This window comes from Papillibacter cinnamivorans DSM 12816 (assembly GCF_900176335.1).
In the GTDB taxonomy this organism is placed as follows: domain Bacteria; phylum Bacillota; class Clostridia; order Oscillospirales; family Oscillospiraceae; genus Papillibacter; species Papillibacter cinnamivorans.
This window is the reverse complement of record NZ_FWXW01000012.1, coordinates 1-57,671: the sequence shown is the minus strand read 5'-3', so window position 1 is coordinate 57,671 and position 57,671 is coordinate 1. Positions and strand designations below refer to the sequence as shown.

The window sequence follows — 57,671 nt, the reverse complement described above, 5'->3', positions numbered from 1 at the left end:
CGTATCCGCGCTCGCCGGTGCGCACCTTGACCACATCTTCCACGTCGTAAACGAAGATCTTGCCGTCGCCGATGTGTCCGGTATAGAGCGCCTCTTTGGCCGCGTCGATAACGGTTTCCACCGGCACCTTGCACACCACGACCTCCACCTTGACCTTGGGAAGGAGGGTAATGTCCACAGGCACGCCGCGGTAGAACTCGCTGCTGCCCTTCTGCATGCCGCAGCCGTGGACCTGAGTCACCGTCATGCCGGTCACGCCTATTTTATTCAGAGACGTCTTCAGATTTTCAAACTTGTTGGGGTTGAGAATCATTACCACTTTGCTGATTTTTGCGTCGGGATACTTGCTTTCCGTGTCTCTCCTCTTGACGGGAACGGCCTCTTCCATGGGAACGGTGCCCGTGACGGAGACTCCGCCGTGGGAAACGGTGCTGATCATGGGAGTGAAGTCGGCATAAGAGCTGGCAAGGCCGTGCTCTTCGATATCCAGGCCCTTGATTTCTTCTTCCTCAGATACCCGCAGGCCGACGGTCTTTTTCAGAACGGTGAACAGAATGGTCATGGTTACGAGAACCCATGCGAGCACGGAGACAACTCCCAGTACCTGAACGCCGAAGAAATGGAAGCCGCCGCCGTAGAAGGCCCCGCCGTCCACGGCCAGAAGGCCCACCATCATGGTTCCCAGGGCGCCGCAGATGCCGTGAACGCCGATGGCGCCTACCGGATCGTCTATTTTCAGAACTTTATCGACAAATTCAACGCCGAATACGATTGCAACGCCCGCCACGATGCCGATGATGGCAGCGCCGCCTTCCGACACGGCGTCGCAGCCGGCGGTGATGGCAACCAGGCCCGCCAGGGCACCGTTGAGGGTCATGGAAACGTCGGGCTTCTTATAGCGGATCCAGGTGACGATCATGGTGGTGACCGCGGCCATGGCGGCGGCCAGGTTGGTGGTGACAAAGATGTGGCTGGCGGAGAAGATCACGTCGTCGCCGGTGAAGCCGACGGTGGAGCCGCCGTTAAATCCAAACCAGCCGAACCAGAGGATGAACACGCCCAGGGCGCCGATGGGGATGTTGTGCCCCAGAATCGCATTGGGCTTTCCGTCGGGGGAATACTTGCCAATCCGGGGCCCGATCATCTTGGCGCCTACCAGAGCCGCAGCGCCGCCGACCATATGGACCACCGTGGAGCCGGCGAAATCATGGAAGCCCATCTCCGCCAGCCAGCCGCCGCCCCAGATCCAGTGTCCGGATACCGGATAGATCAGGGCGCTGATAAAGAAGCTGTAAATGCAGTAAGACAGAAACTTCGTCCGCTCCGCCATGGCGCCGGACACGATGGTGGCGGACGTGGCGCAGAAGACCGTCTGGAAAATCAGAAACGCGGGAAGGGGAACTCCGTCGGGCAGCGCGTATGTTCCCTTGACCATGGGATCAAATATGCCGAAGAGCGCGCTGGAGCTTCCGAACATGAGGCCAAATCCCAGAATCCAGAAGGTGGGGGTTCCGATGGCAAAGTCCATGAGGTTCTTCATGACGATGTTGCCCGCATTTTTCGCTCTTGTGAAGCCCGACTCCACCATGGCAAAGCCGGCCTGCATAAAGAACACCAGAGCCGCGGCCAGTAACACCCATATTGTGTTTACTGATGAAAATACTCCCAAATCCATTCTCGTTACCTCCAAAAAATAGTTATAATAAAAGGGCGTGCGTTTTATCCTTTCGGATAAAGCGCACGTCCTTGTGCAGTAGGGGTGAAAAATCTGTTATACCGCCCGGCGGGAAATTATACGTTGAAGAGAAGCTCTCCGTAAGTGGGGAAGGGCCAGTACTTTTTGCCAACCAGGGCTTCCATCTCGTCGGCCACGGCCCGGAGCTCCTGCATGTCGACGAAGATCACATCCCGGTAGAACTCCGCTTCGCCCTTCGTGTCCCCGAAGGTCTTGCACTTGAGAAGATCGCTCTCAAGGGTTTCCGTCTTCTGATAGAGCAGGCCGCTGAGAGCCGAAATCTTCGTCAGAAGCTGCTCTTCCAGCTTGCAGGTGATGGAGGGGAAGGTGCTCTTCTTCTGAGCGGCGGTTTTACTCAGGTCGTTCATATACTCCACAGCCGCGGGAAGAATCTGTTTCTTGGCGATGTCCACCATGGTCAGCGCCTCGATGCTCAGCACCTTGCAGTAGTTCTCCAGCATGATGTCATACCGGGAATGGACTTCCACCGGAGTGAGCACGCCGAACTTGTCAAACAGCTTCACGTTCTTTTCGGAAATCAGGCAGGGCAGCGCGTCCACCGTGGATTTCATGTTCAGAAGTCCTCTGGACTCGGCTTCCTTCACCCAGTCTTCGGAATAGTTGTTGCCGTTGAAGATAATCCTCTTGTGCTCCTGAATGGTCTTTTTGATGATGGCGTTCAGATCCGCGGTGAAATCCTTGGATTTTTCCAGTTTATCGGCAAACTCCGACAGAACGTCCGCCACAATGGTGTTGAGTATCATGTTGGGGTCGGCGATGGAGAAGGAGGAGCCCACCATGCGGAATTCAAACTTGTTGCCGGTAAAGGCGAAGGGAGAGGTCCTGTTCCGGTCTGTGGTGTCCTTGGGGAAGGGGGGCAGAACGTCCACGCCAATGGTCATGCGCTCACGGTCTTTTTTATTGTACGCGGTTCCGTTTTCGATGGCTTCAATGATTCCGGTGAGTTCCTCGCCCAGGAAGACAGACACAATGGCGGGAGGCGCTTCGTTGGCGCCCAGACGGTGATCGTTGCCGGCGCTGGCCACGGATACCCGGAGCAGATCCTGATATTTGTCCACCGCTTTGATGACCGCCACCAGGAAGAGGAGAAACTGCGCATTCTCCAGGGGAGAATCGCCGGGTTCCAGCAGGTTCGCGCCCGCATCCGTGGACATGGACCAGTTGTTGTGCTTGCCGCTTCCGTTGACGCCGGCAAAGGGCTTCTCGTGGAGCAGGCACACAAGGCCGTGCCTCATGGCGACTTTTTTCATCATTTCCATCACCAGCTGGTTGTGATCGGTGCCGGTGTTGGTATTGGTGAAGATGGGGGCCAGCTCGTGCTGTGCGGGAGCCACTTCGTTATGTTCAGTCTTCGACAGAACCCCAAGCTTCCAGAGTTCCTCATTGAGTTCCTGCATATATGCGGTGATCCTCGGCTTGATGGCGCCGAAGTAGTGGTCTTCCAGTTCCTGTCCCTTGGGAGGTTTTGCCCCGAACAGGGTACGCCCGCAGTAAACCAGATCTTCCCGCTTATCGTGAAGCGCTTTGTCCACAAGGAAGTATTCCTGCTCCGGACCCACGGTGGTGTTGACCCGGACCACTTCCGTATTGCCGAAGAGCCGGAGAATCCGGACCGCCTGGGTGCTGATGGCATCGATGGAACGGAGCAGCGGGGTCTTCTTGTCCAGCGCCTCTCCGCTGTAAGAGCAGAAGGCGGTGGGGATGCAGAGGGTCTTTTCCTTGATGAAGGCGTAAGAGGTGGGATCCCAGGCGGTATATCCCCTGGCCTCGAAGGTGGCCCTCAGGCCACCGGAGGGGAAGCTGGAGGCATCCGGCTCGCCCTTGATGAGCTCTTTGCCGGAAAACTCCATGATGATGGTCCCGTCTCCCACGGGGGAGATGAAACTGTCGTGCTTTTCGGCGGTGATGCCCGTCATAGGCTGGAACCAGTGGGTAAAGTGGGTCGCGCCCTTCTCAATCGCCCAGTCCTTCATGGCGCCTGCCACCACATCCGCGAGGGTCTCGTCCAGGTACTTCCTTTCCTCAATGGTCTTTTTCAGCGCTTTATACGTGTCCTTGGGCAAACGTTCCTTCATCACATGATCGTTAAAGACCATGCTTCCGAAGATGGCGGGAACATTGAACATGGAATTTTCTCCTCCTTAAGGTTTATAAGGAAAATTAAAATAAACGCTGTGGATCCCCCTGGATCCACAGCGCCATTGCTGTTGATGGTGACATTATATGATGCACATTTCCATTTGTCAACCTTTTTTATTGTGAATTTTCACATTTTGCAAGATCTCCGCAGTTTTATTGCATTTCCACTTGACAGTGCCTTTCGATTCCTCTATAATGAGGCATGTGAACAACGGGGTTCATGAAAGGATGCACCATGGAGAATGGTTGCATCCTTTCATGCCCGTTTTTTAATTTTCAGGAGGTATGGAGATGCAGAGAGAAGGCCAGGTCAGGATTCCGTCGGGATGTGCCATTGCCGGTATCTTCGCGAAAGACGGCAAGCGGATCCCCGGGGACACGATGATCCAATCCATCGCCACGATGCACGACCGCAGCAACGGGCTGGGGGGCGGTTTCGCCGGCTATGGAATTTACCCGGAATACAAGGACCTTTACGCATTCCATGTGTTTTACGACACCATGGAGGCCCGGGAGAACTGCGAGCGGTTTCTGGATCACCATTTCGACGTGGTCAACCTCTCCAAAATCCCCATCAAGAAAACACCCAAGATCACCAACGAGCCTCTGATCTGGCGGTATTTCGTGTCTCCCATGCCCACCCGTCTGGCGGACAGCCAGCTGGACGAGCGGGAATACACCGCCCGGTGCGTCATCCGCATCAATACCCAGATCAAGGGCGCGTATATCTTTTCCTGCGGGAAAAACATGGGCGTGTTCAAGGCGGTGGGATTTCCCGAGGACGTGGGAGAGTTTTACCGCTTGGGAGACTACGCCGGCTACGGGTGGACGGCCCACGGGCGGTATCCCACCAACACCCCCGGCTGGTGGGGCGGCGCGCATCCCTTCGCCATGCTGGATTACTCGGTGGTGCACAACGGAGAGATTTCCTCTTATGACGCCAACCGCCGCTACATCGAAATGTTCGGGTACAAATGCACCCTGCTCACCGACACCGAGGTCATTACATATATTATAGATTACCTCAACCGCCGGCAGGGGCTCACCCTGGAAGAGGTGGCCAGCACCATTGCGGCATCTTTCTGGTCCACCATCGACCGAAAGGATCCCAAAGAGCGGGAAAAGCTGCTGTACCTCAGAAACCGCTTCCCCAGCCTTCTCATCACCGGACCGTTTTCCATCCTGCTGGGCTTCACCGGAGGCATGATGGCCCTCAACGACCGGCTGAAACTGCGCTCCATGGTGGTGGCGGAAAAGGGAGACATGGCCTATATGGCCAGCGAAGAATGCGCCATCCGGGCCATCGAGCCGCATCCGGACCGAATCTGGTCCCCCAAGGGCGGAGAGCCCGTCATCGTCACTCTGAAGGAGGGAACGGAACATGCCCGTTAACTATTTTTACCCGGATTACGAGGTGGTCCGGGACAGGGACAAGTGCATCCAGTGCCGCGTCTGCGAGCGGCAGTGCGCCAACGAGGTGCACAGTTACGACAAGGACCGCAACCTCATGCTGGCGGACAGCTCCAAGTGCGTCGACTGCCAGCGGTGCGTGAGCCTCTGCCCCACCGGGGCCCTGAAGATCGTCAAATCGGACAACACCTTCAAGGAAAACAGCAACTGGTCGGGCACCATCATCAAGGAGCTCTACCGCCAGGCGGAAAGCGGGGGCGTGCTGCTGTCCTCCATGGGAAATCCCCTCCCCTTCCCCGTCTACTGGGACAAAATGCTCATCAACGCCTCCCAGGTGACGAACCCCTCCATCGACCCTCTTCGGGAACCCATGGAAACCAAGGTCTACCTGGGGAAAAAGTCCTCTGAAATCCAGCGGGACAAAAACGGCAACCTGGTGAACAACCTCTCCCCGTACCTTACTCTTTCCGTTCCCATCATGTTCTCCGCCATGTCTTACGGCTCCATCAGCTACAATGCCCACGAGAGCCTGGCCCGGGCGGCCACCGCGCTGGGGATTTACTACAATACCGGCGAGGGCGGCCTCCACGAAGATTTCTACAAATACGGCAAAAATACCATCGTCCAGGTGGCCTCCGGCCGTTTCGGGGTCTATAAGGACTACCTGGAGGCGGGCGCCGCCATCGAAATCAAGATGGGCCAGGGGGCAAAGCCCGGCATCGGCGGGCATCTTCCCGGAGAAAAAATCGTGGGAGACGTTTCCCGCACCAGGATGATCCCCGAGGGGTCGGACGCCATTTCCCCGGCTCCCCACCACGATATTTACTCCATCGAGGACCTGCGGCAGCTGGTGGACTCCCTCAAAGAGGCAACGGACTATAAAAAGCCGGTGATCGTGAAGATCGCGGCGGTACATAACGTGGCCGCCATCGCCAGCGGCATCGCCAGAAGCGGCGCGGACATCATCGCCATCGACGGCTTCCGGGGCGGCACGGGAGCGGCTCCTACCCGGATCCGGGACAACGTGGGAATCCCCATCGAGCTGGCCCTTGCCAGCGTGGACGAACGTCTGCGCCAGGAGGGCATCCGGGACAACGTGTCCATCGTCGTGGGCGGCAGCATCCGCAGCAGTTCCGACATCATCAAGGCGGTGGCTCTGGGAGCGGACGCGGTCTACATCGCAACGGCGGCCCTTCTCGCCCTGGGCTGCCATCTCTGCCGCTCCTGTCAGACGGGAAAATGCAACTGGGGCATCGCCACCCAGAAGCCCGAGCTGGTGAAGCGTCTGAACCCCAACGTGGGATACAAGCGCCTCATTAACCTCATCACCGCCTGGGACCACGAAATCAAAGAAATGATGGGCGGCATGGGCATCAACTCCATCGAGGCCCTCAAGGGCAACCGGCTGATGCTCCGGGGCGTGGGGCTCACGGAAAAAGAGCTGGAAATCCTGGGCATCAAGCACGCCGGCGAATAGGAGGAGAAGGATGAAACGGGTCTATGTGAACGAAGAATGGTGCCTTGGGTGCCACCTGTGCGAATACTACTGCGCCTTTGCCAATTCCGGCATAAAAGACATGGTGAAGGCCCTGAAGGACGTCCAAATCAATCCGCGGCTCCGGATCGAGGAGGCGCCGGGGGTGAGCTTCGCGGTCTCCTGCCGGCACTGCGACGAACCGCTGTGCGTCAAGGGCTGCATCACCGGGTCACTGCACATTGAAAACGGCGTCATCACCTTCGACAAGGAAAAATGCGTGGGCTGCTACACCTGCATTCTCTCCTGCCCTTACGGCGCCATCATGCCCTCGGAAACCGGAGCCGTCCAGAAGTGCGAGCTGTGTCTCAAGAACTCCTTCGGAACCCCCGCCTGCGTCAAGGGCTGTCCCAACCAGGCCATCGTATTTGAAGAGAGGTGAAGAGGATGCAATATGTTATCATCGGAAATTCCGCGGCCGGCGTCGGCTGCGTGGAGGGTATCCGCCAGGCGGACAAAACCGGTAAAATCACCGTATTGTCCAGCGAACCCTATCACACCTATTCCCGCCCTCTGATCTCCTACCTGCTCTACGGCAAAACGGACGAGGAGAAAATGAAATATCGCAGGGCCTCCTTTTACGAGGACAACGGCTGCGAATTTCTCCCCGGACGGACGGCGGCAGCCATCGATCCCAAGGGCAAAACCGTCCGACTGACCGACGGAACCGAAATTCCCTACGACAGGCTGATGGTGGCCACCGGGTCCAGGCCTTTCGTTCCGCCCATCCCGGGACTTGACCGCGTTTCCAGTCAATTCACCTTCATGTCGCTGGACGACGCCCGGGCTCTGGAAAAAGAGCTCTCCCCGGACAAACGGGTGCTCATCATGGGGGCAGGACTCATCGGTCTCAAGTGCGCCGAGGGCATCGCCGCAAAGGTGGGAGAGCTTACCGTGGTGGACCTGGCGCCCCATATTCTGCCCAGCATTCTGGATCCGGACGCGGCGGCCCTTGTGCAAAAGCACATTGAGGGACACAATATCCGCTTTATTCTGTCGGATTCCGTGAAGGAGTTTTCCGGAAATGCCGCCGTTCTTGCAAGCGGTAAGACGGTCCCCTTCGACATTCTCATCGTGGCGGTGGGCGTCCGGCCCAACACCGCTCTCATTTCCGACGCTGGGGGAGCCGTAAACCGCGGAATCGTTACGGACGACGCCTGCAGGACCACCCTGCCGGACATCTTCGCCGCCGGAGACTGCACGGAAAGCCGGGACGCGGTCTCGGGAGAGCACCGGGTACTTGCGCTGCTTCCCAACGCATACATGCAGGGGGAATGCGCGGGCATCAACATGGCGGGGGGCACGGCGGTCTACGACAAGGCCATCGCCATGAACGCCATCGGATTCTTCGGGCTCCACGTCCTTACAGCGGGAAGCTATCAGGGAGAAGACTACATTTCCGCCGGCGAGGAAACCTATAAGCGCCTGATCTCGAGCGACAACCGGCTGCGGGGCTTTATCCTGGTGGGAGACGTGGCGAGGGCCGGCATCTATACCAACCTCATCAAAAATAAGACGGCTCTTTCCTCCATCGACTACGATTTAATTAAGGAGAGGCCCCAACTGCTGGCCTTTTCGCGGAAAGAACGGAAAATAATGTTAGGCGGTGCTGCGGAATGATCATCAACGCTCGAAACCTGCACTTTAAAGAACTCAACGCCCGTATCAAGGCTTCGGAGGATTCGGAGATCACCGTCAAGGGAGCGCTGGGTCAGCGGTATATCGGCAGCGGGGTCCTGGGCCGCCGGACCATCACCATCCAAGGTGTCCCGGGGAACGCCCTGGGCGCCTATCTGGACAGCAGCAATATCGTGGTCTGCGGCAACGCGCAGGACGCCACCGGCGACACCATGAACGACGGGACTATCGTCATTCACGGCTCCGCGGGGGACGCCACAGGTTACGCCATGCGGGGCGGCAAGATTTACGTCCACGGCAACACCGGATACCGGGCCGGCATCCACATGAAGGAGTATAAGGACAAGGTCCCGGTCATTGTGATCGGCGGCAGCACCGGAAGCTTCCTGGGGGAATACCAGGCGGGGGGAATTATCATCGTCCTGGGCCTGGGGAGCGAGGGGAAGCTTCCCGTGGGCAATTTCTGTTCCACGGGGATGCACGGGGGAAAGGTCTTCCTCCGCACCGACGAGGCGCCGAAGGATCTTCCCCGTCAGGTGGTGGTTAAGAAGGCCACCCGGGCGGATCTTGCGCAGATCCAACCTTATTTGGAGGAATTTTGTACGTTATTTGACGAAAACGTCGAAAAAATCCTCGAAAAGCCCTTTATAATTTTAACTCCGGATACGAAAAATCCATACAAACAGCTTTATACTCAAAATTAAATAGTATATAATACTAGTATCCCTATGAAAAGGGATACTAGTATTGGTCCGCGGACGTTTAATGCCCGCACGGCCGTCATGTCAATCACCATTTTGGTATGATTATGGACAAATCCTTACGGCAGGCTCCGGAATTAAGATTTGTCCATTTATTATCCAAATTCGCTTCTCCGGCTCTCCGGAATCCCGATGGAAAATCATGCCGGAACCGTTACGGTCCGGGGATACACAGGAGGTTTCACAAATGAACTACACCGTGTCGGAAGTATTGCAGTATACGGAGGAAAATGACATCAAGTTTATCCGCCTTGCATTCTGCGACATATTCGGGACCATGAAAAATATCTCCGTCATGCCCGGAGATCTAAAGCGGGCCTTTGAGCAGGGCATCTCCTTCGACGCGTCCGCGGTGCGGGGGTTCGACAACGTGGACCGTTCCGACCTCTTTCTTGTCCCGGACCCCGCCACCCTCTCCATTCTTCCCTGGCGACCCTCCCATGGGCGGGTCATCCGCATGTTCTGCAGCATCCGCCGGGCGGACGGAACCCCTTTCGAATGCGACGGCCGCAGCCTGCTGCGCCAGGTGGCGGACCGGGCCGAGGCCCTGGGGCTTGACTGCCGGGCGGGGGCCAAGAGCGAATTCTATCTGTTCAAGATGGACGAAAACGGGGCTCCCACCCTGGATCCGCAGGACAGCGCCGGGTACTGCGACATCGCTCCCCTGGACAAGGGGGAAAACGTGCGCCGTGAGATCTGTCTGACGCTGGAGGAAATGGGCATCTACCCGGAGTGTTCCCACCATGAGCAGGGCCCGGGGCAAAACGAGATCACCTTCCGCTTCAGTGACATCTGTTCCGCGGCGGACAATCTGGTCACTTTCAAATCGGTGGTCAAAACGATTGCGGCCCGAAACGGGCTGTACGCTTCGTTTCTTCCCAAGCCGCTGGTGAACGAGGACGGGAGCGGGCTGCACATCAACCTGTCGCTGTTTCGCGACGGAATTAATCTGTTCGACAAAAAGCACTTCAAGCCGGATTCCGACTCGGGGTATTTCCTGGAGGGCATTTTAAACCGCGTTCCGGAAATCACCGCCTTTTTGAATCCTTTGACCAATTCCTATCTCCGTCTGGGACACTGCTCGGCCCCCAGGTACGTGGCCTGGTCCGTTCAGAACCGGACGCAGCTGGTGCGCCTTCCCGAAGCTCAGGGGGAATACAGCCGCATGGAGCTTCGCTCTCCCGATCCTGCCTGCAACCCTCATCTGGCTTTTACCCTTCTCCTCCAGGCCGGACTTGCCGGAATTGAAAAGAAGCTTGCGCTCCGGGAGTCTGCCGGCGAGCTTGCCGCGCCCGCAGACGCCGGGAAATCGTCCGTTTCCACCCTTCCTGTCAATCTGGATGCCGCCCTGGGACTCGCAGAAAAGAGCGAATTTATCCGCAAGTATCTTCCGGGGGATCTTCTCGCCAGTTATTTCGACGCAAAGCGCTTTGAAAGCACCGCGGCCGCGCAGGCCGAAAACCAGCACCAGTTTGATTTGGAGCAGTATTTCGAAGTGGTTTGAAGTTGGCTCCCACTCTGGGCGAAAGGGCTGGTGCGCATGGATAATCTGCTGGTGGTGTCAAGCACCGAAAAAGGCGGCGTTTTTATCAAGGAATTATTGACGGCGGGCTCTTTTGAACGGATTGTAACCGTTTCCGACGGGGGAGAGGCGCGCCGCATTCTCATTGACAGCAGCTTCGACATCATACTCATCAACACGCCGCTGAAGGACGAATTTGGCCATGAGCTTGCCCTTTCCCTCACCCAGAGCACTTCCGCCGGCATCATCCTTTTTGTAAAAAGCGAACTTGCCGACCAGGTATCGGAAAAGGTGGAGGACTACGGGATCGTGGTGGTTCCCAAGCCCGTGAGCCGTCAGCTCTTTTTCCAGTCAATGAAAGTCATCTCCGCCTCCCGAAAAAGGCTTCTGGGTTTGCAAAACGAAAACGCCCGCCTTCAGAATAAAATTGAGGACATGCGTCTGGTGGACCGGGCCAAGTGCGTTTTGATCCAGTATCTCAATCTGACGGAGCCCCAGGCGCACCGGTACATCGAGAAGCACGCCATGGACATGCGCATGCCGAAGCGGGATATTGCCAAAAAGATTCTGATGACTTACGAGAGCAGGTAGAATCGGCACAGCGGATAGAACCAGACCTGCGGCCGAGCCAGATCAGATATTTCAGAACTCAGATTACTGCGGGCGTCTCAGTGTCCATCCGGGCGCCCCGAAAGGCACGGTGGTTTTTTATGGACAAGGATAAAGTCAGGGAGGAATGCGGCGTCTTCGGCGTCAAGATCAACACCGACGAAGCCGCAGGCCTCACATACAACGCCCTGTCCGCCCTGCAGCACCGGGGTCAGGAGGGGGCGGGAATTGCGGTGCTCAAAGGCAGCGCGATCCTGTACCATAAGAATGTGGGCCTGGTGAGCGAAGTGTTCACCCAGTCGGTCCTGGGCAAGATGCCGGGAGCGGAGTTTGCCATCGGGCACGTGCGCTATTCCACTACGGGCACCAACACCAAGGAAAACACCCAGCCGATCCTTACGGAATATCTCCGGGGCCGGATCGCCACGGCCCACAACGGCAATATCGTGAACGCCGCGGAAATCAAATCGCGGCTTAAATCCTACGGCTGCGACTTCGCGGCCACCAACGACTCGGAGGTCATCTCCTCCCTCATCGCCTACGAGGCTCTTAACACGGACTCCATCGAGCAGGCGGTGATCAACGCGGTCAACCAGCTGCGGGGCTCTTTTTCTCTGGTCATCCTGTCCAGCAAGAACAAGCTCATCGCCGTGCGGGACGGTTTTGGTTTCCGCCCCCTGTGCCTGGGGAAAAACAAGCACGGGTGGGCCGTCGCCTCGGAAAGCTGCGCGCTGGACTGCGCGGGCTTTGAGTTTGTCCGGGACGTCCTCCCGGGTGAAATGATCGCCATCGACAGAAACGGCAATCTGGAGTCTTCCATGGTGATCGAATCCGACCGGAAGAGCTTCTGCATTTTCGAATATATCTACTTTGCCCGCTCCGATTCCATTATCGACAATCTCAGCGTCTATGAGGCCCGCTTCAACATGGGGATCCAGCTTGCCAAGGAAGACCCGGTGGAGGCGGATATCGTATGCGGCGTTCCCGACAGCGGCCTGGAGGCCGCAATGGGATACGCCTATCAGAGCGGCATTCCCTGTGTACCGGGCTTCACGAAAAACCGGTATATCGGGCGCAGCTTCATCTTTCCCTCCCAGACACAGCGGGACATGGCCGTGAGGCTGAAGCTCAATCCCCTGAAAGCCAACATCGAAGGCAAACGGGTGGTTTTGGTGGACGACTCCATCGTCCGGGGAACCACCAGCGCCAAGATTATAAAAATGATGAAATCGGTGGGAGCGAAAGAGGTCCACATGCGGGTCTCCTCTCCTCCCTTCCGGCACTCCTGCCATTTCGGCACGGATATCGACGACGAGGAAAAGCTGGTGGCAAATCAGATGTCCATCGCCGACATCACCAAGCACATCGGAGCCGACAGTCTGCAGTACATCAGCATCGAGGGGGTCGAGTCGGCCTGCTCAAAATCCTCCCTTCCCTTCTGCACCGCCTGCTTCAGCGGGGAATATCCCATGGACATCGGGCATCACACAAAACGGCAGTTCGAATAAAGCGGAACCGGAGCTTATATCTCGCGCCGCTTAAAGCGGCGGAAGGGAGATTTACGTTACAATGGACGATTCAATCTATCTGGTGCTGGAAAACGGCGCCGTATTTAAGGGGAAGCCCTTCGGAGCCAGAGGCGAGGTAATCGGGGAAATTGTTTTTACCACCGGCATGACGGGGTATCTGGAAACCCTCACCGATCCCAGCTATTACGGGCAGATCGTGGTGCAGACCTTCCCTCTCATCGGCAATTACGGAGTGATACCCTCGGATTTTGAAAGCGCCAAGCCCTGGGTATCGGCATATATTGTCCGCGAATGGTGTCAGGAACCCTCCAACTTCCGGAGCGAGGGCGACCTTGACACCTTTTTAAAGAAGAGCGGCATCGTTGGGCTCTACGGGATCGACACCCGGGAGCTCACTAAAATCATCCGGGAGCACGGCGTCATGAACGCCCGGATCACCGCGGATCCCTCCGGTCTTGACAAGGCGGCGGAAGAATCCGGGTCCTACCGGATCGAGGACGCGGTGGAATCGGTAACCTGCCCGACGCCCCGGATTACCGAACCCGGGGAAGAAAACTACCGGGTGGTGCTCTGGGACTACGGGGCCAAGGAAAACATCACCCGGGAGCTTTCCAAACGGGGCTGCACCGTTATCTGTGTCCCCTGCTCCTCCACGGCGGAGGAAATCCTCTCGCTCCGTCCCGACGGGATCATGCTCTCCAACGGGCCGGGAGATCCCGCGGAAAACACGGGGATTATTTCAGAGCTGAAAGAACTCTGCCGATCGGGCGTTCCCATCTTCGGGATCTGCCTGGGTCACCAGCTGCTGGCCCTGGCCCAGGGGGCCCGGACGGAAAAGCTCAAATACGGCCACCGGGGAGCCAACCAGCCGGCCAAGCACATGCCCTCCGGCCGGGTCTACATCACCAGCCAGAACCACGGGTACGCGGTGGTGTCCGACAGCCTTCCCGAATGGGCCGAGCTCTCCTTTATCAACGCCAACGACGGGACCTGCGAGGGCGTGACCTACATCAACATGCCCGCCTTCACCGTGCAGTTTCACCCCGAGGCCTGCGGCGGGCCCCACGACACCTCTTTTCTTTTCGACCGGTTCATCGCCCTCATGGACGCCTATAAAGCATAACATAGATCTATCTTGACAGAAGGATGGGATACCTTGAAAAACGAACTGGTGGTTGTTCTGGATTTCGGCGGCCAATACAGCAATGTGATCGCCCGGAGGGTCCGGGAATGCGGCGTCTACTGCGAAGTGAAGCCGTACACCATCTCTTTGGAAGCGCTTCTGACCATGGAGCCTAAGGGGATTATCCTCAGCGGCGGAGCCAACAGCGTCTACGGGGAGAGCGCTCCTTCTTTTTCCCCCGCTCTTTTTGAGAAAGGAATCCCGGTCCTTGGGATCTGCTACGGAGCCCAGCTCATGGCCTATCTCACCGGGGGCCGGGTCAACGGCGCGCCCAAGAGCGAATTCGGCCGCGCGGAGCTTCGGATCACGGCTCCCGATTCTCCTCTGTTTTCCGGCATACCGGAGCTTTTTACCTGCTGGATGAGCCACAATGATTACATCTCCTCGCCGCCTCCCGGCTTTGCCGTGACGGCGGTCACCTCCACCTGCCCCAGTGCGGCCATGGAGGACGCTTCCCGGAAACTCTACGCCGTGCAGTTTCACCCCGAGGTGGACCATACGGAGCATGGCAGCCAAATCCTGGACAATTTTTTAAAGCGCGTCTGTCTGTGCTCCGGGGACTGGAAAATGGCGGACTATGTGGACCAGACGGTGGCCTCCCTCCGGGAAAAAATCGGCAGTAAGCGGGTCCTGTGCGCCCTGTCCGGCGGAGTGGACTCCACCGTTGCCGCCGTCATGGTGCACCGGGCGGTGGGCAGCCAGCTCACGTGCATGTTTATCGATCATGGCCTTCTCCGAAAAGGGGAAGGGGACGCGGTTGAGGAAGTCTGCAAGACGCAGTTTCACATGAATTTCGTGCGCATCAATGCGCAGGAGTACTTTCTGGACAGGCTCCGGGGCGTCACCGATCCGGAAAAAAAGCGAAAGATCATCGGAGACTGCTTTATCCGCGTCTTCGAGTCCGAAGGCAAGAAGTTGGGACGCTTCGATTATCTCGTCCAGGGCACCATCTATCCCGACATCATCGAAAGCGGCGGGACAGGAGCCGCGGTGATCAAGAGCCATCACAACGTGGGGGGACTCCCCGACGTCATCGATTTTGAAGAAATCATAGAGCCTCTCCGGCGGCTTTTCAAGGACGAGGTGCGCAGGGCCGGCCTGGAGCTGGGAATCCCCTCGGATCTGGTCTGGCGGCAGCCCTTCCCGGGGCCCGGCCTCGCCGTCCGGGTCATCGGAGAGATCACGGAGGAAAAACTCAGTCTCCTGCGGGAGGCGGACGCCATCTTCCGGGAGGAAGTGAAGGCCGCCGGACTGGAGCGCAGCCTCAGCCAATATTTCGCCGTGCTCACCAATATGAAGAGCGTGGGAGTCATGGGGGACGGCAGAACCTACGACTACACCATCGCCCTGCGGGCGGTGACCACTTCAGACTTCATGACGGCGGACTTCGCCCGGATCCCCTACGAGGTCCTGGCCAAAGCGTCCAGCCGCATCGCCAACGAGGTGGGGAACATCAACCGCGTCGTCTACGATATCACACCCAAGCCGCCAGCCACCATCGAGTGGGAATAACGCCGGCTCATTATAAAACGCCGTCACTTTGAAACGGAGGTCTCCCTATGCCGCTCAATTCCGACATCAAAAAGGTTTTAGTCATCGGCTCCGGCCCCATCGTCATCGGCCAGGCCGCAGAGTTCGACTACGCCGGTACCCAGGCCTGCACCGCCCTGAAGGAGGAAGGCCTGGAGGTAGTGCTGGTGAACTCCAATCCCGCCACCATCATGACGGACAACGCCATGGCCGACGAGATTTACATCGAACCGCTGACCCTGGACACGGTGAAGCGAATCATCCTGAAAGAGCGGCCGGACAGCGTCCTGTCCACTCTGGGCGGGCAGACGGGCCTCACCCTCTCCATGCAGCTGGCTCGGGACGGCTTTCTCAAAGCCAACCATGTGAAGCTCCTGGGTGCCGGCCCCGAGACCATCGACAAGGCCGAGGACCGGCAGATCTTTAAGGAAACCATGGAAAAGATCGGGGAGCCTGTGGTACCCTCCAAGGTGGTAAATCACGTGGAGGACGCCCTGACCTTCGCAGAGGAGATCGGCTATCCCGTGATCGTGCGCCCCGCTTTCACTTTGGGAGGCAGCGGCGGCGGAATCGCCGGGACTCCCGAAGAGCTGCACCGGATCGCGGAAAACGGGCTGCGCCTTTCCCCCATCACCCAGGTGCTTATCGAACGGTGCATCGCGGGCTGGAAGGAAATCGAGTACGAGGTGATGCGGGACGCAAAGGGGAACGTCATCACCGTCTGCTCCATGGAAAACCTGGACCCCGTGGGGGTCCACACCGGGGACTCCATCGTCATCGCCCCCGCCGTCACCCTGGCGGACAAGGAATACCAGATGCTCCGCTCGGCGGCTCTCAACATCATCAGCGCCATGGGCATCGAGGGCGGCTGCAACTGCCAGTTCGCCCTCAATCCCGACAGCTTCGAATACGCGGTCATCGAGGTCAATCCCCGGGTATCCCGCTCTTCAGCCCTGGCTTCCAAGGCCACAGGATATCCTATCGCCAAGGTGGCGGCCAAGATCGCCATCGGGTACACTCTGGACGAGATCCCCAACGTCGTGACCGGGAAAACCTGCGCCTGCTTCGAGCCTACCCTGGACTACGTGGTGGTGAAGTTCCCCAAGTGGCCCTTCGACAAGTTCGTTTACGCCAAGCGGACGCTGGGCACCCAGATGAAGGCCACCGGCGAGGTCATGGCCATCGGCCAGAGCTTCGAACAGGCCATCATGAAAGCCGTCCGGGGCGCGGAAATCTCTCTGGACAGCCTGAATCTCCCCAAGCTCGCCGGGCACAATGACGAGGAGATCCATGCGCTCCTGAAAAACTGCGACGACGAGCGCCTCTTTGTGGTGTTCGAGGCTTTAAAGCGGGGGATCTCCTGCGAGGAGATCAACCGGATCACGAAAATCGACCGGTGGTTCCTTTACAAGCTTCTCCATCTGGCCCGTCTGGAGCAGTCCGTCGCCGGCAGACCTGTGACGGAGGCGGAATACAAAGACATGAAGCGCCTGGGCTATCCCGACAAGGTGATATCCCGCATCTCCGGTCATCCCCTGCCCCGCCATATTTCGGCGGTATACAAAATGGTGGACACCTGCGGCGCGGAATTCGACGCCGAAACTCCATATTTCTACAGCACCTACGATAGGGTGAACGAGGCGGCCCAGTTCAAGGAGGAGCGCTTCACCGGCAAGAAGACCGTAGTGGTCTTCGGCTCGGGTCCCATCCGTATCGGACAGGGCATAGAGTTCGACTACGCCTCGGTGCACTGCGTCCGCTCTTTGAAGCGGGCTGGCTTCGACGTGGTGATCGTCAACAACAACCCGGAGACGGTGTCCACGGACTTCTCCACCGCCGACCGGCTTTACTTTGAGCCCCTCACTCCCGAGGATGTGATGAACGTCATCGAAACCGAGCAGCCCTGGGGCGTGGTGGTGGCCTTCGGAGGCCAGACGGCCATCAAGCTCACAAAGCACCTGGACGCCGCCGGGGTCCGTATTCTCGGCACTCCCGCCGACAGCATCGACATGGCCGAGGACCGGGAGCGCTTCGACGAACTGCTGGAGGCCCTGGAAATCCGCCGCCCCAGCGGTCACACGGTGATGACCACGGAGGAGGCCCTGGCCGCGGCCGCCAGCCTGGGATATCCCGTCCTTCTGCGTCCTTCCTACGTCCTGGGCGGCCAGAACATGATCATCGCCTTCGGGGAGGACGACATCCGGGAATACATGGGGATCATTCTGGCGCACGAGATCGAAAACCCCATTCTCATCGACAAGTACCTCATGGGCGTGGAGCTGGAGGTGGACGCCATCTGCGACGGGGAGGACGTTCTCATCCCCGGCATCATGGAGCACATCGAGCGGGCCGGCATCCACTCGGGGGACTCCATCGCGGTTTATCCCGCCTGGAACCTGGACGGGGAGCAGACGGAAAAAATGATCGAGTACACCCGGCAGCTGGCCCTGTCCATGAACACCCGGGGCCTGGTCAACATCCAGTACGTCATCCACGAGGGAAGGATCTACGTCATCGAGGTCAATCCCCGCTCTTCCCGCACCATCCCGTACATCAGCAAGGTGACGGGGGTCCCCATGGTGGATCTCGCCACCCGGGCCATGCTGGGCCAGCGTCTTCGCGATATGGGCTACGGAACGGGACTCTATAAGATCCCGCCGTATGTGGCGGTAAAGGTTCCCGTATTCTCCTTTGAGAAGCTTACCGACGTGGACACCCAGCTGGGGCCGGAAATGAAATCCACCGGCGAGGTTCTGGGCATCGGGAAGACCATCGACGAGGCGCTTTACAAGGGTCTGATCGCCGCGGGATATCAGATGAACCGCCACGGAGGGCTTCTGATTACCGTCAGGGACACGGACAAGCAGGAAATCGTGGACATCGTGCGCAAATACGCCGACCTGGGCTTCGACCTCTACGCCACGAGGGGCACCGCCAAGGTGCTGGAATCAGTGGGGCTGTCGGTGACCACGGTGAGCAAGATCCACGAGTCCGACGACAACATCGAAACCCTCATCGAGAGCGGGCGTTTAAGCTATATCATCTCCACGTCCTCCCGGGGACGCCTTCCCGAACGGGACAGCGTGAAGATCCGCCGCCGGGCCGTGGAGCAGGGCATCCCGTGCCTCACCTCTCTGGATACGGCAAACGCCCTGGCGGACAGCCTGCGCAGCCGGTACAGCCAGCACAGCACGGAACTGGTGGACTTAAATCACATGCGCGCGGAGCGGATGAAACTGCAGTTTGTGAAAATGCAGAGCTCCGGCAACGACTATATTTACTTCGACTGCTTCCGGCAGGAGCTCATCAGCCCGGAATCCCTGAGCGTCACCCTGTCCGACCGGCACTACGGAATCGGCGGCGACGGCATTGTGATGATCCTCCCCTCGGAAATCGCGGACGCGCAGATGCGGATGTTCAACCTGGACGGCAGCGAGGGGAGAATGGCCGGCAACGCCATCCGCTGCGTAGGAAAATACCTGTACGAACAGGGCATCGTCGTTAAGAACCGGATGACCATTGAAACGGCCAGCGGGATCCGGCGTCTCAAGCTTTACGCCCAGAACGGGATCGTCACTTCGGTGACGGTGAACATGGGGCGGGCCATCCTGGAGCCGGAATACATCCCGGTCCTGCTGGACGGGGATACGGCGGTGGACCGGCTGGTGAACATCAGCGGCCAGAACTACCACATTACCTGCGTCTCGGTGGGCAATCCCCACTGCGTGGTCTTCCGGGAGAACCTCGATATCCTGGATCTTCCCCGGATCGGGCCGCTGTTTGAAAACTCTCCCCTCTTCCCCGAGCAGGTGAACACCGAATTTGTGTCGGTGATCAACCGCACCACCATCAAGATGCGGGTCTGGGAGCGGGGCAACGGCGAAACCTGGGCCTGCGGTACCGGCGCCTGCGCCGCTGCCGTAGCAGCGGTGCTAAACGGTTACTGCCCCAAAGACCAGGACATCATGGTAAAGCTCCGGGGCGGCACCGTCACGGTAAAATACACCGACGAAGCGGTCTACATGACGGGCAACGCCGTCACCGTGTTCGAAGGTACGGTTAAAATTTAACCGAAGGGAGGCATGTTTTCCATGCCTCCCTCCTGTATTTCCCCTCTTTTTAATCGGGTTTTCCTGTGGTATACTATATAAGGTATGCCCCCGGGCATACGGATTTGATTTTTGCCACAGAAAGGTACATGTGCTGATATGGGACTTTTAACAAAAATATTCGGGACACACAGCGACCACGAGCTTAAGCAGATTATGCCCATCGTGGATCGGGTGGAGGCCCTGGAGGACGACTACCGGAAGCTCACCGATGCGGAGCTGGTAGCGAAAACCGCGGAATTCAAGCAGCGCCTTGCCCAGGGCGAGGAGCTGGATGACTTGCTGCCGGAGGCTTTCGCCACTGTCCGGGAGGCCTCGGACCGCGTGCTGGGCATGCGGCCGTACCGGGTGCAGCTGGTGGGCGGCGTGGTCCTTCATCAGGGGCGAATCGCCGAAATGAAGACCGGCGAAGGCAAAACCTTAGTCGCCACCCTGCCGGCCTATCTCAACGCTCTTTCCGGCAACGGTGTGCACATCGTCACGGTAAACGACTACCTGGCAAAACGCGACAGCGAATGGATGGGAAAGGTCTACCGCTTCCTGGGTCTCCAGGTGGGACTCATCGTCCACGGGCTCACCGCCGAAGAGCGCAGGAAATCCTACGCCGCGGACATTACTTACGGAACCAACAACGAATTCGGATTCGACTACCTGAGGGACAACATGGCGATCTATTCTGCCGAGCTTGTCCAGCGGGGGCACTCCTTCTCCATCGTGGACGAGGTGGACTCCATCCTCATCGACGAGGCGCGCACCCCCCTCATCATTTCCGGCCAGGGAGACAAATCCACGGCGATGTATGAGATGGCCGATCAGTTCGCCTCCAGGCTCCGCCGCCTGACCCTTGCCTCCACAGACTCCAAGGAGGAGGAAAGCGAGACCATCGACGCGGATTATGTGGTGGACGAAAAGAACCGGAGCGTCACCCTCACGGCCCGCGGCATCCAGAAGGCGGAGGAATATTTTCACGTGGACAATCTCTCCGACCAGGAGAACACCACCCTGTCCCACCACATCAATCAGGCCATCCGGGCCCACGGCATCATGAAGCGGGATATCGACTACGTGGTGAAGGACGGCGAGGTCATCATCGTGGATGAGTTTACCGGGCGCCTCATGTTCGGCCGGAGGTATTCCGAAGGACTTCACCAGGCCATCGAGGCCAAGGAGCACGTGAAGGTTGCCCACGAAAGCAAGACCCTCGCCACCATCACCTTCCAGAATTATTTCCGACTCTACCGGAAGCTGTCGGGCATGACGGGAACCGCTTTAACCGAGGAAGAGGAGTTCGGCCAGATCTACAAACTGGACGTCATCGAGATCCCCACCAACCGGCCCCTCGTCCGGGCGGACAATCCCGACGTGGTCTATAAAACCGAGACGGGCAAATTCCGGGCCATTCTCAATCAGATCGAGGAATGCTACAAGAACGGGCAGCCCGTCCTGGTGGGCACCATCTCCATAGAGAAGAACGAAATGCTCTCCAAGATGCTCTCCAAACGGGGCATCCGGCACAACGTACTCAATGCGAAGAACCACGAAAAGGAAGCCGAGATCATCGCCCAGGCAGGCAAGGTGGGTTCGGTGACCATCGCCACCAACATGGCCGGCCGCGGCACCGATATTATGCTGGGCGGTAACCCGGAGTATCTGGCGAAAAACGACCTGCGAAAGGCGGGGCTTACCGAGGAGCTCATCACGGAGGCCACCAGTTACGCGGAAACGGACAATCCGGAAATTCTGGACGCCAGGGCTCGATTTACCGAGGCCAACGCAAAGTACAAGGAGATCACCTCCGCGGAGGCGGATAAGGTCCGCGCCCTTGGCGGTCTGTACATCATCGGCACCGAGCGGCATGAAAGCCGCCGGATCGACAATCAGCTGCGCGGCCGCGCCGGCCGCCAGGGGGACCCAGGCGCGACCCGTTTTTACGTCTCCCTGGAAGACGACATCATGCGCCTGTTCGGCTCCGAGCGGGTCATGGGCATGATGAACTCTTTGGGCATCGACGAGGACACCCCCATCGAGCAGAAGGTGCTCTCCAACGCCATCGAAAGCGCCCAGAAGAAGGTGGAAAGCCGCAACTTCCAGACCCGGAAGAGTGTGCTGGAATACGACGACGTGATGAACCAGCAACGGGAGATCATCTATGCCCAGCGGAAAAAGGTGCTGGACGGGGAAGATCTCAAGAGCTACATGCAGACCATGATCGAAAACCTGATTCACGACGCGGTTCACGCCGCCGTGGGAGAGCAGCGCTTCATCGGCACCGAACAGCTTGCCGAGGCCTGCCGGCCCTTTGAGGGCCTCTTCCTGCGCAGGGGAGAGATTTCCTTTACACCGGAAGAGCTGGAGGAGCTCTCGGCGGAAGAGCTCTCGGAGCTTCTCATGAAGCACGCCCTGGAAGCCTACGAGAAAAAGGAGGCGGAACTGGGCACGCCTCTCATGCGGGAACTGGAGCGGGTGGTCATGCTCCGGGCGGTGGACGAATACTGGATGGATCATATCGACGCCATGACCGAGCTGCGTCAGGGCATCGGCCTCCGGGCCTACGCCCAGACCGATCCCATCATTGCCTATAAGCAGGAAGGCTTCGCCATGTTCGAGGCCATGGTGGCCGCCATCCGGGAGGAGACGGTCCGCCGGGTGTTCCTGGCCCGGATCAAGAGCCCGGAATCCGTCAAGCGCGAAAAGGTGGCTAAAAACGCCACGGAAAACGCGGGCGGGGACGACAGCGTCAAAAAGCAGCCCGTGCGGAAGGCCCAGAAGGTGGGGCGCAACGACCCCTGCCCCTGCGGGAGCGGCAAGAAATATAAAAAGTGCTGCGGCATGAACGCAAATGACTGACGGCATGACCCGGAATACGGCGGGAGCTCTGGAATATCTCACCGCCGACGGTATGGTTGCCGCCGGCGGTGTTTCCCACGGATTCACCACCCGGTCGGGGGGCGTCAGCCGGGGAATTTACCAGTCTTTGAATTTAGGTATCCATCGCGGAGATTCCCCCGACGCGGTTGGGCGCAATTTTGAGCTTATTTGTTCCGTCCTGGGCATGGACCCCCGCCGTCTGGTTTTTTCCAAACAGGTCCATGAGGACACCGTGCGCCTTGTTACGGAGGAGGACGCCGGCAAAGGCCTTTCCCGTCCCACGGACTATACGGCCGACGCTTTGATTACCCGGGAGCGGAACCTGCCTCTGGTGATTTTTTCGGCGGACTGCGTTCCTATTCTGCTCTACGATCCCGTTTCCCGCTCCATCGGCGCGGTCCACTCCGGCTGGCGGGGGACTGCCCTGGGTATCGTGTCCCGGGCGATAAAGGCCATGGGCTCGGAATTTGGGGCCCGGCCAGAGGATATTCTCGCCGCTGTCGGCCCCGCCATCTGCGGGGACTGCTACGAAACCGACGGGGACGTTCCGGAAGCCCTGCGGGCTTCTCTGGGCGGGACAATCGAGCCCTTTCTCCGTCCGGCCGGCGATAAGTGGCATGTGGACCTGAAGGGCATCAACGCGCATCTTATGCGCCTTGCGGGAATCACTCCGGAGCACATTACCCTTTCGGAGGAATGCACCGCCTGTTCTCCCCAGCGGTACTGGTCTCACCGGGTCACCCGGGGACAGCGGGGCTCCCAGGCGGCTTTCATACAGCTTCTGTAATCGGCCGGCTCTTATTAAGGGAGTACACATAAAGCTTCGGAAAGGACTTGTCATGTCTCGAAGGCTTCGGAAACTTACATCTGTGTTCCTGGCAGTGTCCGCGGCATGCATCCTGTTTTCCGGCTGCGCAGGGAACAAAGACGGCTCCCAGGCTTCTCCGTCTCCGGAGGTCTCCGGCGGGGAAGCCGGGGAATTTGTGCTTTCTCTGCCCTTTGATCCAGCCGATCCCCTGAACCCTCTCACGGGAACCAACCGGATCAATCTCACCCTGGGCCCGCTTCTGTACGAGGGGTTCTTTCAGCTGGACAGGAGTTTTTCCCCTGTTCCCCTGCTTTGTGAAAGCTACACCACCCTGGACAACATCACTTTCCGGTTTACCCTCCGTACCGGCGTTACCTTCAGCGGCGGCTCTTTGCTTACCGCGGCGGACGCGGTCTATTCCCTGGAGCAGGCAAGGACCTCTTCCCTCTATTCCGAAAGGCTTTCCAAGGTGCAGTCGGTGAAGGCGGAGGGGGAACTTACGGTAATTGTAACTTTGAATACGGCCGACAGCGCCTTTCCCGTTCTTCTGGACATTCCCATCATTCAAAACGGGACGGCCGGCTCCTCGGCCCCGCCGGGCACTGGGCCGTATGTTCTTTCGTCCGGCGACGGGGAATCCCTCGTTTTGCGCAGCGACTGGTGGCAGGGACTTCCCATGCCCTTCGACCGGATTGGTCTGGTGGAGGTCCGGGGATCGGATCTGCTGATTCAGGATCTGGGTTCCAATCTCATTCAACTGGTGAGCACCGACCTCACAGGGACGGACGCTCCCATGTTTTCCGGAAATTACGACGTCACCGAGTACCCCACCACCATCCTGCAGTATATCGGATTCAACGCAGAGGTGTCATCCGTTTTCTCCAATGCCGCTGTGCGGCGCGCCTTCGGCCTTGGCATCGACCGGGACTTCATCGTTACGGGCCTTCTTTCCGGGCACGCCCAGGCGTCCGCCCTTCCCGTAAACCCAGCGAGTCCTCTTTACGACAGCACACTTGCGGAAAAATACTCCTATTCGGAGGAAGCCATGTTTTCCGCCCTCGCGGAGGCGGGCTATACGGACAGCGATGAGGACGGCGTACTGGACGCCAATTCCGGCGGCAGGGAAGCGGCCATCTCCGCCACCCTGCTGGTAAATTCGGAAAGCAGCTTCAAGGTTTCCATGGCGGAACACATCGCCGCCTCCTTTTCCCAGTACGGCATCGCCATCGAGGTAAAAAAGCTTGCCTGGGAAGACTATCTCACGGCTCTTGAAAAGGGCGACTTCGACCTCTATCTGGGGGAGGTCAAGCTCACGACCGATTTCAACCTTACGTCTCTAGCCGCCACCGGCGGAGCTCTCAACTATGGGAAATTCAGCGATACCAAGCTGGACGGGCTTTTTGCCTCTCTTGCCGCGGCGCCGTACCAAAACCGGGGGACCATAGCCGCCGCGCTTTATTCCACCTTCTGTCAGCAGGCGCCTTTTATCCCCATCTGTTTTAAAAATCAGTCGATGCTTACCCGGGAGGGCGCCTACTCCGGGCTGGAACCCACGCAGCAAAACGTGTTTTACAACCTTTCCGCCTGGACGCAGGGGACTTCTTCTTAAAAACAAGAGATCTTATACGCAGCAGTGCGATTTTATCGGCAATTCAAGCAAATTACTGGAGGTAATGGCATGCAGTCGGTCTACAGATGTTTTACGGAAAAACGCGGGGGCTTCAACGTGGAAGCCGAGGGACTTTGCCGGGAGCTGCGGGAACAGCTGGGCATCGCTTCTCTTAAATCCGTGCGGATTCTCAACCGGTACGACGTGGAAGGAATCGACGGGGAGATTTACCGGGCCGCCCGGGAAACGGTCTTTTCAGAGCCCCAGTGCGACGACTGTTACGACGAGGACATGCCGGAGGCAAAGGAACCCTGTTTTGTTCTCGCCGTGGAAGCTCTTCCCGGCCAATACGACCAGCGGGCCGATTCCTGCGCCCAGTGTATCCAGATCCTCACCTGCGGCAGCCGGCCTCTGGTTTCCGCCGCCAAGGTGTACCTTCTGGGGGGCAGCCTCACCGAGCAGGAAAAAGAGCGGATCCGCGGACATCTCATCAATCCCGTGGAGCGCCGGGAGGCCTCTCTGAAAAAGCCGGCGACTCTGCGGCAGGAGTATCCCGCGCCCGATACTGTACCGGTAATCGCGGGATTTACCGCATTGAACGAGACCGGCCTCGAGGAACTGCTCGCCCGGTACGGCCTTGCCATGGACCTTGCCGATCTTCGCTTTTTGCAGACCTATTTCCGGGACACGGAAGGGCGGGATCCCACCGTGACGGAACTCAAGCTGGTGGACACCTACTGGTCGGATCACTGCCGGCACACCACCTTCGCCACCCATATCGACCGGGCGGAAATCGAGGACCCCGCCGTTTTGAATGCTTACCGGCAGTACCTGGACGTCCGGCGGGAGGTGTACGGAGATAAGGATTCCGCGCGCCCGCAAACCCTGATGGACATTGCGACCCTGGGCGCCAAAGCGCTTCGTGCGCGGGGCCTTCTTCCCATGCTGGATCTTTCCAAGGAAATCAACGCCTGTACCGTCCGGGTCAAGGCCCGGGTAGACGGAACGGATCAGGACTGGCTGGTTCTCTTTAAAAATGAAACGCACAACCATCCCACGGAGATCGAGCCCTTCGGCGGCGCCGCCACCTGTGTCGGGGGCGCCATCCGGGATCCGCTTTCCGGCAGAGCCTACGTTTATCAGGCCATGCGCCTCACCGGGTGCGGGGATCCCCGGGCGCCCATGGCGGACACGCTGCCCGGAAAGCTGCCCCAGCGGCAGATCGCCGTCACGGCCGCCGCCGGCTATTCCTCTTACGGCAACCAGATCGGGCTGGCAACGGGGATCGTCCACGAGATCTATCACCCCGGCTACATCGCCAAGCACATGGAGGTGGGGGCCGTGGTGGGAGCCGCGCCGGCCGAGCATGTGGTGCGCCTGGAACCGGTGCCAGGGGATGTCATCATCCTTCTGGGGGGGCGCACGGGCCGGGACGGGATCGGCGGAGCCACCGGCTCCTCCAAGACCCATAACCTGGAGTCCCTCACTGAGTGCGCCGCCGAGGTTCAGAAGGGCAACGCCCCGGAGGAGCGGAAAATCCAGCGGCTCTTCCGGAACCCCTCGGTCACCCGGATAATCAAACGGTGCAACGATTTTGGGGCCGGCGGCGTCTCCGTGGCAATCGGGGAGCTGGCCGACGGCCTGGACATCGACCTCAGTCTTGTCCGGAAAAAATACGAGGGGCTGGACGGAACCGAGCTTGCCATCTCCGAATCCCAGGAACGGATGGCCGTGGTGGTCGCAGCAGAGGACGCGGCTGCCTTCATCCGGGCGGCGGAAGGCGAAAATCTGGAGGCCTACCAGGTCGCAGCCGTTACCGCCTCTCCCCGTCTGGTCATGCGCTGGAGGGGCGATATCATCGTCAATGTTTCAAGGGAATTTCTCAATACCAACGGGGCGGACAAGCATTCCTTCGTCCGCGTCCCCCGCATGAATACGCCGGCTCAGCCTTCGTCCGGGAATAGCCCGGAGGACCGGCTCAGACGCCTCGCAGCGGATCCGGCCGTCTGTTCCCGCCGGGGGCTGGGGGAGCGGTTCGACGGCTCCATCGGCGCCGGGAGCATTCTGATGCCCTACGGCGGAATGACGCAGCTCACCCCCACCCAGGTAATGGCGGCCCTTTTGCCTGCGGAAGGAGAAACGGAAGACTGCACGGTGATGTCTTTCGGGTTTGATCCGGATCTTTCCTTAGCCAATCCCTTTCTGGGTGCCGCGGCGGCCGTGACGGAATCTCTGGCCCGGCTCACGGCTGCGGGATGCGACCCGGATACGGCCTATCTGACTTTCCAGGAATACTTCGAGCGTCTGCGGGACGAACCCCTTCGCTGGGGCAAGCCTTTCGCCGCGCTTCTGGGCGCCTTTTCCGCCCAGATGGGCCTCGGGGTCGCCGCCATCGGAGGCAAGGACTCCATGTCAGGTTCCTTCCTCGATCTGGACGTGCCACCCACCCTCATTTCCTTTGCCATATCGCCGGCGAAAGCATCCGGGGTCTTATCGCCGGAATTCAAGACTCCCGGCCGGCCGGTCTATCTGTTCTCCGCTCCCGACGGGGATTACGCCGGGACCAAGGCCCTCTGGCACAGGTTCCATGCCCTTGCTTCCCAGGGTTTTGTCGCTTCCGCCTGGGCTCTTTCTTCGAGGGGCGCGGCGGAAGGCATTTTAAAAATGTCTCTGGGCAACCGGATCGGCTTTGCCGCCGCCCCGGGAATCGATCCCGACCTCTTTTTCCGGGCCAACTGCGGCGGGATCCTCGCCGAGTGCTCCCGGGAGGTGGAGGGGGCTGTCCTTCTGGGGTATACGGACGAAAAAGAAGCCCTTATGCTTGGAGACACCGCTGTTTCCCTGGATGAGCTGATCCCTCTCTGGGAGAATGTGCTGGAATCGGTCTATCCCACCCGGGCCGCCGCCGGCGGCGCCGCTTCCGCCGTTTCCTTTGAAAAGCGCCCTTCTTATACCGCCGGAAAGAAATTTGCCGCGCCCAGGGCCGTCATTCCCGTCTTCCCCGGCACCAACTGCGAATACGACACGGCCCGGGCTCTGCGCAGGGCGGGAATCGAGCCGGAAATTCTGGTGGTCCGCAATCTGACGGCGCAGACGCTTACCGAATCGGTGGACGCCCTGGAGCGCTCCATCCGCCAAAGCCAGATGATTGTCATCCCAGGCGGGTTTTCCGGCGGCGACGAACCGGACGGTTCCGGCAAGTTCATCTGCGCTTTCTTGCGGAATCCTCAGATCCGGGACGCGGTGCATGAGCTTCTGCACACCCGGGACGGCCTGGTTCTGGGCATCTGCAACGGGTTCCAGGCTCTTATCAAGCTGGGGCTCATCACACACGGGGAAATCCGCGAGGTGGACGAAACCTTCCCCACTCTGACTTACAATCTCATCGGACGGCACCAGTCCCGCTACGTTACCACCCGGGTCGCCTCGGTCCACTCTCCCTGGATGTCCCTCAGCCAGGTGGGAGATCTGCACGCGGTACCGGTGTCTCATGGGGAGGGCCGTTTCGTGGCATCGGAAACTTCCCTTGCTTCCCTTCAGAAAAGCGGGCAGATCGCAACCCAGTACACAGACGTCGGCGGCAGGCCCAGCATGGACATCTCCGTCAATCCCAACGGCTCTCTGCTCTGCGTGGAAGGGCTGTTCAGCCCAGACGGTCGCGTGTTCGGCAAAATGGGGCACATCGAGCGGCGGGGGGACTTCGTGGCCGTCAACCTCCCCGGCAACAAGCATATGCCCGTCTTCGAATCGGGCGCAGCCTATTACAGATAATCCAAAAATAAAAAAGGCGGTCCGAAAACCCGGACCGCCTTTTGATTGCTTTTTATCAATAGTACCGGAGCACCGCCGTCACCTTGCCCAGAATTTCGGCTCCCGTCCCGTCGATGGGCTCGTAATCCGGGTTTTCGGGCACAAGGAGGATCTTTCCATTTTTCCGGCTCAAGCGCTTGACCGTCGCCTCGTCCTCCAATAAAGCCACCACGATTTCTCCATTTTGTGCCGTGTTCTGCCTGTGGACCACCACCAGGTCTCCCGGCAGGATCCCTGCGTCGATCATGGACTCGCCCCTGACCCGGAGGGCAAAGTGCTCCCCGGAAAGCCCGCCGGTGTCAAAGGTAATGTATTCCTCCACCAGTTCTTCCGCCAGAATGGGCGAGCCTGCCGCAACATTTCCCAAAAGGGGCACCTTGTCCGGCTCCCCGCCGTGCCCAGTCAGGGAAATCGCCCTGCCCTTCCCCGCGTCCTTTTCCAGAAGTCCGTCCCGTTCCAGCGCTTTCAGGTGAAAATGCACCGTGGAGGGGGATTTTAACCCCACCGCTTCGCCGATCTCCCGGACGGAAGGGGGGTAGCCCCGTTCCTGAACCGAAAGGGCAATATAGTCGTAGATCTGCTGCTGTTTCGCTGTGAGCCGTTTCATATATCCAGCACTCCATTCCAAACATACGGGAGTATAAACCAAATCCTTTTTCAGGATACCGCCGCCGGGGCCCTGTCGAATTGTCCGCAGAACGAGGATGGCTTAATAATGGCTTATGGATTCTGCCATCAATGGAATTATATCACAGCTTGTCTCGGAATGCAAACAATTGTTCTATATTTTTATTTTCTTTTTCAATATCAGCCTACATATCATGTTTCGGCTCCCTTTTGGGAAAAATCCTTGGGGTCATCCGAAAGAATGTACTTGAAATATGCCTTGGTCTGTGGTATTATATGTTTTACGTTTGGATATGGCCCGTCCGGGTCGTCCGACACTTTGCAGAAATCGGGCTGCACTGTCCGCCCGGGAGATATTTCGGCGCGCCGTTCGCCGCAAAAAGCGGCAGCCGCAGCGTTTATAACCATTAGGAATCCGTTACGCGGCGCTGGGAGGTTTACATGAAGCTGGCCCTTACAATCATTCAGGTTTGCACATCCATCTTTTTGATACTGGTGGTCCTCATGCAGTCCGGCAAGAGCGCGGGTCTATCCGGCGCTATTTCCGGCATGGCGGACACCTTTATGGCCAAGAACCAGGCGAAGACCTGGGACGCAAGGCTAGCCAAAATGACAACCTGGGTTGCCGTCGGTTTTATCGTGCTGACCCTGATTCTGAACCTGATATAGGCCCGTTCCGGTTTAATACAAAATCCGATACACAAACTCTTCCCTTTCAGAGGGGAGAGTTTTTTTGTCTTATTCTGTGGTATAATAGCTTTGTAATACAGCTATTATACCTGGCTTGACGGCGCAGTTTGCTCCCGCCCTTTGGGCAAAACCGCAAACGATGCCATATATCACACCTCACCTTATTATATACAACAGCCCGGCCGCTTTCCGCAGCCGTCGAAGGCGACGGAATGCGCCGCCGTCTGTATTAAGAGAGGAAGTCTTGCATGAAGGAACTGAAAGAAGCCATTTTGGCCCTTTTTCAATCCCGTCCAGGCACGGTCATGACCCTAACGGAGGTCTCGTCGAAGCTGAATCCGGGACCGCTTCGCAGCGAGGTGGGCGAAGCTCTCCGGCAGCTGGAGGAGGAGGGCCTTCTTATGACCTCCAGGCGGGGAAAATACCTGCTTCCCGCCTCTCTGGGGTATGTCACGGGCAGGTTTCAGTCCACGGGGAGAGGGTTCGGTTTCGTGACGCCGGAAGACGGCGGAGCGGACTTTTTTATCCCGCCGGGAGCCACGAAAGGCGCCTGGCACGGAGACAAGGTCCTGATTCTTCCCGAATCGGGACCGGCTACCGGCGGCCGGCGCGCCGCGGCTGTTGAAAAAATACTGTCCCGGGAGAACAAAGTCGTAACGGGCCGGCTGGTTCGCAACCGGCGCCACGCCCATCTGGAACCTGATAACCGGCGGCTTCCCTCCTCCATCGAGGTGACCGCGGCCCGATCCCGCGGCGGCAAAGACGGGGACAAGGTGGCCGTCTCTTTGTTCAGTTACGGGCGGATGGGAAGGCATGAAGGCCAGGGCACCGTCCGTGCGGTTTTCGGCCGCGACGGGACCCGTGAAGCCGCCGCGGCTGCTATCCTTTATATTCAGGGGATTGATCCGGTCTTCCCCGCATCCGTCCTCGCGGCGGCCCGGAGCGTACCGAAGGAGGTGCCGGATCCTCTGCCGGCGGGCCGGCTGGACCTGCGCGGTAAAATTATTTTCACCATCGACGGCGCGGACGCCAAGGATCTGGACGACGCGGTTTCCCTGGAAAAGAGCCCGGAAGGGAACTACATTCTGGGAGTTCACATCGCCGATGTCAGTCACTATGTAACCCAGGATTCCCCTCTGGATCTGGAAGCTCTCAGGCGGGGCACCTCCGTCTATTTCGCGGACAAGGTAATCCCCATGCTTCCCACTGAGCTTTCCAACGGCATCTGTTCCCTCAATCCGAAGGTCCCTCGGCTTACTATGACAGTGTTTATGACTTTGTCTCCCGACGGGGCGATTTTGGAGCATTCCATCCACAAAAGCGTCATATGTACGACAGAGCGCATGACATATGAAAATTGCAACCTGCTTCTGGCAGATGCGGACCCCGCCTTGGCCCAACGCTACGAGAATATTCTTCCCACTCTGCGGGTAATGGCGGAGCTGGCAGCGATCCTGGAAAAAAAGCGCGCGCTTCGGGGCGCCCTGCGTATCCAGTCCAGCGAAAGTAAGATCATCTGCAATGAATCCGGCGAGCCCATGGAGATCACCTTCCGGCCCCGGGGCGTATCCGAGCAGCTCATAGAGGAATTTATGCTGGCCGCCAACGAAACCGTGGCCGAGCACATGAACCGGCTGAACAAGCCCACCGTCTACCGGGTCCACGAAAAGCCCTCTCCCGCCAAGGTGGAGGCCTTTTCCGCCGTGATTTCCGCCCTGGGGTATACTCTTTCCGGCACCAGCTCCACCGCCATGCAGGCGGTGCTTGACGCCGCGGCGGGAAAACCCGAGGAACCGCTTGTAAACAGCCTGCTGCTGCACTCCATGATGAAGGCCCGGTATTCCCCTTCCAATCTGGGGCACTTCGGCCTGGCAGCAGAATTCTACTGCCATTTTACGTCTCCCATCCGAAGGTATCCGGATCTGGCGGTACACCGGCTGCTGAAGCTGCTGCTGGACGGAAAGCTGGAAGGACGCGTCCAGGAACAGAGCGCCCGGTTTGCCGCTCTTGCCTCGGAGGTCTCCTCGGAGCGGGAGGTGGCTGCCGAAACTGCGGAGCGGGACATTGAAAAGCTCTACAAGGCGGAATACATGCGCGGCCACATCGGCGAAGTCTTCCAGGGTGTCGTCTCGGGCGTCCAGCGGTTCGGCGTTTTCGTCACGCTGCCCAACAGCGTGGAGGGCATGATTCCGACGGAGGCGCTTCCCGGAGAATACGAGTACAGCGAAGCCCATATGACCCTTACGGGAGGCGTGCCAAGGCGGAAATTCAGCTTCGGCCTCTCCCTCCGGGTGCAGTGTGTTGCCTCGGACGCTGCCTCCGGCCGGATCGATTTCCGTCTGGAAGAATAAAACGGTTTTATTTCTTTGCTTTCGCAAAAGGGGCTGTTTCGATGCCTAAAGCATCGGAACAGCCCCTTGATTTCCGTTTTACAGGACCTTGCTGAGAAAGTCCTTTGTCCTCTGATTTTTTGGATGGTCGAAAAATTCCCCCGGCGGCGCCTGCTCCAGGATGGCGCCCTCGTCCATAAACCAGACGCGGGTGGCAACCTCCCTGGCAAACCCCATCTCATGGGTCACCACCACCATGGTCATCCCCTCCTGGGCCAATTCCTTCATTACCTGCAGCACCTCGCCCACCATTTCGGGGTCCAGGGCGCTGGTGGGCTCGTCAAAGAGCATCACCTTAGGCTTCATGGCCAGAGCCCGGACGATGGCAATCCTCTGCTTCTGCCCGCCGGAGAGCTGATTGGGGTAAGCTTTGGCCTTTTCCTCCAGACCCACCCGCTTTAAAAGCCGCATGGCTTCCTCTTTAGCTTCCTGCTCGCTCATGATTCCCAGCTTCACGGGGGCCAAAGTAAGATTTCCCAGAATGGACAGGTGAGGAAACAGGTTAAAGTGCTGAAATACCATACCCAACTGGCGGCGCACCTTGTCGATGTCCGTTTTTCTGTCAGTGAGGGAAACCCCGTCGATTATGACTTCGCCGGCTGTAGGCACCTCCAAAAAATTCAGGCAGCGAAGAAAGGTGGATTTTCCGGAGCCGGAGGGTCCGATGATGACGACCTTTTCCCCCTTGTCGATATGTTCGGTAATATCGTTCAACACCCGGAGGCTGCCGAAACTCTTGGAGAGGTTCTTAACGTCGATCACCGACATTCATCCTCCTTTCCAAATGGGCAAAAAGCTTGGAAAGCCCAAGAGTGATAGCCAGGTAGATAAGCGCGACCGTTATCAGGGGAACGGACGACTCATAAGTCCGGCTGATGATGGTGCTGGACATCTTGGTCAAATCCTGCATCCCGATATAACCCGCCACCGCCGTCTCCTTGATGAGTACGATAAACTCGCTGGCATAGGTGGGAAGAGAGTTCTTAATCGCCTGGGGAAGAATGATGAAGCGCATGGCCTGGCTCCTGCTGAGGCCCAGAGAGCGCCCGGCTTCCATCTGGCCCGGGTCCACCGAGTTGATCCCCGCGCGGATGATCTCCGCCACATAGGCGCCGCTGTTGATCCCGAAGGCCAGTACGGACGCCACCAGCTTGCTGGTGTCGGGAGAACTCAGAATGACGAAGTAAACCAGCAGGAGCTGCACCACCACCGGGGTGCCACGCACCACGTCTATGTATACGTTGGCGATAAAGCGAAGGATCCGGCTGGTGGATATTTTCAAAAGGCAGAACACAATGCCTAAAACTGTCCCCAGCACGATGGCTCCGAGGGTGATCTGCAGGGAATATCCAAGCCCCTCCAGATAGAGCTTCCACCGGTCGGCATAAATCAGGCCCTGATACAGTTTTTCCGCAAAAGTCAGCGCGCAGACCGCGTATATCGACCCGATTCCCATTCCATCCCCTCTTTCCGGCAGCCCAACGGCTTTGTCCGTTCAGCCGCTTTCTTGTTTTTTGCCGGCATAAACAACGGCTCGGTACCTGCGCGCGCTACAATGCGCAGGTACCGGCCGGAACTGGTTTTTTCCGTTCTGGAATTACTTCTGCACGATGATCGCCTGGGTGGACTCGTAGTAGTCGTCGGTAAAGTCGACGTTCTGGCGGCGTTCGTCGGTAGCGGTCATGCCGGCAGCGATAAAGTCAATCTTGCCGGTTTCAAGGGCGGGGATCAGAGCGTCGAAATCCATGTCGGAGATCTCCAGGGTCACGCCGAGCTCGGCGCAGATGTATTTGGCAAGATCCACGTCAAAGCCCACGACTTCATTGGAGTCGTCCCTGTACTCGAAGGGCTCGAAAGCGGCGTTGGTTCCCATTATGAGCTTGCCGGAGGACTCGTAATCGGGGATGGCGGGAAGCTCCACATCTTCGCCGGAAATGTACTCGGAGAAGAGCAGATCATATGTGCCGTTTTCCTTGATGGTCGCAAGCGCGGCGTTGAATTTGTCCAGCAGCTCGGTATTGTCCTTGGCTATGGCGATGGCATAGGCTTCGATTTCCTCGCTGGCCGGGAAATCCAGGAGCTGGAGCTTGTCGCTGTTGGCTTCCACCAGTTTTTTAGCGGGCATTTCGTCAATAATGACACAGTCCACGCGGCCGTTGATGAGCTCCAGGGCGCAGTCGGTGGCCTTCTTAAAGCGGGTGATCTGGGCTCCCTCGATTCCTGTGGCAAGAATGTCGCCCGTGGTCCCTTCCTGTACGGCGATCTTCTTACCCTGCAGGTCCGCTGCGGAAGCAATCGTCACGGGCTTCTCGGTGGGCGCTGCGGTGGGTGTGGCAGTGGCCGACCCGCTTCCGGAAGAGCAGGAAGCGAGCAGACCCAGGCTCAGAATTCCCGCCAGTAAAAGCGCCGAAATTTTATTTGCTTTTTTCATCCTCACTATCTCCTTCTTGTTTTGAGATTTCCGTCCCTGATGAACCGTCCGGACTGCCCGGTGCCGATTTGGTCTTCCGCCGGCGGCGGGAAGTATTACAGGCTCCACCTCCCGTGGAAGTGAACCCGAGGGCATCCAAGCGAATAAAAATCCGCCCAATTCAATCGCAATCATTATACCCGATCTTCCCGGATAAAAGCAACTGTTTTGCCAACTAATTTTCCGTCCCTGCGCACCGCAAGAGCGAGAAATGCATATGCATCCGAATATGCATTTTATATCTGTTCCTCCGGGGGCATGTCCCCTCCATCCAGTTCTTTAAGGTAAAGATACAGAGGTATCAGCAAAGAGAGCTCGCCGGCAAGCTTCCCGGCAAAATCCGGGGAATAGAGCTCGTCCCCCAGCTCGCGCCAGGCCGTCATGCCGGGGTTTTTACGGTTATACCACAGCGCCAGAACTCCGGTTTTTTCTCCCTTTTTCTTCTTATACTCCTCCCCGTCCGGTACGAAGATCTTCTGCCGCTGCAAGTCCTGGGCGAGCCGCTCAAATCCCGCGGGATCGGCGTCGATGCTGGCCCGGAATTTCTCCAGGGTCGCCGGGCGGGGAGCATAGTACCCCAGTCCGTAGCAATACCCCTCGGGACTGAGCTCGAAATAAAAAACAGGCGTATCTGTCCAATCCTCCCGATCTCTTCGCAGGCTGAACCAGAGTCTGTCCTTATACGGTCCCTTTCCATGGGTTCTGCGGGCGTCCCTGTAAATGCGGGAAACATGACAGTTCAGCTGCAGCCCTTCCTGCTTTCGGGTTATATCCTCCCATACGGAAAAAGCCAGGGCCCGCATGGGAATATATAAATCTTCCTGATATTGTTTTTTGTTTTCCTCAAACCATTCCCGGTTGTTGTTGAACCGGATGCCCCAGAGAAAATCCAGGGTCTCTTTCCGAAATCCTTCAAACATCGGCATTTTATCCTTTCCTGTCCGCCCGGGCCGTTCTGTTGGCTTCACCCCGGAGTTCTTCGGCCTGCTGGGAGGTTTACATTTTTGCGCTTTTATGATATAGTATTTAAATCGCAGTGTTGATCCTCAGGGGGATATCGGCTTTCCGGAGGGATTCAATGTCGGAGTCCAATCTAACCAAATATACGCTGGCCAACTCCATCAAAGAGCTGATGAAGCGTACTCCTATTGCCAAAATTTCCGTAGGAGATATTGTAGCACACTGCGGACTGAACCGGCAAACGTTTTATTATCATTTCAAGGACAAGTACGATCTCGTCAACTGGATTTTCTACACGGAAGCCGTGGATCGAATCAAGCGTTTTTCCACAAGGGATCACTGGGTGGAGGGATTTTGCGATCTCTGCTGTCACATGCGGGAAAACAAGGAATTTTATATGAACGCGCTGAGCGCCACCGGGCAGAACTCCTTTTCCGAATACCTTCAGGATTTTTCCCGCGAGCTGTTTTTATCCATGATTAACGAACTGCGGGGCAACGCTCCGCTTTCCAAGGCGGACAGGGAGTTCATCAGCGTCTTTTATTCCGTCGCTTTCGTGGGAGTTATCTCCTACTGGGCCGAGCGGGGTATGAAGGAGAATCCGGTGGACTACATCGACAGGTTCTTAAAATTGCTGGACGGCACCATGCTGCAGCAGATTATCCATCCCTTTGAGTCTCCTCCCGCAAAATGATTTCCATTTATTTAAAAGACCGCTTGCCGGGAGAATTCTCCCACAAGCGGTCTGTCTATTGTTTTATCCCGGAATCACGCTCCGGCCGTCTCAGGATCCGAAAAACCCGGCGGGGTCAGGGCATGAAGGATCTCTTTCAACGTTTTCCCACGGGCGGAGCCCATGTCCTTTTCCTTCCAAAGGATCTTCCCCAAGGAATCAAGCCTCAGGATTCCCGTCCTGGGAGCGATCAGACCGCTGATAAATTTCGTATCCTGCTCCCATTCAAAGGCCAGAATGGTTTTCCCGTTGCCTCCGCGGATTTCGCAGCAGAATTTGTGCACCGATTCGGCGAGCTCTTCGTCTTCCTCATTTTTTAGAACATACCCGCCGAAGAGGCAATGGCAGGCAATCATCTGCTCCAGCCAAGAAACGCTGGTTGCCATCTCCACATTCTCCCGGGAATAGAGCGTATGGAAGCCAAACATGCATCGCTGGGAGTGAAGTGTAGAAAACGCCTCCTGGCATTCGCGGGACGGCGTTCCAATTTGAGGATTGACTTTTGTTCTTACGGAAACGGCTACATTCTCCACTTCTCTCACGCGCTTGGCAAAGTGCTCGTCCACAATTTCGGGCCGGACGGTGAGAAGGAAAAAGCAATCGTAATATTTCTCCGCCAACAGCAGGGCCGTATCCGCCTGCGTCTTTTCCTTGCCAGACAGTGTAAAAACGTAACTGAAGATTCCCAGCTTCCTGCCCTGTTCGATAAGGCTTTCGATCTCGCCGGTGATCAGGGCATCCGGGTCTCCCGGTTTTATCTGAAAAATAATCAGCCAAGGGATGTTGCACTCGTTCTGTTTTAGCTCCTCCCGGATTTGTTTGACTCCGTAGATGAGGCTGCTGAACCCCAGGTTGGTTCCCACCGTCTTGATAATCTTTTTATCCACATTCCGGGTCAGTTCCAAAACCATTTTGTTGTAAGGATTCTGGGGGTTGGCGAGAACATCGTTGGCCAGTACAAAGAATTTCTTCTGATTTTCCCCGCTGGCAAACTGCGTCCCCAAATCCACCAGGTTTCTCACCGCCCGCTTCGTGTCCGTTTCAATATCACTTACTGCCCTTGTGATAGCCACGCCGACAGTTGCCCGCATCATTTTATAGTGAGAATCCATACCACACCGCTCCCACCAAATAAACATTCTAATTCAATAATAAATAGTATACCTCTTTTCCCTGGAATAAAATACAGACAATTTCGCTATATTGTCTAAAAGCAAACCTCTCAATCCGGGGCTCATTTAGACAATCCCGAAAAATTGTCTAGATACGTTTTGGAGATTCAATGGTATAGTTTAGAAAGGATAATTACTAATCATTCATGGAATTTTATTACCATTGCAGCGCACAATTGTTTTGGAGGGATGGACATGGCAAATTTAACGATTAAAGAAAGGCTGGAGTCCGCCGGTTTTAAACTGGTGCTGTCTTATCTTGACAAGGATCCGGATGCTAATATTCCGAAGGTTCTGAACTGGGTGGACCGCTTTGACAGAGAAGACAATGTCAAAGTCCAGCGCGACGCATTCCGCGAGGTCATCAGCGATCCAAACAACAACATGTATAAGCTCATCAAAAAAGTTTGGACCGAAATCGACGGAGGCGTGCGGAGAAAATTCTTTGAGAACTTCATGCTCAACGCCACCGCCATCGGCGGAGGCCGGCAGAAAAAAGTCCGCGAAGAGCACGGGTGCAACTCTCCCTGGGCCATTCTTATGGATCCGACTTCCGCCTGCAACCTCAAGTGCATCGGCTGCTGGGCGGCGGAATACGGCAACAAGCTGTCCATGAGTTTCGAGACACTGGACAATATCATCGAGCAGGGCAAGCAGCTGGGCACTTTTATGTACATCTTCTCCGGAGGCGAACCTCTGGTCCGGAAGAAAGATATCATCCGGCTGTGCGAAAAGCATAACGACTGCATGTTCCTGTCTTTCACCAATGGTACTCTGATCGACGAAGCCTTTGCCAACGAGATGCTTCGGGTCAAGAACTTTGTACCGGCCATCAGCATCGAGGGCTATGAAGAAGCCACCGACTCCCGCAGAGGGGCCGGAACCTATAAGGCCGTCATCCGGGCTATGGATATCCTGAAGGAAAAGAAGCTCCCCTTCGGTATCTCCGTCTGCTACACCCGGAACAATACGGATGTTATCGGAAGCGAAGAATTCTGGGACGACATGATTGCCAAAGGAGCCCTGTTTGCCTGGTTCTTCACCTATATGCCCGTCGGCAAGGATGCGGTGCCTGACCTCATGGTCACTCCCGAGCAGCGGGAATTCATGTATTACAAGGTACGGGAATTCAGACAGACCAAGCCTATCTTTACCATCGATTTCTGGAACGACGGCGACTATATCGACGGATGCATCGCCGGCGGCCGGTACTACCTGCATATCAACGCAAACGGAGACATTGAGCCGTGCGCATTCATTCACTATTCCGATTCCAGCGTATACAACAAGACTTTGCTGGAAGCCTACAAATCTCCGTTGTTCATGCAATACAGGGCAGGTCAGCCATTCAATAAGAATCTCTATCGTCCCTGTCCGTTGCTGGATAACCCGGAAGCGCTTGCCGGCATAGTCGACCGGTCCGGCGCCAAATCCACGGACGCGGTCTCTCCCGAGGATGTGCACGTCCTGTGCGGAAAATGCACGGAAGCCGCGAAACACTGGGCTCCCGTCGCCGACAAGCTTTGGGTTGAGAAGCATCCGGATAAGCCTTTGACGAAAACGGAGGAGCCGGCGGAAGCAGTCGCCGCCTGCAAGGGATGCACAGCCTGCGGAAAATGAGCAAAGCGGCCAAACAGAGCGCCACGCCGGCTTAGCCTGAAACGCGCACAACGGGGATTGAGCAAATCCGGCCGCCGGCCGCTGTATCGGGACTTCACGGCTGAAGGAGCGACAACCGATCCCGCAGCCGCGCCTCTCAGAGGGTTCCGACGGAGGCGGCCACGTAAAAGCGAACGAACCAATATTTACGAAAGGCGTACCGCTCACGAGGGAGCGGCAACCGCGGCATTTGCCGTTAACCTCCCGCGTCCTGTGAGGTTTCCGGATGCATCTGTACGCGGAGCGAATGGAGGTTTTTATGGCAGATTTTATTATTGCTGCGGCTTCCACCGCCGACCTTCCTGCAGAATATTTCAAAGAACACGATATCCCGATGATTGAATACTCCTATACGGTGGACAGCGAGCCCTTCGAGGACGACTGCAGTGAGGAAACACGGGCATACACCTATAAGCGCATGCGGGAAGGAGCCATGACGGCAACTTCCATGATCAATACATTCGCCTACCATGATTTCTTCCAGAAGCTCATGGACACTGGCAAGAACGTCATCTTCCTGGACATGACCAAAAAGATATCCCATTCTTTCTATAACGCACAGGAAGCGGCAGTTCAGATCCAGGAGGAATATCCCAATCAGCGTTTTTATCTTATGGACACGCTGTGCGTATCCGGCGGTCTTGGAATGCTGCTGCATTACATGGTGGGTCTGCGGGACCAGGGCAAGAGCTTCGACGAGGTGATCACCTGGGGCGAGGCCAACAAGCTCAAGATCATTCACTGGTTCACCGTGGACGATCTTAAATTCCTCAAGCGCGGCGGCCGGGTTTCCAACGCCGCCGCCCTGGTGGGTTCCCTTCTTTCCATCAAGCCTGTTCTCTATGTCTCCGACGAGGGCGAGCTGGTGGCGGGCGCCAAGGTCCGGGGCAGGAGAAAGGCCCTGTTGGAAATAATCGAGCGTATGAAACAGGACTTCACGGAACCGGACGGCAAGGAAGTGTTCATCAACCACGCCGACTGCGCCGAGGACGCGGAGTTTATGCGGCAGCAGGTGCTGGAGACCTTTCCGACCATTTCCAGAATTACGGTCATGAGCCTTGGGGCCGTGGTAGGAGCCCACTGCGGACCCGGCCTCTTCACCATCTTCTATCTTGGGAACAAGCGTTACTCATAAACCGGCGGTTTTCTCAGAAACGTCAACAATCGGGCGCCACATCAAGCTATGTGCCCCTCTTACAAAATCCGAGCCTCCCCGTACGGGGAGGCTCGGATTTTATTCCATTATACTTTGCTGCATCTTCATGGGGTTTTCAGCTTGCTGACGATTTCTGTCACAAGCTGTTCCACGGTTTTTCCCTCCGCGTCGACGGTAATGTCGGCGTATTTTTCATAGAGGGGACAGCGGAGCTCATATATGCTCTCCAAGGTCTGCCCCGGCTCCGCGGCGATCCCCCTGGTTTTAATATTGTGAATGCGCAGGGCCAGGTCCGGAAGGGGCAGACGGATATAGACAACCCTGCCCAGACGCTTCAGGTGCCGCGCCGCCTCTTCCCGGCATACCGCGCTTCCCCCGGGGGCGACGATGCATCCGCGGCAGGAAAGGTTCCGGATCACTTCTTCCTCGATCTCCAAAAACCGTTTTATCCCCTGCTCATCCAGAATCCGCTGCAGCAGCTTCCCTTCCCGCTTCTGGATCATAAGATCGGTATCCACGAAGTCCATACCCAGAGTCTTTGCCAGGACCACGCCCACCGTGCTTTTACCGGAGCCCGGCATTCCAATCAACGTAATATTATCCATACCGTTTCCTTCGGTCATTCGATGTAGAAATAAATCTCATGCATATAAGTCACACCCGACAGCTCGTCGTATTGCTCCAGGCCAAAAGTGAACTCGGTAGATCCCTCCGGAACCAGGAAAACAATCTGCCCGTACAGCGGATCCTCCTGTCTGCAGTCTGAAAACTGTACGGGGCTGACGCCAAAATCCTCCAGTCCGTACAGCAGTTCCGAATTGTCCGTTCCGGGAGACAGATATCCTTCTTCCTCACACCAGAGATATGGCTCCGACAAATCCGCCTTTTCCGCGGATTCTCCCGAGCCGCCCTTTACCTCTATGTCCAGGTAAATGCACGTCTCTCCCTGGGGAAGACCCGCCAGATTATCCTCCGCCGTGATCACTCCGCCCCCGGTCACCAGAACCGAAATCCCGTGCCCGATGGAAAATTCCTCGTTGAAGGAGTGAGTCAGCCACTGAAGCCCCGCTACCGACGGCGAGGGTTCCGCTGTTTCCATGCTCCCGGCAAACTGTACCGACAGGATGGACACCATCAGTATGACGAAAACAAGCACAACGGTGAAAATGGGATTCCGCCTGGGTGCACGGCGGGGGGGAGACGGCATCTGCCGGTTTCTCCTTGCTCCGCCCAGGGGCGCTTCCTGAGAAACCGGAGCCGGTGCCACAGGCGACGCCGGCTTTCCCGAAGGGCGATGCGTACCGCCGCGGCGGGAAGGGGTCCGTTCCTCCCGCAGCCGTGTGCCGGATGGTCTGGGCGGCTGATTGTAAGCCCCGCATTTCGGGCACGTCTCTTCGGAAGGAAAATTATATTGTTTCCCGCAGCTTTCGCATTTGATTTCCGGCAATGGGCGCACCTTCCTTTCAGCTGATTTTTTGCCCGCTACACCCTAGAGTATTTCCGAACGCCGGAGTCCAGGGTGAAGACCAGATCGCCCCGGTCCAGCAGGTATTCCACAAAGGAGCGAAGGTTCCTCTCGTAGATGGCCGCCCTGAAAAGACGATTGCTGCGCATACCGAAGGCTTCCCAGGTGGTCTTGATAATCTCATCCATGCCCATGGGCCGGGTCAGCAGTTCCAGGACCTTCTGCGCCTTTCCTTCCAGATTATCCTCATTCATTTTTACCAAAGGAGCGATCTGCTCATACGTACCCTGGTGCGCCAGAAGATAGGCGTCAAACTTCAGATCGCACAGGCGGAGCATGCTCTTCAGATAGTAGGTATAGCAGTACGCCGTGGGCAGCTTGGCCGTTTCCAGCAGCGCCTCTCCAATGACGGCATCCGCAACATACAGCACGTTGTCGGGTGTGGAAATCCCCACGTGCCCCGGGGAATGACCCGGCAGATCATATATCCCGAAAGGCACGCCGCAAACCGTGACAAGCCCGTCTTCCTGGGGAAAAACGATATCGGGCCGGACGATCAAAGAGTCGAAGGATTTTACGATCTGCTTTGTGGACCAGGTGTAATAACAGCATTTCAGAGTCAGGGGGGACACGGCTATGGCAGCCTCCACCATGGGAAGTGCGATGACGGTGCCGTCCCGCTCCTGAAAGAATGTATGATTCCCCCCATGGTCAATATGAATATGACTTCCGACGATCCCTTTGACGCGGAACCCGTTTTCCTCAAAAAGAGCCACGAGGCCTTCCCTGTCCAGGGTCTTGTAGCCGGAGTCCAGAAGAATGATATCACTGCCATCCAGTCTGTAGAAGGGAATGGACTGTGTGGCCTCAATGTAATATGTGTTTCCTCTGACATGGGTAATTTTCATTGCGTATTTCCCTGCTTTCCGGGCTCACCGCCCGCTTTACTGTATTTCAGGATACCTCTGTCTATACTCAGCGTCAGATCCCCCCGGTCCAAAAGGTAATTGAGGAAGGAACGCACATCCCGCTCCAGGAGCTGGGCCCGCATGGGCCGCCAGATATTCATCTTCAAGGCGGCGCCAACCGCCGCGATGATCTCTTCCGCGGACATGGGCCCGGTCACCAGATCCCGGATCTCCCGCGTACGATCCTCCATCATGGTCAGATTCAGATCCAGAAGTTCTCTGATGTCGTCATAAACTCCGCTGTGGGCCAGAGCATACTTCTCATAGGACACGGAATACAGCTTTTTCTTGCTTTCCAGATCCGCCTCGTGGGAAAAGAAAACGGGGAGTCTGGCATTTTGCACTTCTTTTTCGCCGATCAGGGCGTCGCCGAGATACAGAACGTTGTCGGGAGTCGCTATGCCGATATGACCGGGAGAATGCCCCGGAAGCTGCAGCACCTCAAAGGGCACTCCGCAAAGCTCCTGAACGGTGTCCCCTTCTTTGATCAGTATGTCCGTGGGCCCCACCATATCTCCCAGCTCCGGGGGGACCTGCCGCGGAGAGAGCATGTAATAATATGCCTTCAGCATCAGAGGCGAGGAAGTGAGGGCCGCCTCCGTGAGGGGCATTGCGATGACGGCGCCGTCCTTTTCCTTGAAATAAACGTTGTTTCCGTTGTGGTCGATGTGGGCATGCGTGTTCATGATGCCGACAACCCGGCGGTCCAAACGGCGGAGCAGCTCCGACAGTCCCTTCCGGTCCAGGCTTCCCCAGCCGGAGTCCAGCAGGATGATTTCCCCTTTCCCCGGTAAAAAGCAGGGGATGGTTTCTGTGGCGTCAATCCAATAGGTGTTTCCCTTAATCTGATGCAAATCCATCGGTTTCTTCACTTTCTGTCTGTTGTATGACCGGCGGCCGGACGCTCCGCATAAGTCAATAGACATTATAATACATTTCCCGGGAAATTCAAAGCGCTTTCCCCTTCTTCCTTCTATTTCCGCCTCCGTCCGCCGGGGAGGAAGCGATTTTTTCCTCTGTCCAAGGTCGCATCAGATGAACCGTGTATGTTTTTATGCAAAAATGAATGAACCGGGGCGGGCATTCATGCCCGCCCCGGTTCATTTCAGGCGGGATTCTTTCCATTCCGCCGGTTCATCATTTGTGACTTATCTTTCGCTACCCTTAACCGGGATTACGCCGCGTCGCCGGAGTTGCCGTAGGGGATCGAGGAACCCCAGATGCCTCCGCTCCGGCTCCCGTAGCCGGAGCTGCCGGAGGTAGTTGAGCTGCTGGTGGACGTCTCAGGTTTTTCCTCGTCGAAGGTCAGCTGAAGCTGCAGGCTGGAACCGCCGCGGTAAACCGTCAGCGTCACGGTATCCCCCGCCTTGTGCGCTTTCTTTGCTGAAATCAGGTCGGAGAGGGAGGTAATCTGCGTATCGTCCATGGCGGTGATGATATCCCCGGACTTAAGCCCCGCTTTTTCCGCACAGCTTCCGCTTTCCACCGTGTAGACATAGGCGCCTTCCACCATATTGTACTGCTTGGCCGTATCCGCGCTCATGGTCGTGGCGGTGATGCCCATGGTCGGCTTGCCGGTCACATATCCGTTTTCCATGATCTCGGTAACCAGAGAGACAACGTCGTTGATGGGGATTGCAAAGCCGATTCCCTCAATATCGGTATCGGAATATTTGGCGGAAACAATGCCCACAACCTCGCCATAACTGTTAAACAGAGGCCCGCCGGAGTTGCCGGGGTTGACGGCGGCGTCGATCTGCAGCATGTCATAGGGGGTACCGTCTATGTTGATTTCCCTATCAAGGGCGCTGACGATACCCGCCGTCATGGTATAGGTCAGCTCGCCCAGAGGGTTGCCGATGGCCGCCACGGACTCGCCCACGCTGAGGGTGTCGGAGTTTCCAATGACCACCGGCGTAAGGCCGGTTGCATCCACTTTCAGAACCGCGATATCCGCGTCCGAATCATATCCCACTACCGTAGCTTTGTAGCTGCTGCCGTCATACAGGGTGACCGTTACGGAGGTGGCGTCCTCGATCACGTGGTGGTTGGTGACGATATATCCGTCCGCGGTGATGATGAAGCCGCTGCCCGAAGAGGCGATGGACGTCGTCTGCCCAAAGACGTTGGTAGCGCTGCTTTCCGTAGAAATGCCCACGGTGGAGCCTGCATATTTGGCATAGATCTGAGCGTCGGTGAGCTCCTGCCCGGCTGTCACCGATTCGGTATCCACCTGGGTGACCTCCCGGGAGCTCTTCACAATCTCCGTAACGTTCCCGCCGCGGGCCAGCGTGACCCCGATTCCTCCGCCGGCGCCGCCCAGCAGGATACAGACCAGGCAAAGGGCAATCAGTTTGACGGGTCCTTTCCGCTTTTTCTTTCCGGAGGACACAGGTTCGTTCCCGCTTGGCTGATCGGCCTGTCCGGACTGTTCGGAAAATTCGGAGATCCATTTATTCTCATACAGATTGTCACCGTTATAATTGTACTGCATAATTCTTCCTCCATCCGATAGGATTTTTTCCTAGGTTTTCTTTATCTTAACCTTGAATTATGTATATAATGTGAAGTATTTTCAAATTATATTTTAACATTTTATTTTCCGGTTCTCCGCCGGCGGACTTTAGTCCCCGCACATAAAAACCGCGCGGAGCCTGCAGCTCCGCACGGTTTAAATCCTTATAACAATTTCCTGTCAGCTCAGATAGGACAGCGGGTTTACGGGGGTCCCATTGATGCGTATCTCAAAGTGGCAGTGGCTTCCGGTACTCCTTCCGGTGCTTCCCATTTTGGCGATCTTCTGGCCCTGATACACCTTGTCTCCCACCGAAACCAGAAGCTTGCTGCAGTGGCCGTACCGGGTCTCCACACCGTTTCCATGGCTGATGATTACCAGATATCCGTAGTCCCCTCTCCAGCCGGCAAAGGTCACGGTTCCGCCGTCGGAAGCGTAAATGGATGTTCCGGTGGAATTTGCTATATCGACGCCCTCATGGAACCGGTATACCCCAAGAACCGTCCGATATCCGAACTTCGAAGTGAGCGTCCCGCTGGTAGGCCAGCGGAAGTTCCCTGTCGGCGCCGTCTTGGGTCTTGCTTTTGTTCCCACGGCAACCACCTGTGTCTGGGGCTCGGCAAGAGTCTTGGAGGAGAGAATGTCACGGGACTGTTCCGTGCCGTTGATCATGGTGACATTTGCCGTCACCTGGGCTTGTCCCTCCACACCTTTGGTGATTATCTTGGAATCGCCCACATACAGGGAGGAGTCCTCCACTTTTTCCACTTCAAAGGGCACTGCTTCCGTATAGGTCACCTGATCGACGGTCTTTACCGAGATGGTGGGGATCGCCTGGCTCACAACCAGTTCCGCACCAATCTGGAGCTTTTCCGGTTCAATGCCGGGGTTTATGGCATCCAGCTGCGACAGGCTCATATTGTGGTTGTATGCAATTCCGGACAGGGTATCGCCGGCCTGTACGGTATAGGTGACCTGCCCGACCTCGTTACTGTCCAGAACGTCGCGGATGGCATCCGGATCCTGGGCTATATCGGACGCGGCGTAATCATATCCGATGCTGATGCTCTGCACAAAATTCGCGGAGATGGTATCAGCGGTACGGTATTGGTCCATCATCTCATTGAGCAGCGCATTCAGGGTATCCCTGGACTGGGAGGCTCCTACCGCTTTCCCGTCCACCGTTATCACATAGGCCTTCATCACTTCGCCCACACGATCGAACAGAAGGCTCTTGAGTTCCTGGGCGCTGAGCACGTCTCCCCGGGGAGTCAGAGTAAATTCATAGCTCACCGCAGGAGAAAAGTAGTAGTTATACCCCAGAATCTCCGTCGCCTGAGCCTCCACATCGTCCAAAACCGTTACAAAGTCCGACTGGCTGCTCACGGCTCCTATGGGAACACCGTCCAGCTTGACCTCCAGGCTTACCTGGAACAAGACGGACAGTACAAGAACCGATCCGACGGCGGAAACAATCAGCAGATAGTTTAGGCGGCTGGGTTTATATTGTACCATGACAGCCGCCGCCGCGTGATACCGGTGACTGATTCGGCGCCCTGTCCGGATGGCCTCCACCTGCAGGAGATCCAGGGCCAGTATCCAAAGGCTAGCCAAAAACAGCTGCATCCTTCTCAGACTTTGTCTGAGTTGCGCTTTTTCTTTTCCCACATCCGGCGCAAAACCCGGTAGCGTTACAGAAACCGTCCCGCGGCGCGGCGCGCGCAGTACTTCGTCCATACACATCCCCCAATCTTTTGCCGGCGGTGATTCCCGCCGGCGTATTAGAGATGTTTGCTCATTTGTATCACATTATTTACAGATCATAAAAAAATAATTACAAATTGTAACAGGATTATGATACACCTGCTCTCCGGTTAAGTCAACTGCAAACTGTCCAAAATACTTTCGTCATTCCGCCGAATTTTCTGAATACAAGAAGTTGGCAGTTTTCTTCGGAAGCCGGCTGCGGAATGCCTGCGGCATGCGGACGAAAAACTGGAGCGTCTGTCCGCCGGGTCAAAACCCGAAAAAAAACGGTCCTTCCTCCGCGGAAAAGACCGTTTTTTCGTGATATTGCCAAATCAAAGGGCCGGCAGGATGGTATACTCTTACTTCAAAGCGGCCGTCACGATGGCCATTTTATAGACTTCTTCGGCATTGCAGCCCCTGGAAAGATCGTTGATGGGGGCGTTGAGTCCCTGAAGAATCGGGCCGATGGCCTCGAAGCCGCCAAGTCTCTGGGCGATCTTATATCCGATGTTTCCGGCGTCGATGTCCGGGAAGACAAAGGTATTGGCATGACCGGCAACAGGAGAAGAGGGCGCCTTCGTCTTGGCTACGGTGGGAGAAAAGGCGGCGTCGAACTGCAGCTCGCCGTCCACCGGGAAATCCAGATGCATGGCCTTGAGCTTTTCCGCGGCGTTATGCACCTTGGTGACCGAGTCTCCCTTGCCGGAGCCCATGGTGCTGTATGAGAGCATGGCCACTTTGGGATCGATGGCAAACACCCTTGCGGTTCTGGCGGTCTCCACGGCGATTTCCACCAGTTCGTCCTCCGTGGGATCGATGTTGATGGCGCAGTCGGCCATGGCGTACCGCTCGTCGCCCTTGTCAGTGGGGCGGATCATAATGAAGCAGCTGGAGACGATCTTGTTGCCGGGCTTTGTTTTTACCAGCTGAAGGGCCGGCCGCACGGTGTCGGCGGTGGAATAAGTGGCGCCGCCCAGCAGGCCGTCCACATAGCCCATCTGAACCAGCAGGGTCCCGAAATAGTTGGATTTGGAAAGCGCCTCGCGGCAGGCGGCGGCATCCATTTTTCCGTTCCGGAGCTCCACCATCTTGGAAATCATCTTGTCAATACCCGAATAGTTCAGAGGATCGATGATCTCAATGCCGTCTACGGGCCAGCCGCAAGCCTTAGAGGCCTTTTTCACCTCATCGGGGTTTCCCAAGAGAACCGGTTCCAGAATTCCTTCTTTATACAGACGGCTGGCAGCCTCCAGAATCCGGGGATCCGGACCTTCGGTAAACACAAGCCTTCTCTTATTGGCCTTCAGCAGCGCGACCATTTCGTCAAACATGGAATTTCCCTCCGTTTTCCTGAATTTTTTTACCATACCGATTATACAACCGGTCCGATTTCGGCGCAAGTCATATTGCATGAAATCTTGTATTTTTTGATATAATCAGCCCCGGATCGGTTTGTTTACCGCAATTTCCGGCCGCGGAAGGAGCAAATCACGCGGTAGAGATTCCCCTCACTTCCTTCCGCCGATACCTTTTATAATGCCACTATTGCGTCAAAATTTCTTGCGGAAGTCTCAAATTCTATTTACAGGCTATACACGATCGAATATACTATACTCAGCGTTATATCTTTCTTCTTGTTCAGAAGCTGCGATTTTTCAATTCGAGGTGAGGCACTTGAATACCAGTTTCTCAAGAACACTCTCTCTTCTCAGGCAGGAGAGGGGGATCAGCCAGCGGGCGGCAGCCGGGGATCTGGAAATCTCTCAGGCGCTGTTGTCACATTATGAAAACGGGATTCGGGAGCCGGGCCTTGCTTTTGTGCTCAAAGCCTGCGACTATTACGGCGTATCTTCCGATTATCTTCTGGGGCGGACCCTGTCCCGGGACGGAACCACCATTGCCGCCGAGGAGCTGTATGATTACAGCACCGAAAAGGATAATGTGCTCCACGGAAGCATTCTTGCCACATTAAATAAAAAGCTTCTGGTCAACTCGACCTGCGTCATTTTTGACCTGCTTTCCTCCACCGGTAACCGGGAAGCCATCCTGGAGGCGTCCGCGTTTCTGGAAACGGCAATCTATAAGCTGTTCCGGGACATCTACCGGGCGGGAGGCAACCGCCCCGAGGGGTACTTCTCCATCGTATCCGACACCGTCAGCAGCAGCGCCGCCGACGGGGACATGCTTATGTCGGAAGCCCGCTTTATCCAGCTGCTGGCCCGTTCCGCCCGGGGCGAGAGCGGCGTCGGCGAGATCCCTCCGGTGAGCAACGACGCCCTGGCCCGCAGCCATCCCGTCATGTTCCAGTCTCTTTTACAGGTTCTCCACTCCACCGATGAGCGCGTTGCAAAGGCAATCGATAAATAGCCGAAAACAGCAAAATCCGAAACCATTCTGCCATGAGGTGCGTCACATTGACAGACCAGAATAAAATCCGAAATTTTTCCATTATCGCCCATATCGACCACGGCAAGTCCACCCTGGCCGACCGTCTGCTGGAGCGCTGCAACGCTGTGGCCGCCCGGGAGATGGAGAATCAGATCCTGGACAACATGGAGCTGGAACGGGAACGGGGCATTACCATCAAAGCCCGGGCCGTCCGGCTGGGTTACACCGCCGGGGACGGAGAAACCTATGTCCTTAACCTCATCGACACCCCGGGTCATGTGGATTTCAATTACGAAGTATCCCGCTCCCTGGCAGCGTGCGAGGGAGCGATTCTGGTGGTGGACGCCGCCCAGGGGATTGAGGCACAGACCCTTGCCAACACTTATCTCGCGCTGGATCACAACCTGGAGGTTCTGCCGGTCATCAACAAGATCGATCTGCCCAGCGCCAATCCCCGGAAGGTAAAACATGAAATCGAGAACGTCATCGGCATCCCCGCCATGGACGCGCCCGAGGTGTCGGCCAAGATGGGAATCGGGATCGAGGCCGTGCTGGAGCTCATTGTGGCCGGCGTTCCGGCGCCAAAGGGGGACTCCAAAGCGCCGCTGCGGGCGCTTATTTTCGACAGCCAGTACGACAGCTACCGGGGAGTCATCGTCTTCGTCCGGGTGATGGACGGAGAACTGCGCCCCCATATGAACATCCGGATGATGGCCTCCGGCGCGGAGTACGACGTGGTGGAGACAGGGTATCTCCATCCCAAGGGGATGGTCCCCTGCGAGAGCCTGAGCGCCGGCGAGGTGGGCTATTTCACCGCCAGCATCAAGAATGTGAAGGATACCCGGGTGGGAGACACGGTGACCGGCGCGGAGCGTCCCGCCTCGGCTCCCCTGGCCGGATACCGGAAGGTTCAGCCCATGGTCTTTTCGGGACTGTATCCGGCGGACAGCGCCCGATATCCCGACCTCAGGGACGCACTGGAGAAGCTCCAACTCAACGACGCGTCTCTGGTCTATGAACCGGAGAGTTCCATCGCCCTGGGCTTCGGCTTCCGCTGCGGTTTTCTGGGGCTGCTGCATATGGAGATCATCCAGGAGCGGCTGGAACGGGAATACAACCTGGACCTCATCACCACGGCGCCCAGCGTCATCTACCGCGTGAAAAAGACCAATGGGGAAATGCTGGTGATCGACAATCCGCTGAATTTTCCGAATCCCGGGGAGATTGAGTATATGGAGGAGCCGTTTGTGAAGGCCGCCATCATCACGCCGCCGGAATACGTGGGGAACATCATGGACCTCTGCCAGGAACGGCGGGGGGAATACAAGGACATGAAATACCTGGACACCGACCGGGTGGAGCTGCACTATCAGCTTCCCCTGGGGGAGATCATCTATGATTTCTTCGACGCCCTCAAATCCCGGACACGGGGGTATGCGTCGCTGGACTACGAGCTTTCGGGATACCGGCAGTCGGACCTTGTGAAGCTGGACATCCTTTTAAACGGAGAACCTGTGGACGCCCTGTCCTTCATCGTGCACGCGGACAAAGCTTACGCCCGCGGGAGGCGAATCGCGGAAAAGCTGAAGGAGAACATCCCGCGGCAGCTCTTCGAGGTGCCCGTGCAGGCGGCCATCGGTTCCAAGGTCATCGCCAGGGAGACCATCAAGGCGGTGCGCAAGGACGTGCTGGCCAAGTGCTACGGGGGCGACATCACCCGAAAGAAAAAGCTCCTGGAGAAGCAGAAGGAAGGAAAAAAACGCATGCGGAACCTGGGCTCGGTCTCGGTCCCCCAGGAGGCGTTCATGGCGGTTTTAAAACTGGACGAATAGAAACACCGTTCTTTTCATTATTATGCATCAACAGCACCGGACCGGCTGCCGCCGGTCCGGTGTTTTGCCGATTTTTGGCCGGATTCCGCCGATTGTGCGGAAATGCCTTGCGCCCAGTGCCGTTTCGTGTTATCGTAATCCGAAACAGCATATACTAGCAGGAATGCTTAATCGGAGATGGATTTTCATGCGCACAAGGAAAATCACTTACTCGGCCATTGCCGCGGCGATCGTGTTTCTCGTAACCTGGATCGTGAAACTTCCGGTCCCGGGAACCTCGGGAGCCTATCTCAATTTCGGCGACGTGGTCATCACCATGACGGCCTTCCTTCTGGGAGGACCCGCCGCGGCTGCCTCGGCGGCGGTGGGCAGCTGCCTTGCGGATATCGCCGTGGGCTCCGCGGTCTACGCCGTCCCCACCTTCTTTATAAAGGGACTCATGGCTCTGGCCTGCGGGGCGGTCTCCCGGAAAAAAACCGCAAGAGGCTATATTCTCTCCGGCTTTGTGGGCGGCGCCATTATGACGGCCGGATACGGACTGTTTGAAATCTTTTTTTTCGGAACGGCCTACGCCGCCGTGTCCCTTCCCTTCAACCTGATCCAATGGTTCGCCGGCGCAGCGGCCGCGGCGGTGCTTCTGCCGGCCGTACGGCGGCTGGAAAAGGGAATCTCTTTATAATACAGCGATCTTCCGGCTTTGATGCCGGAGGAAAGATTCACAGCGGGCGCACACCGGCGCCCCGAACGTACAGGCGGGTTTTTCCGGGCGCCGGCGGGCGACTATCGCGGTTGCTCGGATAAAGGGCAGTCTCAAACGGTATGAATGTTTGAGACTGCTTTTTTTATTGGATCTTCAGATTTGCGTGGGAACAGGGCGTTCTCCGCGAGCTCTCCAAACCCTGCGGAAATGCTCAGCGAAAAAAAAAGCGCCCGCATGCGCGCTTATATAAATTTAAAAACCTAAAAATGAACAACAGGGCCGCCCCAAGATGCAACCGAGATCCTGAGACGGTCCCTGCTTTTTCTGTCCCGGCAACGATCTTGGGGATGAAATCGCCTCTAAACCCTCAAAAATCAAAGCGCTTGACGGATAAATGGGCAACCCAAAGGGTTTCAATGGATGGCCTGATGCGTATGATTGGATGACAATCAAAATGGAATTGGATGTTGTGAAACTACGGAATGCACAAATACAATGATAATATGAAAGAATGAGTGCCGTAAATTGCACAAGCCCGGATAAGCGCGATGCCCCGCCGTCCGGGTTCCCGCCGGGGGAAAGGATGGCCACGATGGAACGGAATGAGAAGGGCGGCATGAAGCTGATCGTAGGGCACTACGGCAGCGGAAAGACCGAGTTTGCTCTCAACTACGCTCTGGAGAAGGCTTCCGAGGGAAAACGGGTCCTCCTGGCCGACCTGGATATCGTCAATCCTTTTTACCGGTCCCGGAACAAATCGGAATTTCTGGAGGAACGGGGCGTCACCGTGGTGGGCAGCAGCCTGGAAAACGGCGTTTGGGCGGATATTCCCGCTCTATCGCCCAGAATCTTCGCCCTGTTTGACGAAACCTTCGGGGAACGCCTCGCGGACGTGGGGGGAGACCCTGCGGGGGCCAGGGTGCTGGGGCGGCTTCACGAAAAATTGGATGGCCACCAATATGAAATGTGGATGGTCGTAAACGCAAACCGGCCCGAGACCGGGACGGCGGACCAGGTGATCCGATTGCTGAAGGAAATCGAGGCGGTCAGCAGGCTGAAGGTGAGCGGTCTCGTCAGCAACACCCACATGGGCGATGAGACAACCTGGGAGGATGTTCTGGCCGGAAACAGGCTCTGCCGCGAGGTGAGCGGTTCGACCGGCCTTCCCGTTCGGTACACCTGTATTTCTGAAACCCTGGCGGGGCAAAAGCCGGAGGGTTTGGAAGGCAGGGTGTTTGTCATGAGGCGGCTGCTGCGGGATATTTGGTCACAGGGAGGCGAAAACCATGTCTAAAAATACGGTGGAAATCCGCTCGGAATGGTGCAAAAGCTGCGGGCTGTGCGTAAAAGCCTGCCCGAAGGGCGTTCTGGGCATCGACGAGTCCGTTCTCAACGCCAAGGGGTATTCCCCCGCCGCGGTGCTGCACCCGGAAGCGTGCGTCGGCTGCGGAAACTGCGCCCTCATGTGCCCCGATTCCGCGATACGGATAACCAGGGATTGAGGCGGGCCAGGTTCGGATCCCCCCGCCTTGGTACGGGCGGTAAAATTTGAATTGTCCGCACAACGGATGACCTGCTTTTTCATGGTCACTTTGTGCTTTACCTTAAGGGGAAAGGAATGGTCATAAAAATGGGCAAGGTACTGATGAAAGGAAACGAAGCGATCGGGAGCGCCGCCATCCGCGCGGGCTGCCGGTACTTTTTCGGATATCCCATCACCCCCCAAAACGAAGTGCCGGAATATATGTCCAGGCATCTGCCGGAGGTGGGGGGCGTATTTGTTCAGGCGGAGAGCGAGATCGCCGCCATCAACATGGTATATGGAGCCGCAGGCGCCGGCGGAAGAGTCATGACCTCCTCCTCCAGCCCCGGCATCGCCCTCAAGCAGGAGGGAATCTCTTACCTGGCCGGCGCCCGGCTTCCCTGCGTCATCGTCAACGTCATGCGTGGAGGACCCGGCCTGGGAGGGATCCAGCCCGCCCAGTCGGATTATTTTCAGGCCACCCGCGGCGGAGGAAACGGGGACTACAGAATCATCGTTGAGGCGCCCTCCACCCTTCAGGAAGCGGTGGATCTGATGCAGGAATCCTTTGATTTGGCGGATCGCTACCGGATCCCCGTCATGCTGCTGTGCGACGGAATGATCGGACAGATGATGGAACCGGTGGAGCTGCGGGAGGCAGACCGCCGCCCTCCTGTGGAAAAGCCCTGGGCCACCGTCGGAACCGGGGGAAAACGGAAACCGAATATTATAACCTCCCTGTACTTAAATCCCGCGGAGCTGGAGGAACTCAACCTGCTCCTGGCGGCACAGTACAGAGAGATCACAGAAAGAGAGACCCGCGTGGAAAGCATCGGACTGGAAGGTGCCCGGGTGGTGGTGGCGGCCTACGGGACAACCGCCAGAATCGTGAGGGAGGCAGTCGATCTCTGCACGGCAAAGGGCATCCCCGTGGGGCTCATCCGGCCCATCACCCTCTGGCCGTATCCTTACGCGGAGTTCGATAAGATCGGAAAGGACTGTTTGGGGGTCCTCTGCGTGGAAATGAGCATGGGCCAGATGCTCGACGACGTGAAGATCGCCGCAAACGGACGGTGGCCCGTGCATTTCTACGGACGCACCGGGGGCGTTGTTCCGGATCCCCGGGATATCGCCCGGGAGATTGAAGTCATTGCGGGGAGGCGGCCGGTATGAAGGTGATTTACGATAAATCCCCGGGGCTTACCGATTCGGCGCTTCACTACTGCCCCGGCTGCACCCACGGAATCATCCATAAGCTGATCGCCGAGGCGCTGGTGGACCTGGACGTGCTGGGGAGCGCCATAGGCGTGGCCCCCGTGGGGTGCAGTGTCTTCGCATATCAGTATTTCAACTGCGACATGCAGGAGGCGGCCCACGGAAGAGCTCCCGCCGTGGCCACAGGTATCAAGCGCGTGCACCCGGAGGCAGCCGTCTTCACCTACCAGGGCGACGGGGACCTGGCGGCCATCGGTACGGCCGAGGTGGTCCACGCCGCCGTCCGGGGAGAGAAGATCACCACCATATTCGTGAACAACGCCATCTACGGCATGACGGGAGGCCAGATGGCCCCCACCACCCTCGTGGGACAGAAGGCCACCACGGCTCCCTTCGGCCGGACGGAGGCACTTCACGGAAAACCCCTTCGCGTGTCGGAGCTTCTGGCCACGGTGGACGGAGCAAAATTTGTGGAGCGGGTATCCCTGCACGATCCCGCCCATGTGAGGCGGGCGGGAAGGGCAATCCGGGAGGCGTTTGAATGCCAGATTCGGGGCGAGGGCTTTTCCTTTGTGGAGGTTCTGTCCACCTGCCCCACCAACTGGGGCCTGACCCCGGCAGAAGCTCTCCACTGGCTGGAGGAAAACATGATCCCCTATTATTCCCTTGGAAAATTTCGAACACCGGAAGGAGGAAGTAAAAATGACTGAAAAGGTGATTATCGCCGGCTTCGGGGGCCAGGGCGTGATGCTCTCGGGTATGCTTCTGGCTCAGGCGGGGCTTCTGCGGAAACGGGAGGTTACCTGGCTGCCTTCCTACGGGCCGGAAATGCGGGGCGGTACGGCAAACTGTCATGTCACCGTTTCCTCCCGACCCATCGCTTCCCCCGTCATTTTAGCACCCGACTGCGCCATCGTCATGAACCTGCCGTCCTTTGATAAATATGAGCGCCAGGTTGTACCCGGCGGCTTGTTCCTGGTGAATTCGTCTTTGGTGACCAAACGTTCCGGGAGAAAGGATTTCCGGGTGGTCCCCGTCCCCGTAAACGAGCTGGCTCAGGAGCTGGGAAACGCGAAAACGGCGAACATGGTGATGCTGGGGGCCTATGCCGGAGTCTCCGGCGCGCTGGACAGGGAACTTTTTATAAAAGCTCTGGAAGTGATCGGCGGGAAAAAGGATCATCTGCTTATCGACGCGAACGTAAGAGCCTTCGACTGCGGAATGGAATACGTGACAGGCGGCTACTGCGGGGAAATCGGCGCTTAGGCGCTCCTATCCAGATCATTTAAAGCAAAAAAACCGGATCGAAAGGCCGTCCGCATGTCGTTTCTAGAATACTATTTTTCTATCAGGGCAGTTGTCGAAGCACAGTTCTTTTTTGACGTCGCAGGCAGAAGGTTTTAGAAGACTTTCTGAGCCGCTGAGACCGGTTTTTAGAAAGCCGGTCGTGGGATTAGAATGGAGTGCCTGTTTTTTTGAACTGTCCGGGCGGTTCATCCTGCCGGCGGCCGGGTTTTTCCGGAGGCGCATCTGACACCGAGCCCTCCCGTGAGAATCCAAGGGGCCGGGGCCTCTTGGCGCACCTTTTTCGGCCACTTTTCCCGGCGCGGCGGATTGTCAATAGAAGTGCAACAGTGTCAAAGGGAAGGGGGAGTGAAGGATTCGGCGGGAGTAAGCCAATGGAGGCTTTTTCGGGGACGATTGTTGAGCAAAGACATCGCCTGGGCAACCTGCTGGGGGGAGACGTCTGTAAAATTGGTTCCTTTCGGGAAAAATTCACGGACCAGGCCGTTTAAGTTCTCCACGCTTCCTTTCTGCCATGGGCTGGAGGGATTGCAGAAGTACATGGGCAGACCCAGTTCTTTCTCCACTCTGGGATAACAATGGAATTCTCCGCCCTGGTCGGGGGTAAAGGACCGGCAGGGGAAAGATTCAATTACGCTGGCCAATACCCGAAAAACGTGGTTATGACTGCGGCATCGCTCCAGAAGGGTCAAAATACAGAACCTGCTTTTTCGGTCGCACATGGTAAGAAGCCCCGCCAGGCTCTCCCTGCTGCTGGATACGATGGTATCCAGTTCCCAGTCTCCTATCCGCTCCCTGCGCCAGATCTCCCGGCCCCGCTGCCGTAGAGTGCGGATCCCCAGAAATTTTCCCCGGTGTTCTCCGTGGCGGTGTCCTTCATGCCGCAGATGGATCATAGCCGCCTGGGCCAGTTGGTTATTATGAAGCCAACGGTAGATCGTCGTGTGGGATACGCGCATTCCCGGGTCCTCCGGGTAGTCCAGCCGGATTCTCCCGGAAACCTGTTCGGGGGACCAGGTCAACAGCAATTTCTCCTGTACGTACCCGTATAGCCGGGCATCCAGGTATTTTCCGCCCCTTGGCCGATGCTTTCTGGCTTGATACATCTTTTGTGCATTGACGGGCCGATAGAGCGGCGAATGTCTGTACCATGTGATGTTTCGCTTCAGTTCCCGGCTGACCGTGCCCGGACTTCGCCTTAGTGCCGCGGCCATACGGCGGATACTTTCTTTATTCCGCCACATCCGAAATAGCTTTTTCCGTTCTTCCGGTGTAAGATGGTGGTAGCTCATATGGGTCGCCGCCTTTCAGTAGTGGTCTTTTCAACTCCTACTGTATCC

At 57.3% G+C, this 57,671-nt stretch carries 44 protein-coding genes (1 of these 44 running past the window's edge); 28 read left to right on the top strand and 16 right to left on the bottom strand.

Translation table 11 applies throughout. The features are described 5' to 3' along the window. Both B9A13_RS14610 and B9A13_RS13135 read right to left on the bottom strand, forming a co-directional pair. On the bottom strand, positions 1-1,675 hold the 5' portion of the coding sequence (locus tag B9A13_RS14610; RefSeq protein WP_084235619.1) for an ammonium transporter. The gene continues 23 nt to the left of window position 1, outside the view; the window shows 1,675 of its 1,698 coding nt (coding positions 1-1,675); its start codon is at positions 1,673-1,675; the stop codon falls past the left edge of the window. A gap of 116 nt (positions 1,676-1,791) precedes the next feature. Beyond that, complete coding sequence (locus B9A13_RS13135; protein WP_084235618.1) at positions 1,792-3,882, bottom strand: glutamine synthetase III family protein; 2,091 nt, start codon at positions 3,880-3,882, stop codon at positions 1,792-1,794. Positions 3,883-4,186: 304 nt separating this feature from the next. Here B9A13_RS13135 and B9A13_RS13130 point away from each other — a divergent pair, with 304 nt between their 5' ends. The 15 genes from B9A13_RS13130 to B9A13_RS13060 all read left to right on the top strand — a co-directional run bounded on the left by B9A13_RS13130 (position 4,187) and on the right by B9A13_RS13060 (position 28,776). Next, positions 4,187-5,287, top strand: coding sequence for a class II glutamine amidotransferase (locus B9A13_RS13130; RefSeq protein ID WP_084235617.1), 1,101 nt, complete (start codon positions 4,187-4,189; stop codon positions 5,285-5,287). Further along, complete coding sequence (locus B9A13_RS13125) at positions 5,277-6,782, top strand: glutamate synthase-related protein (RefSeq protein ID WP_084235616.1); 1,506 nt, start codon at positions 5,277-5,279, stop codon at positions 6,780-6,782. Before B9A13_RS13130 ends, B9A13_RS13125 begins: the two co-directional genes overlap by 11 nt. Before the next feature lie 10 nt (positions 6,783-6,792). Continuing rightward, positions 6,793-7,221, top strand: coding sequence for a 4Fe-4S dicluster domain-containing protein (locus B9A13_RS13120; protein WP_084235615.1), 429 nt, complete (start codon positions 6,793-6,795; stop codon positions 7,219-7,221). Between the two features lie 5 nt (positions 7,222-7,226). Beyond that, on the top strand, positions 7,227-8,459 hold the full coding sequence (locus B9A13_RS13115; RefSeq protein WP_084235614.1) for an NAD(P)/FAD-dependent oxidoreductase: 1,233 nt from the start codon (positions 7,227-7,229) through the stop codon (positions 8,457-8,459). Next, positions 8,456-9,181: a GltB/FmdC/FwdC-like GXGXG domain-containing protein gene (locus B9A13_RS13110; protein WP_084235613.1), complete on the top strand. Its 726-nt coding sequence runs from the start codon at positions 8,456-8,458 to the stop codon at positions 9,179-9,181. Before B9A13_RS13115 ends, B9A13_RS13110 begins: the two co-directional genes overlap by 4 nt. 244 nt (positions 9,182-9,425) lie before the next feature. After that, positions 9,426-10,742 (top strand): glutamine synthetase family protein, encoded by a 1,317-nt coding sequence (locus B9A13_RS13105; protein ID WP_084235612.1) that lies wholly within the window; start codon positions 9,426-9,428, stop codon positions 10,740-10,742. 36 nt (positions 10,743-10,778) lie between these two features. Then, positions 10,779-11,351 (top strand): ANTAR domain-containing response regulator, encoded by a 573-nt coding sequence (locus B9A13_RS13100; protein ID WP_084235611.1) that lies wholly within the window; start codon positions 10,779-10,781, stop codon positions 11,349-11,351. Between the two features lie 119 nt (positions 11,352-11,470). Next, positions 11,471-12,877: an amidophosphoribosyltransferase gene (gene purF / locus B9A13_RS13095; protein WP_084235610.1), complete on the top strand. Its 1,407-nt coding sequence runs from the start codon at positions 11,471-11,473 to the stop codon at positions 12,875-12,877. Positions 12,878-12,938: 61 nt separating this feature from the next. Next, complete coding sequence (locus B9A13_RS13090; protein WP_084235609.1) at positions 12,939-14,021, top strand: carbamoyl phosphate synthase small subunit; 1,083 nt, start codon at positions 12,939-12,941, stop codon at positions 14,019-14,021. A 33-nt stretch (positions 14,022-14,054) separates the two neighbouring features. Beyond that, complete coding sequence (gene guaA / locus B9A13_RS13085; protein ID WP_084235608.1) at positions 14,055-15,593, top strand: glutamine-hydrolyzing GMP synthase; 1,539 nt, start codon at positions 14,055-14,057, stop codon at positions 15,591-15,593. Positions 15,594-15,640: 47 nt separating this feature from the next. Then, positions 15,641-19,681: a carbamoyl-phosphate synthase large subunit gene (gene carB, locus B9A13_RS13080; protein ID WP_084235607.1), complete on the top strand. Its 4,041-nt coding sequence runs from the start codon at positions 15,641-15,643 to the stop codon at positions 19,679-19,681. A gap of 138 nt (positions 19,682-19,819) precedes the next feature. After that, positions 19,820-22,567, top strand: a complete 2,748-nt coding sequence (gene secA, locus B9A13_RS13075; protein ID WP_084235606.1) for a preprotein translocase subunit SecA — start codon at positions 19,820-19,822, stop codon at positions 22,565-22,567. Beyond that, positions 22,560-23,375 (top strand): peptidoglycan editing factor PgeF, encoded by an 816-nt coding sequence (gene pgeF / locus B9A13_RS13070; protein WP_242942868.1) that lies wholly within the window; start codon positions 22,560-22,562, stop codon positions 23,373-23,375. Before secA ends, pgeF begins: the two co-directional genes overlap by 8 nt. A gap of 82 nt (positions 23,376-23,457) precedes the next feature. After that, complete coding sequence (locus B9A13_RS13065; RefSeq protein ID WP_159448144.1) at positions 23,458-25,005, top strand: ABC transporter substrate-binding protein; 1,548 nt, start codon at positions 23,458-23,460, stop codon at positions 25,003-25,005. Positions 25,006-25,074: 69 nt separating this feature from the next. After that, positions 25,075-28,776: a phosphoribosylformylglycinamidine synthase gene (locus B9A13_RS13060; RefSeq protein WP_084235604.1), complete on the top strand. Its 3,702-nt coding sequence runs from the start codon at positions 25,075-25,077 to the stop codon at positions 28,774-28,776. Positions 28,777-28,831: 55 nt separating this feature from the next. On the opposite strand, the gene lexA is transcribed toward B9A13_RS13060, so the two are convergent. Beyond that, positions 28,832-29,422 (bottom strand): transcriptional repressor LexA, encoded by a 591-nt coding sequence (gene lexA / locus B9A13_RS13055; RefSeq protein WP_084235603.1) that lies wholly within the window; start codon positions 29,420-29,422, stop codon positions 28,832-28,834. Between the two features lie 461 nt (positions 29,423-29,883). On the opposite strand from lexA, the gene secG reads away from it, so the two are divergent. Both secG and rnr read left to right on the top strand, forming a co-directional pair. Beyond that, positions 29,884-30,111: a preprotein translocase subunit SecG gene (gene secG / locus B9A13_RS13045; RefSeq protein ID WP_084235601.1), complete on the top strand. Its 228-nt coding sequence runs from the start codon at positions 29,884-29,886 to the stop codon at positions 30,109-30,111. Positions 30,112-30,380: 269 nt separating this feature from the next. Then, on the top strand, positions 30,381-32,483 hold the full coding sequence (gene rnr / locus B9A13_RS13040) for a ribonuclease R (protein WP_084235600.1): 2,103 nt from the start codon (positions 30,381-30,383) through the stop codon (positions 32,481-32,483). Positions 32,484-32,561: 78 nt separating this feature from the next. Here the strand turns inward: rnr and B9A13_RS13035 are convergent, their stop codons facing one another. The 4 genes from B9A13_RS13035 to B9A13_RS13020 all read right to left on the bottom strand — a co-directional run bounded on the left by B9A13_RS13035 (position 32,562) and on the right by B9A13_RS13020 (position 35,918). Continuing rightward, a complete protein-coding gene (locus tag B9A13_RS13035) occupies positions 32,562-33,284 on the bottom strand; it encodes an amino acid ABC transporter ATP-binding protein (protein ID WP_084235633.1) in 723 nt (240 codons plus the stop codon). Then, complete coding sequence (locus B9A13_RS13030) at positions 33,271-33,978, bottom strand: amino acid ABC transporter permease (protein ID WP_084235599.1); 708 nt, start codon at positions 33,976-33,978, stop codon at positions 33,271-33,273. Before B9A13_RS13030 ends, B9A13_RS13035 begins: the two co-directional genes overlap by 14 nt. Before the next feature lie 141 nt (positions 33,979-34,119). After that, positions 34,120-34,953, bottom strand: coding sequence for a transporter substrate-binding domain-containing protein (locus B9A13_RS13025; RefSeq protein ID WP_084235598.1), 834 nt, complete (start codon positions 34,951-34,953; stop codon positions 34,120-34,122). 275 nt (positions 34,954-35,228) lie between these two features. Further along, positions 35,229-35,918: a DUF2461 domain-containing protein gene (locus B9A13_RS13020; protein WP_084235597.1), complete on the bottom strand. Its 690-nt coding sequence runs from the start codon at positions 35,916-35,918 to the stop codon at positions 35,229-35,231. A gap of 152 nt (positions 35,919-36,070) precedes the next feature. On the opposite strand from B9A13_RS13020, the gene dhaS reads away from it, so the two are divergent. Further along, a complete protein-coding gene (dhaS, locus tag B9A13_RS13015; RefSeq protein ID WP_084235596.1) occupies positions 36,071-36,646 on the top strand; it encodes a dihydroxyacetone kinase transcriptional activator DhaS in 576 nt (191 codons plus the stop codon). A gap of 74 nt (positions 36,647-36,720) precedes the next feature. On the opposite strand, the gene B9A13_RS13010 is transcribed toward dhaS, so the two are convergent. Then, positions 36,721-37,797 carry a hypothetical protein gene (locus B9A13_RS13010; protein WP_084235595.1) on the bottom strand — a complete coding sequence of 359 codons (1,077 nt, stop codon included), beginning with the start codon at positions 37,795-37,797 and terminating at the stop codon, positions 36,721-36,723. A gap of 255 nt (positions 37,798-38,052) precedes the next feature. Between B9A13_RS13010 and B9A13_RS13005 the strand changes: the two genes are divergently transcribed. Together B9A13_RS13005 and B9A13_RS13000 are read left to right on the top strand one after the other, a co-directional pair. Next, positions 38,053-39,477 (top strand): radical SAM protein, encoded by a 1,425-nt coding sequence (locus tag B9A13_RS13005; RefSeq protein WP_084235594.1) that lies wholly within the window; start codon positions 38,053-38,055, stop codon positions 39,475-39,477. Positions 39,478-39,775: 298 nt separating this feature from the next. Beyond that, a complete protein-coding gene (locus tag B9A13_RS13000; RefSeq protein WP_159448143.1) occupies positions 39,776-40,651 on the top strand; it encodes a DegV family protein in 876 nt (291 codons plus the stop codon). Positions 40,652-40,776: 125 nt separating this feature from the next. Here the strand turns inward: B9A13_RS13000 and B9A13_RS12995 are convergent, their stop codons facing one another. From B9A13_RS12995 to pta, 7 genes are all read right to left on the bottom strand, one after another. After that, on the bottom strand, positions 40,777-41,277 hold the full coding sequence (locus tag B9A13_RS12995) for a shikimate kinase (RefSeq protein WP_084235592.1): 501 nt from the start codon (positions 41,275-41,277) through the stop codon (positions 40,777-40,779). Positions 41,278-41,291: 14 nt separating this feature from the next. Beyond that, positions 41,292-41,879, bottom strand: coding sequence for a hypothetical protein (locus B9A13_RS12990; RefSeq protein WP_143807030.1), 588 nt, complete (start codon positions 41,877-41,879; stop codon positions 41,292-41,294). Positions 41,880-42,154: 275 nt separating this feature from the next. Further along, positions 42,155-43,045 carry an MBL fold metallo-hydrolase gene (locus B9A13_RS12985; protein WP_084235590.1) on the bottom strand — a complete coding sequence of 297 codons (891 nt, stop codon included), beginning with the start codon at positions 43,043-43,045 and terminating at the stop codon, positions 42,155-42,157. Continuing rightward, a complete protein-coding gene (locus B9A13_RS12980) occupies positions 43,042-43,965 on the bottom strand; it encodes an MBL fold metallo-hydrolase (RefSeq protein ID WP_159448142.1) in 924 nt (307 codons plus the stop codon). Before B9A13_RS12980 ends, B9A13_RS12985 begins: the two co-directional genes overlap by 4 nt. A gap of 314 nt (positions 43,966-44,279) precedes the next feature. Continuing rightward, positions 44,280-45,599, bottom strand: a complete 1,320-nt coding sequence (locus B9A13_RS12975; protein ID WP_084235588.1) for a S1C family serine protease — start codon at positions 45,597-45,599, stop codon at positions 44,280-44,282. A 201-nt stretch (positions 45,600-45,800) separates the two neighbouring features. Beyond that, the gene (locus B9A13_RS12970; RefSeq protein WP_159448141.1) at positions 45,801-47,234 is read right to left on the bottom strand and encodes a M23 family metallopeptidase; all 1,434 of its coding nucleotides are present in this window, start codon (positions 47,232-47,234) and stop codon (positions 45,801-45,803) included. A gap of 494 nt (positions 47,235-47,728) precedes the next feature. Then, positions 47,729-48,700, bottom strand: a complete 972-nt coding sequence (gene pta / locus B9A13_RS12965) for a phosphate acetyltransferase (RefSeq protein WP_084235632.1) — start codon at positions 48,698-48,700, stop codon at positions 47,729-47,731. Positions 48,701-49,034: 334 nt separating this feature from the next. Here pta and B9A13_RS12960 point away from each other — a divergent pair, with 334 nt between their 5' ends. The 8 genes from B9A13_RS12960 (at position 49,035) to B9A13_RS12925 (ending at position 56,292) form a co-directional block, all read left to right on the top strand. Continuing rightward, complete coding sequence (locus B9A13_RS12960; RefSeq protein WP_242942867.1) at positions 49,035-49,736, top strand: helix-turn-helix domain-containing protein; 702 nt, start codon at positions 49,035-49,037, stop codon at positions 49,734-49,736. Between the two features lie 47 nt (positions 49,737-49,783). Then, positions 49,784-51,589 carry a translation elongation factor 4 gene (gene lepA, locus B9A13_RS12955; protein ID WP_084235585.1) on the top strand — a complete coding sequence of 602 codons (1,806 nt, stop codon included), beginning with the start codon at positions 49,784-49,786 and terminating at the stop codon, positions 51,587-51,589. 187 nt (positions 51,590-51,776) lie between these two features. After that, entirely contained in the window at positions 51,777-52,268 is a 492-nt protein-coding gene (locus tag B9A13_RS12950) for an ECF transporter S component (protein ID WP_159448140.1), read from the top strand. A gap of 613 nt (positions 52,269-52,881) precedes the next feature. Next, a complete protein-coding gene (locus B9A13_RS12945; protein WP_143807027.1) occupies positions 52,882-53,583 on the top strand; it encodes an ATP-binding protein in 702 nt (233 codons plus the stop codon). After that, a complete protein-coding gene (locus tag B9A13_RS12940; RefSeq protein ID WP_084235582.1) occupies positions 53,576-53,791 on the top strand; it encodes a 4Fe-4S dicluster domain-containing protein in 216 nt (71 codons plus the stop codon). The genes B9A13_RS12945 and B9A13_RS12940 overlap by 8 nt, the downstream gene beginning before the upstream one ends. A 128-nt stretch (positions 53,792-53,919) precedes the next feature. Beyond that, the gene (locus B9A13_RS12935; RefSeq protein WP_084235631.1) at positions 53,920-54,984 is read left to right on the top strand and encodes a 3-methyl-2-oxobutanoate dehydrogenase subunit VorB; all 1,065 of its coding nucleotides are present in this window, start codon (positions 53,920-53,922) and stop codon (positions 54,982-54,984) included. Then, the gene (locus B9A13_RS12930) at positions 54,981-55,736 is read left to right on the top strand and encodes a thiamine pyrophosphate-dependent enzyme (RefSeq protein WP_084235581.1); all 756 of its coding nucleotides are present in this window, start codon (positions 54,981-54,983) and stop codon (positions 55,734-55,736) included. The genes B9A13_RS12935 and B9A13_RS12930 overlap by 4 nt, the downstream gene beginning before the upstream one ends. Further along, on the top strand, positions 55,729-56,292 hold the full coding sequence (locus B9A13_RS12925) for a 2-oxoacid:acceptor oxidoreductase family protein (RefSeq protein WP_084235580.1): 564 nt from the start codon (positions 55,729-55,731) through the stop codon (positions 56,290-56,292). Before B9A13_RS12930 ends, B9A13_RS12925 begins: the two co-directional genes overlap by 8 nt. A gap of 371 nt (positions 56,293-56,663) precedes the next feature. On the opposite strand, the gene B9A13_RS12915 is transcribed toward B9A13_RS12925, so the two are convergent. Further along, positions 56,664-57,623 carry an IS30 family transposase gene (locus B9A13_RS12915; RefSeq protein WP_084235578.1) on the bottom strand — a complete coding sequence of 320 codons (960 nt, stop codon included), beginning with the start codon at positions 57,621-57,623 and terminating at the stop codon, positions 56,664-56,666. Positions 57,624-57,671 lie beyond the last annotated feature (48 nt).

Excerpts from the sequence above, each read along its gene's own strand:
- B9A13_RS13110 (WP_084235613.1), top strand. The coding sequence starts at position 8,456 with ATGATCATCAACGCTCGAAACCTGCACTTTAAAGAACTCAACGCCCGT.
- B9A13_RS13000 (WP_159448143.1), top strand. The coding sequence starts at position 39,776 with ATGGCAGATTTTATTATTGCTGCGGCTTCCACCGCCGACCTTCCTGCA.
- carB (WP_084235607.1), top strand. The coding sequence starts at position 15,641 with ATGCCGCTCAATTCCGACATCAAAAAGGTTTTAGTCATCGGCTCCGGC.
- B9A13_RS12930 (WP_084235581.1), top strand. The coding sequence starts at position 54,981 with ATGAAGGTGATTTACGATAAATCCCCGGGGCTTACCGATTCGGCGCTT.
- secA (WP_084235606.1), top strand. The coding sequence starts at position 19,820 with ATGGGACTTTTAACAAAAATATTCGGGACACACAGCGACCACGAGCTT.
- B9A13_RS13115 (WP_084235614.1), top strand. The coding sequence starts at position 7,227 with ATGCAATATGTTATCATCGGAAATTCCGCGGCCGGCGTCGGCTGCGTG.
- B9A13_RS13010 (WP_084235595.1), bottom strand. The coding sequence starts at position 37,797 with ATGGATTCTCACTATAAAATGATGCGGGCAACTGTCGGCGTGGCTATC.
- B9A13_RS13100 (WP_084235611.1), top strand. The coding sequence starts at position 10,779 with ATGGATAATCTGCTGGTGGTGTCAAGCACCGAAAAAGGCGGCGTTTTT.
- B9A13_RS13120 (WP_084235615.1), top strand. The coding sequence starts at position 6,793 with ATGAAACGGGTCTATGTGAACGAAGAATGGTGCCTTGGGTGCCACCTG.
- dhaS (WP_084235596.1), top strand. The coding sequence starts at position 36,071 with ATGTCGGAGTCCAATCTAACCAAATATACGCTGGCCAACTCCATCAAA.
- B9A13_RS12915 (WP_084235578.1), bottom strand. The coding sequence starts at position 57,623 with ATGAGCTACCACCATCTTACACCGGAAGAACGGAAAAAGCTATTTCGG.
- B9A13_RS13105 (WP_084235612.1), top strand. The coding sequence starts at position 9,426 with ATGAACTACACCGTGTCGGAAGTATTGCAGTATACGGAGGAAAATGAC.
- lexA (WP_084235603.1), bottom strand. The coding sequence starts at position 29,422 with ATGAAACGGCTCACAGCGAAACAGCAGCAGATCTACGACTATATTGCC.
- B9A13_RS12925 (WP_084235580.1), top strand. The coding sequence starts at position 55,729 with ATGACTGAAAAGGTGATTATCGCCGGCTTCGGGGGCCAGGGCGTGATG.
- B9A13_RS13030 (WP_084235599.1), bottom strand. The coding sequence starts at position 33,978 with ATGGGAATCGGGTCGATATACGCGGTCTGCGCGCTGACTTTTGCGGAA.
- pgeF (WP_242942868.1), top strand. The coding sequence starts at position 22,560 with ATGACTGACGGCATGACCCGGAATACGGCGGGAGCTCTGGAATATCTC.
- B9A13_RS12935 (WP_084235631.1), top strand. The coding sequence starts at position 53,920 with ATGGGCAAGGTACTGATGAAAGGAAACGAAGCGATCGGGAGCGCCGCC.
- B9A13_RS13060 (WP_084235604.1), top strand. The coding sequence starts at position 25,075 with ATGCAGTCGGTCTACAGATGTTTTACGGAAAAACGCGGGGGCTTCAAC.
- secG (WP_084235601.1), top strand. The coding sequence starts at position 29,884 with ATGAAGCTGGCCCTTACAATCATTCAGGTTTGCACATCCATCTTTTTG.
- rnr (WP_084235600.1), top strand. The coding sequence starts at position 30,381 with ATGAAGGAACTGAAAGAAGCCATTTTGGCCCTTTTTCAATCCCGTCCA.
- B9A13_RS12950 (WP_159448140.1), top strand. The coding sequence starts at position 51,777 with ATGCGCACAAGGAAAATCACTTACTCGGCCATTGCCGCGGCGATCGTG.
- B9A13_RS13135 (WP_084235618.1), bottom strand. The coding sequence starts at position 3,882 with ATGTTCAATGTTCCCGCCATCTTCGGAAGCATGGTCTTTAACGATCAT.
- B9A13_RS12945 (WP_143807027.1), top strand. The coding sequence starts at position 52,882 with ATGGAACGGAATGAGAAGGGCGGCATGAAGCTGATCGTAGGGCACTAC.
- B9A13_RS12995 (WP_084235592.1), bottom strand. The coding sequence starts at position 41,277 with ATGGATAATATTACGTTGATTGGAATGCCGGGCTCCGGTAAAAGCACG.
- B9A13_RS12980 (WP_159448142.1), bottom strand. The coding sequence starts at position 43,965 with ATGGATTTGCATCAGATTAAGGGAAACACCTATTGGATTGACGCCACA.
- B9A13_RS12985 (WP_084235590.1), bottom strand. The coding sequence starts at position 43,045 with ATGAAAATTACCCATGTCAGAGGAAACACATATTACATTGAGGCCACA.
- B9A13_RS13005 (WP_084235594.1), top strand. The coding sequence starts at position 38,053 with ATGGCAAATTTAACGATTAAAGAAAGGCTGGAGTCCGCCGGTTTTAAA.
- B9A13_RS12940 (WP_084235582.1), top strand. The coding sequence starts at position 53,576 with ATGTCTAAAAATACGGTGGAAATCCGCTCGGAATGGTGCAAAAGCTGC.
- B9A13_RS12990 (WP_143807030.1), bottom strand. The coding sequence starts at position 41,879 with ATGCCGTCTCCCCCCCGCCGTGCACCCAGGCGGAATCCCATTTTCACC.
- pta (WP_084235632.1), bottom strand. The coding sequence starts at position 48,700 with ATGTTTGACGAAATGGTCGCGCTGCTGAAGGCCAATAAGAGAAGGCTT.
- B9A13_RS12975 (WP_084235588.1), bottom strand. The coding sequence starts at position 45,599 with ATGCAGTACAATTATAACGGTGACAATCTGTATGAGAATAAATGGATC.
- B9A13_RS13090 (WP_084235609.1), top strand. The coding sequence starts at position 12,939 with ATGGACGATTCAATCTATCTGGTGCTGGAAAACGGCGCCGTATTTAAG.
- B9A13_RS13025 (WP_084235598.1), bottom strand. The coding sequence starts at position 34,953 with ATGAAAAAAGCAAATAAAATTTCGGCGCTTTTACTGGCGGGAATTCTG.
- B9A13_RS13130 (WP_084235617.1), top strand. The coding sequence starts at position 4,187 with ATGCAGAGAGAAGGCCAGGTCAGGATTCCGTCGGGATGTGCCATTGCC.
- purF (WP_084235610.1), top strand. The coding sequence starts at position 11,471 with ATGGACAAGGATAAAGTCAGGGAGGAATGCGGCGTCTTCGGCGTCAAG.
- B9A13_RS13125 (WP_084235616.1), top strand. The coding sequence starts at position 5,277 with ATGCCCGTTAACTATTTTTACCCGGATTACGAGGTGGTCCGGGACAGG.
- B9A13_RS13020 (WP_084235597.1), bottom strand. The coding sequence starts at position 35,918 with ATGCCGATGTTTGAAGGATTTCGGAAAGAGACCCTGGATTTTCTCTGG.